Source organism: Pantoea sp. 1.19, assembly GCF_001922585.1.
In the GTDB taxonomy this organism is placed as follows: Bacteria; Pseudomonadota; Gammaproteobacteria; order Enterobacterales; family Enterobacteriaceae; genus 1-19.
Map to the genome: position 1 here is coordinate 287,336 of NZ_MRBS01000004.1, position 52,283 is coordinate 339,618.

Consider the following 52,283-nt stretch of genomic DNA (forward strand, 5'->3'; position numbering starts at 1 on the left):
CGCCAGCGGGTATTGGTGACCGACAGCAGTAAGTACGGCAACGTGCTGCCCGCGCGCATTGCCGGGCTAACGCAGTTTGATCTGCTGCTCAGCGATGCCCCTCCCGACGGCGAGCTGGGGGACTGGCTGGCTGCTCAGTCCATTCCGCTGCGCCTGCCGCCGGGATAATTTCCGACACAGGAGTCAACGATGCAGTTACAGCAAGTGAATGACCTGGATGACTACCCTCTGGCGCTGATCGCGCTGTTAACCGACAGCGTGGAGGGCGGCGCTTCGGTAGGCTTTGTCCCCCCGCTGGCGCGGGACGAGATTGCCCACTACTGGCGCGGCGTCGCGGCGGATCTGCGCGCCGGCGGCCGCGCGCTGCTGCTGGCGCAGGTGGAGGATGAGCTGGCCGGCGCGGTACAGCTGGCCTGGTGTGGCAAAGCCAACGGCCGCCACCGCGCCGAGGTGGAAAAACTGCTGGTACACCGCGCCTTTCGCCGCCGCGGCGTCGGCGAGCGGCTGATGAGGGCGGCAGAACAGCTGGCGCGTCAGCATCAGCGCAGCCTGCTGGTATTGGACACCCGCACCGGCGATACCGCCTCACGGCTCTATCGCCGGCTCGGCTGGCAGGAGGCGGGCTGCATCCCCGACTACGTCAGTAACGCGGCCGGTGAGATGGAGAGCACCACGCTGTTCTATAAGCGGCTGGCGCCCGCTGACGCGAACGGCCGGGGCCCGCGGCGCGGCTAGTTGTAGCGGATCACCGCCACCGCCGAGCCGGATAATACGCCCGCCTGGATCGTACCGGTGCTGGCCAGTACCGAGCGAATTTGAATCGTCGTGGTGCCGTTAATCAGCGGGAAAGAGGGGATGCTGCGATACCAGTTGGTCCCGTTGACCGAGGCGCTGAGATTACTCACCACCCCCTGCGCCAGCTGTACACTGGCCCCCGACGCCGAGGTGTTATTGTCGCCGGTGATTTCGATGCTGCCGGTGGAGGCGCTATTGCATCTGATGGCAATCGAACTGCTGGCGAGGGCGCCATCTACCGTACTGGGCCGCAGCACGCGATGGTTAAGCATAACGGACGTGGGCATCACGCAGTTAATCGTCGGGTTAACCGGCTGGCCGCCGCTGCTGCGGATTTGCACCGGAATGGTGATTGAGGAGGTCAGTGGAACACTGCGCCCCGCTGTCGTCCACCAGTAATTATAGCCATTATCCGTAGGCCACCAGGTGGTGGTTGCACCGATGGGTATAGTGACGTTCGTAGTATAATTACCGTCAGCGACCCCGCGCAGATTCGATACGGTAACCAGGAAATTGGCCTGACGGATAACCCCATCATCCTCTTTACTCCCGCCGATGGCGACTGTGGGCGACACAAAAATAGACGACATGTTAATAAAGCCGTCGACGCGTTCGTCATAAATCACGTAACTGGAGCCTTTCGCTCCTCCCGTGGTGCCCGGACTCAGGGTCACCGTTGCGGTTCCCGAGCCAATCGGCAGGTTGTTATTCACCTGCTGCGCGGCGACCACCAGCCCGCTCGAGCAGTTTTCAATGTTCATCACCTGCTGTGCGGCCGCATCCGTCCGCTGCGCGACCGGCGCCCAGTCGGATAAATTGGACGAGGAGTACCACTCTTTTCTGCCCTGATCGGCGACGATATTCATCGAAACATAATATCGCCCCCCTTCCAGCCACTGGGTAGTCACATTACTGATGGTAATGCCGCCCAGGCTGGTGGCTTTATAATAGAGGCCATCGGCTTTCATGCCATTGATACAACTCTCGGCCGCCTGCGCCCGGTGCATCCCGCACGGTATCGACAACATTAACGCCATCCCCAGCCCGATCCCTCGGATCCTTTTTTGCACGCGTGTCTGCATCATTATTCCTTCGTCAAACCCGTCTTTGCGCCGCCGTCAGCGCCGCGCCGGGCGTTTACAGATAGGTGATCGCCATACTGGCTGAGGCGCTAAATGCTCCACCCGACAGCGACGCTGTGCCCAGTTTGTAGAGGGCGGCGGTAAAGGTAAAAAGTGCACTGGTGTCGTTGGTATTGACTAAGCCGTTAGTTACCAAATAGCCAGTGTATGATCCGTTAAATGACAGACCGTTACCCAGCGTCAGTTTGGTGCTTACCCCCTGGCCCTGATACAGCGCGATGCCAAGGTTAGTCATGGATGTCGCCAGTACATTGCTATCCGCGCCGCTCAGCGCGGACCCTATGACTTTGAGAAACGGGTATCCCGCCCGATTCTGACAACTGACCGGAACGGTTATTACTTTTTGATACTGACTGGCCGTCAGGTTAGTCAGCGGAATATCGCCAAAGTCTATCTGGATAGTTTGTCCATTGTTTACAACGCAGGTCGGCAGCAAAACCATTCCGGTAATCACAATCTTGACCGAATCCGCCCGCACGTATGGCGCGTTGCCTACCGCGATCAATGCCAGCAGCAGTGCGGACCATTTGTTTACCTTCACTCCAATTCTCCCCTCAGTGGCGTCAGCAGCAGCGGCGGCCGAACGCGGGTAGCGTTATTGATATTGCACCTGCAGCGTCGCACTGGCGGTGAAGGGGCCGGCGGTCAGCTTGCTGCTGTCGCCCACCGTTCCCACGCCGGCGTTCAGCGTAAGGGTGCCGACATTACCATTCAGGGTGACGGAATCCGTCACCAGGGTCGGCGTGCCAATGGGCAATATCTTCGTGCTGTCCTTCTGGCGCAAAAATACCACCAGTCCCTCACTGAATTTGCTGGTCTGCAAAATCCCCTGCGCGGCGTTATAAACGCTGGACGCCGTGACCGTTAGCATCGGCTTGCCGCTCACGTAGGGGCAGACAATCGGGATTACTGATGACTGCATCGCGTAAGGGGTATTGCTGGTCACCAGCGTTTGAATCTCAATATCGCCAAAATCCACCGTCACCTGGGCGTTATTGTTCACGGTGCACACCGGGACGACCAGGTTACCTTTAAACTGCATCAGGGTATCCGCCGCTGCGCTCGCCACCAGTGCGGCGCAAAGCAGGAGGCCGCAGACAGAGCGTTTCACACTGAGTATTTCCATTGTCTGCATCACTGGTAACTGAGTTGATAGGTTGCAATAGCGCTGTAATCACCGGGCTGAACGCTGCCGTTGCTCAGGGCTTCTGGCGTAGCCTGGACCCGGGCGCTGTAGCGCAGGGTCACCGCGTCGCCGGCAATGGCGTCGCCGCCAACGTCCGACGCCCCGAGCCTGACCGGCTGGCGACCATCCGCGGTGAACAGCTGAATAGCCAGTTTGCCGCTGTTATTGCCAGAGACCTTCAGCGCCCCCGGCAGCGCCCCCTCCTCCTCGCCGGTGAAAATCACCTTGATCAGTTTGCCAACCTCCTCTGGCTGACAGTGATTAAGTTGGATCGCAAACGCCTTGGCGGCGCTGTGTCCCGGCGCAAAGCGAAACTGCTGCACCGGTGCGTCCAGAAACGTCACCTCCAGCGCCGCCGAGGCCGCATCCGGCTGGCAGCTGCTGTCGCGTAAATTGCCACTGAATTGCAGCTCAGCCATGGCCGGCGCGGCCAGCAGCAGCCCGACCAGCATCGACAAGCTTGACGCACAGCTCGGCATCACTTTCATTTTTTTGCCTCCCCCGAAGCGCAGCCACAGCGCATTACGATTGGGTCTGGCTGGCGGTACAGTGGCTCCCCGCGCAATCAAAGGCCAGCGTCGGACGTCCGCCGTAATCATCAATGAAAGTCAGCCACGGCGTCGCGCTGGCCGCAGCCTTCACGCTTTGGGACGATTTCGGCGCCAGCATCACCGCGTTAAACTTCCCCTCTTCAGCGGCTTTTTTGCTGCTGCCCAGGCCGATAATGGTGACGTAGTAAGGGGTCGGATTAGTGATACGGTATCCGCTGCTTTCCCGCTCCAGCGTCAGCTGATTTTGCCATTCGGCATTGGGTTTCGGTTTAATCGCTGCCGGACGATAAAACAGCTTAATCTGCGTCTGTAGCGCAATCTGCAGCACGTTCGGCTTGTCACTGCGCGGTGGAATTTCGCGCAGGTTAAAATAAAACAGGCTCTCCCGATCCTGCGGCAGCTGGCTGGTGGCGGAGGTGGCCATCAGCCTGACCTGGCTTTTCGCCCCCGGCTCCATGCGCTGCACCGGCGGCGTGACGACAATCGGGCCCGTGGTCAGCTTCTCTCCCTGAGCATCGTTCAGCCACGCCTGCGCTAAATAGGGCAACTGGGTGTTTTCATTAGTGATGTTCACCGACAGCGATTTTTCCCCACCGTCAAAAATAATCCGCGTGCGATCCAGTGAGATCGCGCCGTACGCGGTAGAGGCCGTGGCGCAGCAGGCCAGAATCACTCCTGCCGCGATAATGTTTTTACTTTTCACCATGATGCTTTCCTTCTGCTCATAATACGGTTCATCATCCTGCCGGTGGCGCCGGCCGCCGACACGTTCAGCGGCAGGGCAGCAGCAGCTGCTGCTCCGGCTGCAGCGCTGCCGGTATGGTCACTCTGCAGCGCTCCTGTCCTTCCCAGCGCACGCCCAGCGTCTCACCCGGCGTGACGCCGCTCAGCCAGGCTAAACCTTCGTCACTGACCATGCCTAATTCGTGCCCTTTGGCGTTGACCACGCTGGCACCGAACGGGGGATGGCCGTTATCTGCCGTGCGCAGCACGACAAACAGTCGCACGCCCTGCAGAACGGCAAATTGCCGATAGCCAATCGCGCCCTCGGTCAGCGAGGTTTCCACCACTGACTGCGTGGCTTCCATATCATCCGGTAGCTTATTCACGTCCACCGATACCGTATTGCGGTAGTAGCTGTTGATATCGGTCACCACCGCGATGCCAAACCGGTTGGTACGCACGCGTCCGCCGGCCACCGGCACATCGCCGATGCCGTCGGTGGACACCAGCAGGCGGGTCCCGCCGTTGATGCCGCCGGCGTGCAGCGCAGCGCCCTTCGCGGTGAGCGTCGCGCCGCCGGAGGCACTCAGGCTGGCCGCGCTGTACTGGTTATTCACCGTGGTAAAGGAGGCGGACAAATCCGCCAGCGGGCTGTGTCGGCTGTAGTAGCCATTCAGCTGCGCCGCACTTTCTCCGCCGCGGGAGATCCCGGCGTTAAGGTTGTAGTTATCCAGCCCGCCATTACGCGAGCTGCTGTAGCCAACGGTTTGCGTGCTGCGCTTATCATTCAGGCTGCCACTGTAGCTGGCGAGGCCGTCGCCCAGCGGCAGCGACAGGCGCAGGTAAAAGGCGTTGTTATCCCGACCCTGATATTTTGTCCGCGACGCGGTCAGCCCCAGCGACATATTCTTGATTCCCAGCCAGTCAAAATAGCGGTTGATCGACGCGGTGTAGTAGTTCGAGGCGCCGATATCCCAGTAGGTTTGATGGCTGTACTGGAGGTTGACTGACGTATGCAGGTCAGTGAAATACTTACTGACCGACAGGGTATACAGCTCTTTATCATGGCCGTTGATATCATCGTGGTAGCGCGTGTCCAGATACTGCTGCATGGTCAGATAGTCCCTTTCCGAAAAGCGATAGCCGGTAAAAGTGATATCCGTATTGATCTGATCAAAATTTTTGGCGTAGCTGAACCGCCAGGACTTCCCCTTTTTTCCCGGCTGGCCATCAAAGCGGGCCACCGACTGGGTGAGATCCGTCGACAGAGTACCCCACGCCAGCAGATCGCGGCCCAGCCCCATCGCGACCGCCTGATAAGGTTCGGTAACAATGCTGCCGCCATACAGTGACCAGGCATTATTCACCCCCCACGACAGTTCGCTGGCAACAAACGCCGGCCCCTCCAGGCGGTGGCCATACTCCCGCGGTCGGCCGCCGATCACTTTGTAACGCACCTGTCCCGGACGAGTCAGATAAGGCACATAGGACGTATCAACCGAAAACGTCTTTTTCTGACCGTTGCTTTCAATGATCTCCACGTCCAGCCGTCCGCGGATCGAGCTGTCGAGATCCTGGATGGTGAACGGACCGGCCGGCACCGTCGAGTCGTACAGCACGCGATCCTGCTGCCTGACCACAACCCGGGCGTTGGTATCCGCAATGCCGGTAATCTGCGGCGCATAGCCGCGCAGCTTTGGCGGCAGCATGCGATCGTCGCTCTCCAGGCTGGCGCCGCTGTAGGCCCAGGTACTGAACAGATCGGAATTGAGGTAATTCTCGCCCACCATCAGCCGGGACTGCAGGCGAGGCAGCGCGCGATACAGGTACAGGCGGTTCCAGTTAAACTGATGGCTGCTACCAGCCTGACTGCCCGAGGTGCGCGTCATATTTCCCTGATAATCGGCGCGAAACCGCCACGGACCGAGGTTCGCCCCGGTGGTACCGTTATAACTCAGCGACTGCGAGGCCCTTCCCGACTGCGGACGCGTCAGGTTGCCGTTCAGGTTATAGTCCAGCAGCAGACCGGGAATGCCGTTCTCCCAGCGCGAAGGCGGTAGCCAGGTGGCATCGGAGTACTCCAGAAACGCCTGCGGCAAATTAATATTCAGCGTGGCGTTCGCCAGATTGGCATTCACCGTGGTCCCCGGCAGCGCAGAAAAATCGGCGCAGCGATCCTGATGCCACCAGCGCACCCGTTCGCGCGCCGCGGCGGTCAGCCCCATCAGATCAACGACGGCCGGCGCCACGCAGGCCTGCGGCAGCGCTGGACTGTGCGATTTATCCACCTCGAGAAAGGCAATGCTCTGCTCACCGACGGCAACATTCTGGCCGTTAACCACGATTTGCAGCTGATAGCGCCCCGGCATGATGTATCCCGCCTGGGAAAAACGTGAGAAGTCGATATTTTTACGATCGCCGGCATCCAGCACATCGGTATTAAATTCCACGGCATAGCCGTTTTCGCACCAGAAAAATAAGCCGATCAGTGTGCCCACGACCCTGATAATAAATTTATTCTTTTCCATTATATTGACCGTCAAAATAAATTTAATACCATCATCATCCGGTCGTGCCCGCTGATCTGCCTTACCCTGACCGTGCGAAAGACTCGCCAGGCTTCGCGCTGACGGTCCCTACGCCGGGTACCCTCTGCTGCCGGCTGCGGCCGGTTGGCCGGCGCGCGGTTACCGCCGGGCAGGACGTACCGCGTCAACGCTGAACAGGAAACCGGCGGAGCGCATCGCGCCCGCCGCTTCCTGCGGTCATCAGGCGGGAACGGCGCTCACGCCCCGCTCCCGATGGCGGCTTACTGGTAGTTCAGGCTAAAGTTGGCTACCGCTGTGAAGTCGCCGGCGGCAACGGTTTTACCGGTCGCCTGCTTCACCCAGGTCATGTACTGCAGGGTATTGCTGCCATCAGACAGCGGAACGTAGCTGGTCGGCGTGCCGAATTTGATATCATTACCGCCCTGGTTAATGATAACCGCGGTGTTGGTCGGACCGGAGGTGGCCAGCTCGTTTTCCACCGGCTGGGCCGCGCCCTGGCCGTCATCACCCGAAATGGTATTGCCGGTAAAGGTCACGCTGACGCCTTTGGTCAGGGTGCTGGCATCGCACTTGGTCAGCTTGATCTCCAGGGTCTTGGAATCAGATGGGTTACCCGCGGCCAGCGTGGACTTTGAGATTTGACCAAAATCAATCGACTGATCCGCTGAATCTGCTGCGATGCCGCAGGGCGTATCGACAACCGTCCCCTTAAAATTGACTACGCCCTGACCCTGGTCGGCCGCGCTGGCGCCAAACGCCGCCAGTAATACAGCCATCGCGCTCACTTTAACTACAGTAGACATGGTATATTCCTTTATTTGTTCTCTGATTTAACTACTCTCAGTCCGTTGCCTGTCGCAATAAAGACTGGGGAGACCCCGCTGTTAAAACGGGGTCACGCCAGTTGAGTCCAATAACTCACTGCGCAGTCTTTTCGTGATAAAAATCGATATACCGCCAGCACTCTGACGCTCAGGCAATGAAAAAACGCTGTAAAGCCCGCATATTTCTGCACTGCAACTTGATCATCAAACTTTTTCTGTGGGTATAAAAAGTTTTATTATTGATTCCCAACGCGCTGGCCATCTCCTTACTTTTCTTGCCACACGTCATCAGGCTCAACACTTCTTTCTCTCGCGGCGTTAACTTCCGCCGGGTTTTGTACATGCTCTGTGCTCGTTTAAACATAAAAAAGTCGAGCAGATCCTGCAGCGTGCTGTTTTTATCCAGTACCGTCATGCTGCCAAACATTTCCGCTTTATAATAAGCGGCATCGCTTGAGGCGAAGGCAACAATTTCTTTGCCAGACAGTGTCAGGAACGAGGGTGAAATATGATGAACGGCACTGGTGCTATCCAAATCCACGATAATAAAATGTGCATCAATAAGCTCTCTACCCAGCAGCGCGCAGAGTCCCAGGACGAAAAAATGATCGTCCGAATAAAATGATTCAGATATATTCATGATTACTGTCCGTGTTTACAAAATTGCACCGGGGTCGGATAAGTCCCTGCGTTCAACCCCAACTAAAAAACTGCGTGCTGGAGGTAAGTTAGCACTTCAGGTATTTGCAATACACCAATAGATCAATAAAGCTGATTCTCAATATTAAACACCTTATTAATTTCATGAAAAATAAATTTTGAACGATAAAACACCACCTGAGAGGCTTAACCCAGCATTTAACACCTATTTAAGTGATAGACTAACCGCGCGATATTGTAGTTATTTAATAGCTATTACCTTTTATTAGGATTTTTCTTAAGTCATTTTCTTTAAAAAATCTTTTTTTTAACATCGCCGATTTTCCCGCGCTCCTTTCCGTCGGGCAAAAAGAGGCATTTGCTGCGTATAGCGTAAGTGGAAATAGCCTATAACGCGACTTATCCATCATCCCTGACCGCCGCGATAAGATCACTCTTTCTTATCTTTTCCTCATCAGCGAGCTGAACACGACCATCCTGCAGATCCGGTGGCGGCCAATACCCCGACCGACAGAGGTCCCTGTGCGCTCTGCGTTATGCCGCGCATTGATCGCGATGGGTTGCCCCGTCGCCTGCCAGCCGTTGGCGTTTATCGCGCTGTGACTCACGCCTCCCGCTGTCTGTCGCTATAGTACCGACAGGTGAAAAATCAGCAATTTGTATCGCATTGTACTCAGAAAACAAAATATAATTCTAATTTATAAACAAATAATAAAAACACACAAGAATAAAAACCAGCGCAGCGCTTTTGTTGAGAACATTATTTTGGTACCGCTGAACCTTATCGTATAACATTGCGGGAGATAATCAGGGTGGCAGGGGCAGTCGATGATTTACACCATAAACGGCAGGGTAACATTTTGCAGCAGTGCGGGGACGCTGGCAGCGCTCGCTGTACCGGACGTCACGCTGGCTCTGACCTCTACCACCGCCCGCCTGCTGACTTTTTTGCTGGATCGCGCCGGCGCCGTGACCGGCCGCGAGGCCATTCTGAAAGAGGTGTGGGAAGCACACGGCCTGAGGGCGTCTAACCACAGTCTGAACAAATACGTTTCCGATCTGCGAAGCGCGCTGAAGCAGTTGGGTGAGGAGGAAGAGGTGATCGTGACCGTTCCCAGAGTGGGGTTCATGATTGCCGCGGAAGCCCGGATTGAAAAAATGCCTGATGCCGTGCCGGCGGCGGCGATCAACGCACTCACGCCAGTCCCGCTTCGCGATGCTCGCCGATTACGAAACCTGCGCGTCGCCGTGGCCGCAGCGGCGATCGTTATTGCACTGACGCTGACGTTTTTATTCCGTGATGCCGCATCCGATGTGAACAATCCGCCGGCAGAGGCGCTGCGAAGCTACCCGCTGGGTCAAATAGCGGGCTGCGCGGTGCATCAGCTGACGCCATTAAGCGCGGAGTCGGCTCCGCAGCGGCTGGCGATCGTCAATCGCATGCTGACGCAGGAGCATATCACCTGCCCGAAAGACGGCCTTATTTTCTTTGACACCAAAGAGCCTATCCGGCCGCATACGCCAGTCAGGGTATTTTTATCGGTCTGTCAGGTCCACGCCGGACGGATGAATCACTTTGATCAGTGCCAAAACTATTATGAGAGCTCTTATGAATTTATCCCGTAATGCGCTGCTGGGCTGGGGAGGGGGCGTAATTCTGCTGCTGCTGGTCGTCGGGCTGTTCAGCAAACTGACGTCCCGCCCGGTTCGATTTGATCATGATTGCTCCACAATGCTATCTCTGCGAGACCAGCGCGCGGGATTTTCGGCTACGCTCAATGTGTACGTGAATATGCAGAGTGAACGCAACGGCTATGTCGATTTAAATGGCGAGATCAATTATAAAGATAAAAAATATACGCTGGCCCGGGCGTGGAAATTCAATTACATCGAAGATAAAAAAGACACCTATCTGATTAAAAATTTTCGCGTAGTGAAACGAGCCAGTGATAACGCCGATGACAGCGTCGTCTCCGCCTTTATCTTTAATGTGGACTCAGAGATTGGCCGCTATATGAAGATTAAGCGGTTTAATAACGCCTATCTGATCAGTAACCTTTACTCCCCGCTGACGCTGTGCACATTTCATCCATAACACGCGCCGCACCGCCGTGGCCTGCCGGCGGGACGGCCCGCCATCGCGAACGCGCGCGTCGGCAACACAACACCCTGCGGGCTTAACCACGTGCGCCCTTCTCTGTCTGTTATGCCTGCCGTTCGCCCCGGCGCCGGGCGCCGCGACGGCCGCCTGATGCCATTTCACCGCGTCTGCCCGGCGCGCCAGCGATTGGCGTTCATCGCTCAGACGGGGCGACGCTCCCGGGCTGCGCGTCTTTTTGTCGTTCGACCTGAAGGCCACGCAGACGGCCTGTGGCCCTCTGCGCCCGCGGGGCACGGAGAGCGGCCTGGGGCGTCCGTTTCTGCGGCATCAGCTGTCTTTTACCGTCACCGGCGACGCAGGGGGGACACCGCGCCATCTGCCCCTGCTGTCTCCGGCAGGCGGATGCTTTCGCCGGGAGAGCAGAAATCCAATTAAAGTTTTCCGCCGCCGCGCCGCTAACTGATCTATCTCTTCTCAACGGCCATCCCGTCATGAACAGTTATCTTCGTCTTCTGGCAGCCAGCATGCTGGTAACCGGCAGCGCCACCGCCCAGGACGGCATGATTCACTTTGTCGGCGCCATCAGTGAACCGGCCTGCCGCGTCAGCCCGAGCGCGGCGCATATTGCCATAGACTGTATCCGCAATGGGATAAAAAAAACCGCCAGCGTGCCGCACAATCGCTCTGCAGCCGGGACCCCCTGGGATCTTGCCGAGGTCAGCTCGCAGCAGCAGACCGGCCAGCGGTACGAGATCCAGGTCGTCTACCGCTGACGACGCGGCCTACTGATAGGTGAGCGTAAAGGTGGCGCTGCTGTTCGCTACCCCGACGCCAACCTCACTCGCAGTTTGGTAGTAACGCGCCTGCAGCGGGATCGCGTAGCTGCCCTGCGTCGCGCTGGTGCCGGTAAAAAAAGGCGTGCCCAGCGTCAGTGGCGCATTATTATAGAGCAGCTGAATGCCGACGCCGCTGGCGCTGCCGGAAGAGCCGGTGAGGGTCAGTATGCCCTGTGCGGCATTTTGCGTACTGCCATCGATCTGTACGTTTACCCGGGTGCCGGGATTGCAGACCAGCGGGATTGAAAAACGCTTCGTGTTGTCGTCGCCGGGCCAGCTTCCCGGTCCGCCAAACGCGCGCTTTTCTACGGTGCCCATCGGCACGCTGATCGCCGTATTGCTCACCGTGCAGGCCAGCGTAGTGACATTGAAACCGCTGATCGTCACCCGCGACTCCGGTGAGAACCACGCGTTCTGATTGTTACGCAGAATAAATGCCGCCACGGTCTTGCCATTGACCGTGCCGGAACCGGTGACGGCGGCGGTTTTATAAAATGATATTACTGCCTGCATATTAATATACGGTTTATCGAATGAACCATTTGTTGAACAGGCAATTCGGTTATTCAAATTTCCATCGACATTATTGCTTCCGTCTACCCACTGTGTACTCTTGATGCAGTTTTCCACCATTCTTACTCCTACCGCATAACCGATGCCGGCAATATTCGTACTGTAAATACGTTGGCCGTTAATAGTAGTGATAAATGAACCGTAAGCTTTAATACCAGTCTGCTGGTAGGTCAACGTCGGAGCCGAATTCACGCAGCTAAAGGCCGGTACGCTGCCGGTCATGATTTGCGAGCCAATGACCGACCCCACCGGCAAATCCCGCTGCACGGTGATATTGGGCGGAGAGAGAGTGGTACTGGCCGTGGTGGTACTGCAGACAAACGCCGCCGCCGGGCAGATATCGCTCCCCAGCAGCAACGCACACACATAACCCCAGACGCTGCGCTTCATTTTTTGGCTCCTTTTTCATGACACCGGGTGGTGATCATCAGAACGTCGGCGTTCTTCGCCAGAATGCGGTAAGGCGCCTGACACTGGCCGCTGCGCCAGTCGACCTGCACCACCCCTTCGGCAGGCACGCCGCTGAGATAAACCCGCTGTTTTTCATCCACGATGCCTTCCACGCTCCGCGCATCCTGCCTCACCCGGGCGGTGGCGCCGAAGGGAATGGTGGCCCCCTGCAGGGTAAGCATCACTTTCGCCCCGCGGGCGGTGGGATAGTCCGCCAGCGCCAGCGCGCCCTGAGTAGGGATAACCGTTTTGGCATCCTGGAGAATGTCAATCTGGCTGTTCAGATTTTCCGTGTTCAGGCTGATGCGATTACGGCGATAGGGGGTGACGTACGGCAGGACGGCATAGCCGGCGCCGTCGGTATAGATGCCCGGATTGTTTTTCACGCGGATATCGTCGGCGCCCGGCGCCCTGACCAGCGCCAGGGTATCCCCCAGTGGCTGAGAAAACGTCACGCCGTAAGGATGCACCACGATCCCCCCCATCGCGCCGTAGTTCACCTGACGCGCATCCCGGGCGTAGTTATAACCGGCCTGATACTCACCGAAGCGGGCTTTATAGTTCACGGACGCCGTGCCCGTCCCCCCCTGACCGCGGTTAGTGTAGCCCTGCTGAAGGTTCCAGGTCAGACGGTTATCCGCCAGCGCATTGCCCGACAAGCCGACCGATGCTGCACGGTCGCCCCGCCGGCTGCTGCTGGCAGAGACGTTAAGCCAGCTTTGCGGCAGGAAGCGCTCCAGCGGGATCTGCACGGCCAGCGAGACTATCTGATCCCTCTCCGGGGTATAAGGGGTGGTGGAATAGGCGTAGCTGAGCGTATAGTTGATGCTGTTATAGCTGACGTTATAGCCCACATTCACGCTGCGCTCCTTACCGGCAATCCCCCAGTAGCGCTGCTCATAAGCCGAAAGATAGAGGCTGCCCAGGCCCTGCAGGGTCTGATTAATATTGATCTGCATTTTGCTGCGCTTGTTATGGCTGTAGCGCCAGGCGCGCTGCTCACGCTCTGCCGCGCCATCGTCTCCGTCGGCGCGGCGGCCGTTGCCCGGCGCCAACAGCGTTGCGTAATAGCCATTTGCCTCATCAAAGTCGTAATAGCCCGAGGTGGAATAGCGATAGCCGGCCAGCGTCAGGGTGGTGCCGCTCGCGGTGATATCTTTCGCGTACTGAAAACGAAATGAGCCGCCCCGCCGGCGCTCTTCGCGCAGGTCGGTGGCGGCAAAAGTGCCATCCAGCGAGACCGAACCGAACGTGCCCAACCCCTTGCCTGCTCCCAGGCTGGCGGCCTGATAATCGCCGGAGAGCAGCGTGCCGCCGTACAGCGTGCTGCTGCGGGGCAACCCGTAGATAGCGGTGGACTGAATAAAGTGCGGCTTGCGCGCCGCCTGTCCGGGAGTGCGGTATTGACCGGCGGTCAGCGCGTAGTTCAGGCGCCCCTCGCGCTGCATGATCGGCACGGAGGAGAACGGCTGCACAAACTGCCGGACCGTTCCGTCTGACTCGCGAATCGACACCTCAAGATCGCCGCTGGCGGAGGTGGGATAGAGATCGGTAATGGCAAACGGCCCCGGCGGCACGTAGGATTGCCAGATGGTGTTACCGTCCTGGCGGATGGTCACCTGCGCATTGCTTTGCGCAGTGCCGCGCACCACCGGGGCGAAGCCGCGCAGGCTCTCCGGCTGCATATTATCATCGGAGTAAAGCTGTACGCCGCGAAAGGCAAAGCTGTCAAACACCGCCGACGGGGTGTAGCTCTCTCCCACCACCAGCTGGCTCTTCAGCCGTTTGATATCCCGCTGTAAATAGGTGTTAATGCTGTTCCAGTGGCGATCATCGCCGCCGTCGGTGTAGGTCGAATAGTTCCGCAGGCGCCAGGCGCCAAGGTTCACTCCGCTGCGTAGATTCAAAAACGACTCCCGCTCGCGCCCGGAGCGGGAGTCGCTCCACGATTCCGATCCGGAATAACCGTAGTTAAGAAAGAGCATAGTCAGGCCGTCATCCCACGCCTGCGGATCGACGTATCCCTGCGCGGTCTGGCGGACAAACTCCTGCGGAATAGAGAGATCGACCCGCTGCTGCGAGAAGTCATAGTACACGCCGGCCTGCGGCAGCGCGCGGCCGGGCTGCCGCAGGATGTTATGCATCGCCATTGCCATAAACGCCGGCGTCGCGCTGGCCTTCACTCCCCACTCCACCAGATCGCGTTTGGTCAGGCGCGGCACCAGCCTGCCGTCCTGATGGTCAAAGCGGATGCTGCGCTCATCAACATAGTTGCCGTTGAGGTAGACCTCGCTTCGATAGATGCCGGGCGCCTGTCCGCCGCGCTGGCTGAACGTGGAGAGATCCACCGGCTGGCTGGCGTAGCCGTGGCGCTCGATAGAGGCCGGATCAAAATAATCCTCAGCCTGCGCCCGCAGACTCAACAGCGCCGACAACAGCCACAGGCAAAGCCAAACGGGACGGGCGCAACGCGGCGCAGCGGCTGCAATGTTCAGATACATGAGCATGATTCACTCTTACCTTATGGTGACATTTTGATGTCTTGTGGTGCTGTAATCCCGCCGAAATCATTGATTGCACGCCAGCTGACTCGCGCGCCGGGCGCCACGCCGTGCTGCAGCGGCAGCTCCTGCTGCGGCAGCACCATTCCAGGCTTATTCACTGCGGAACCGTTCACATGGATATCGTAGAAAGAGATGCTGTACGGGGTTGGATTAAAGGCATACAGCTGGCCGTGACGCTGGCGAAAAACAATTTTTTGGTACGCGCTGGCCGGATCGCCCGATAATCCAGCCGGACGATAGAACAGCTTCATTTTATTTTTTACGGTAATCAGCAGCTGATTTTGCGCATCACGGCGGGTAGACGGAATACTTTTAATATTCAGCCACAAGACCGACTCTTTATCCTGCGGCAGCGGTTTTCCCGTATACATAATACGGATCGAGTTTTGACTGTGCGGCTCCAGGCGAAACAGCGGCGGCGTGGCGATAAAGGTATCATCATTATCATCACTGTTGAGCTGCTGATTGACCCACGACTGAATCAGATAGGGCTTATCGTCCGGATTATTGATGCTGATGCTGGCCTGCTTCAGGTTGCCATCATACACCACGCGCGACCCGCCAATCTCGACGCCGGCAAAAACGGCCTGGGTGCAGCAGAGGAGAGCCGCTACGGCATAGCGGATTGTTTTAAATTCCATTTATGGATTCATCCTTCACAGAGTCCGGAAGCCACAGAGCCGCCGGGCGGCTCTGGATCCCTCAGTTATAGGCAATAGTGAATGACGCGGTCGCATTGGCCGAACCGGCGCCCACCGGCGTAGCGGTGGCATAATATTTAGCGACGAAGTTCAGAGTATTGATGCCGCTAGCCGACAGCGGGAAGGAGGCACTGTCGCTGCCGATCGGAATCAGGGTGCTGCTGTCCTGCTCATAAATAGCCACCCCGACGTTAGCGGCATCCTCACCGGAATTCAGCGCCAGTATACTGCTGTTAGCCGTATTTAAGCTGCCATCAAACCGCACCGCCGCCGACGTAACGGCCGCCGGGCAGTTGCTTAAATTAATGGTAAAGGGCTTGGCACCGGCGGTCGATCCGGCCGAAGAAAAGGCCGTCGACGCCACGGTGCCGAGAGCAACAGTTTGTGAAGAGGATGCCGTTTCCACTACGCAGGCAGTATCCGTAATGTTACCCGTGAATTGGATGGTACCATCAGCAGCATGCAACCCGAAAATAGCCCCACCAAATGAGATAACAGTAGCTAAACTCGCTATTTTTTTCATATTTAACTCCTTGTTTGCGAAATAAATCATATGTTCCGTCACGGCATAGATATTGTTTCAAACATAAATAAAAAAATTATTTGCCAACAGTAAAAACATTCCCTCCTTAACCATTATTAAATGTTACGCGTAGAAACAAATCACAACATCGCGTAAACGAGAAGTTATTTTGTACTACAAAATTTCCATAATCAAGTGTTATGATCGTATTTTCTGATGATAATTCTAGTTTTGATAGGTAAAGACTATCAAAAAATGATTTACCTCAAACTGCTAGCAGTCCGAGACATCAGAAATATCCTAAAAAGGAAGGTTGATTAACTTAAAGGAGGTCTGTGCATGATAAAGCTATTCCCATCAGAAGATTATTTCTTCCATTTTGGATTGAAAGATATCATCAACGACAAAATTAAAAACAAAAACATAATTAAAGACATTTACTTCTTAAAGCTGTCAGAGCCTACAATTAGGATGATAATTGAAAGTTCATGGTTGGAAAGACACTCCAGGCATACAATTATGATCTGTCCCAGCAACAGATTATTACCTTTGGCAAGATATTACTCTAGTGAATTCGAAAATATTTTTATCTTTGATCAAAGAAAAAGGGGGAATTTAGAAAGTCAGTTTTCAACGGAAGCATTAACAAAGAAATACAAATATTTCTTTTACGAGTATGAAAAAATTTCACGCCGCGAATTTGTATCAATCAAAAATATGATGCTTGGGCTGTCAGCATCCGAAGAGGCAAAAAAATATAACGTTTCAGTAAAAACTATTTATAGCTTAAGGACTAAGGCTGCCAATAAATTAGGACTTAGAAAACTTTGCGACGCATTTCACTGGCAAAGTGCGCATTTTTAAGGAAAAAACTACAAATGGGCAGTAATTGTCCATTTCAAAATAGCCAGATAGAAAAAAGGCAAGCACAACACGAAAATATCTCGGCAGAGAACGTTAAACCTTGCTAAAAGTGTGAGGTTTTACGACGCTGTCAATGGACCAAGGCTATATCGATATGAGTTCACCGCATGGCGACGCCAAAATGAGAGCTGCGTCCTTTATGCAAGGATTAAGGAGAGCTGTTGCCTGAAATGTGCGGATCTCTCGCCAGCAGACGTAAATGACATCATCTTGACTGTTCTTCATGAGGCTTTGGTATACTTCGTAAACATTGCAAACAATTGCTTTTGTTAGGTGGGTTTCAGCATCAAAGCTTTAGGCCGGGTCTCACGATTGACTTGTCGCAGCAAACGCCAGCCGTCTTGTTGATACAAGTTAAACACTGGCTGCAACGTCGCCTGCAACCTGGAGGCCATTGCGCCGCAGGGCAAACTGGGGATCATTGACGATCCGGCCACGCTGGACGCGGTGCCGCTCAAACACAAATCTATCTCGCGACACGGGGAGCTGATGTTTACCCGCTCGCTGTATCAGACCGACGATATGCAGCGTCAGCATGACATACTGACCCGCGTCGCCGGGCGGGTTGATAGCCAGGCGATCCGTACCACGCTGGGCGCCCATTTTGGTACCATTACCGCTGACAACCTGCGCCGGGCGCACGCGGTGCTGGAACAGGGTACGGCCAAAGGCAAGATAGTCCTGTCGGGCTTCTGATTTGCCGGCCGGGCTCTCTGCCGACGGCCTGCCGCGCTGCCCGCGGAGAGCCCCCCATCCAGCGCTATCCCGGATGCGGCCCCCTCCGGTGATGCCGCCGGTGACGATGCGGGTTGCGGCCGTACCGAAGTTGGACAGGCCGCGCCATGATGAGGGATCGCGCGAAGGCACCGCCTCCGTGCTGCAGCCGGTCTGAAAAGAGAGTGGGCGCACGCTACCGTACGATAGCCCAGGGCACACACGCCCGGGCCTCAGGCGCGGTGGCCGCGCCATGATGATTGATCGCGCGAACGTACCGCCTCCGTGCTGCAGCCGGTCTGAAAGGAGAGTGGGCGTACGCAACCATAGGATAACCCAGGCACACACGCCCGGGCCTCAGGCGCGGTGGCCGCCGGGAGCCTACGGCGCATAACGCTTCGGATTCTGATGAACAGGGAGAGAGGATGGACAATGCATCGGTGAGTCACTTTGGGAAAGTGTTACGGACCCGACAGGGCGGGCACCGTCTTACGCGAGAAAATTATTGTAAAATCAATAACAAAAGCTCTTTCAGTGCCGGGAAGCTGTACACTGACGCGTGGTGCGAACAGCACTATGCAAAGAGCATGACCAATTTTGATCACAACATGGCTTATTTTGCCGCGCTGGATCGCCATCGCTTTCAGCACAATGTTGCACAGTTTTGCGCCGCGCATCCTGACTTTGTCCACGTGACCCAACTCGCGGAGTTTGAGGGCGTCGCCGGCTGTTACGTCATGGTGCTCGATGACTACTGCCAGGTGTATGTCGGCGTCAGTAACAATGTTGCCCGGCGCATCATGACGCACTGGTCGAGAACCATGCCGTTTGATCGGCTCATTTACGGCGGGGTGGATCGCTCCAAACTGTCAATCGACGCTTTTCGCGCGCGGGATACCACGCGCCTTTTTATCCGGGCGTCGGAGGAAACGTTTGATATTGAAGAGAACATCGCGCAGGAATTTGATCCCGCGTTTCTCTGTAACCGCATTACGGGTGGCCGGATAGACGGCGGCCTGGCCGAGGTACTGTTGAATCCGGACGTCCGCAAGCCGCGTGATCTCTCGCCGCCGCAGGACCCGGCGCCGGCGCCCACCCCCGCCGACCTCCGCCCCGCGGCATCGGGTGCCCGCGCGGGCGGATGGCTCGCCGCGGCGCTAAGCAGGATTCGCGCCCTGTTCACCGCCTGAGGCGCCGGCTGCCGTCGCGCCGATCCGCGGCCTGAGCCGCGATGATGCCCGCACGCGACTGCCAGCCCGCGCGGCCATCATCGCCGGGCTGGCAGTCGCGCGCGTCGGGCGCGCGTCCGTTCCCCTTCCGCGCGCGGGCAGAGGATCACGGACGCCGTGCTCTCCGTCCCGCGCCCCAAAAAAAATCCACGCCGCAGCGTGGATTAACCGGATTGCCGGCAGGGACCGGGCGTTATTCGAAATAGACGTCCGGGTTTTCCGCCAGCGAGACGTAGCGCTGCGTATTTTTCTCCAGCGTGCGGATTTCACCGCTCTCAATGTCATACACCCAGCCGTGCAGACGCAGACCATTATTACGCAGGGCCACGGCCACCGAAGGATGGGTTTTGATGTTGTTCAGCTGGGCGATGACGTTCTCTTCCACCATCGCGTTCACTTTGTCCGTTTCGTTATCGAAGTGCTTCTTCTCAACGACGGCTTTTGCCGCGTCGGAATAGTGCAGCCAGTGCGCCACCGCCGGCATCGGCTCCAGGCACTGACAGGTCGCTATCGCTTTCATCGCGCCGCAGTTGGAGTGGCCGCAGATAACGATATCCGTGACGCCGAGCGCCATCACCGCGTACTCAATTGTGGCAGAGACCCCGCCCGGCTCCGGGCCAAACGACGGCACGATGTTGCCGGCATTACGGATAACAAACAGCTGACCGGGATCCTGCTGCGTCACCAGCTCCGGCACCAGGCGGCTGTCAGAACAGGAGATAAATAGCGCTTTCGGGTTTTGGCTGGACGCCAGACTGCGAAAAAGCTCCTTACGCTGCGGAAAGATCTCTTTCTGGAAGTTAAGGAAACCCTCAATGATATGTTGCATAGCACGCTCTCTGAATCGATAGTCTCGCTAACATGATAATCATCGCTTCCGGTGTGTCCAGTCATGCATCAACAGAAATCACTGCCGTAAGGCGGGCAACCGCCTCGCGCGGCGCCCGAAGAGAGGGTCGCCCAAGGACAAGGGCGTGCGGTTCAGGTTGGCGTCCGACGCGCCGCGCCGCCAAACCGACCGGAGTAAGCGGCGCGGCGGCGCGGTCTGCGTCAGCGATCAGGCGGGATGCAGATCCAGACTCCAGTTCTGCCCTTCCCAGCCGCGGGTGTCGAAGCGGCGGGTGAACTGCAGCGTGGCGCCGGTGAGCGCCGCGGCGTCCAGCTGCACGCCGTGCATGCCTAAACCGGCCGGCTGGCTCGGCTTCTCCTGCACGTCCTGCCAGCCATCCAGGCCAAAATGCAGTAAAAATGGCTCGCTGGCCTCGATCCACAGCGCCCGCCCGCGGGGCAGCGCCTCACTGCGGACACTGTCCCGCCAGTGAAACACCGCCGGCGTCGTGGGGTTGTCCGCATAGCGCGCCGCTACGCACGGCAGTTGCTCAATCGGCTTGCCGGTCTTTTGCGTCCAGATAAGCTTGATCAGCTCGGCGTGCGCCCAGATAAGCGGCATGGCGCTGCCGCTGGGCCGGCCTTTAAACAGCCCGCGCGCCGGGATATCGTCCTGATCCCAAATCTGCTCGGGCAGCATGCCGCCGCCGCTGGCCGAAGCCAGCATCGCCTCAAGGTAAGCTTTGGCACTCTGGCCGCAGGCCAGCGCATAGTGGCCCCGCTCGCCGCTGAGCAGCGGCCACAGGCGGCCAATCCCACTGCCGTCAAAAGCCCGACCGTCATGATGCTCGCCGTAGCCATCTTCGTTGTAGCGATAGTAGTAAGGACCGGCCTCCAGCTTCACGCACAGCAGCTTATCCACCAGTTTAGTGGTGTCGCGGATGCGTTTATCACTGGCCTTGCGCAGCCCCAGCCGGACCAGCGTCAGGTATTCCATGCCCAGCAGCGCGCGGGTCTTGATGGTCTCTTCGTGGCGATTACGCAGCATCACCTCGCCGTAGCGCGCCGAATGGTAGCCCGGGTTAATGCGCACATAGTGACCGGATACCCGGTGTTCGCGATCGATATCGGTCTCCTGCACGTAGACCCAGGATTCGAGGCGCGCGTTCCAGTCATCCGCCAGCGACAGCGCATACTGGCGATCGGGCTCATCCAGCAGGCCGCATTCGGCGCCCCCCACCAGCGCGGCTATCGACACCGCCAGCGTAAACGGGTTGATGCCGGCGTTCTCTTCCCAGCGATCTTGCGGGCTGGCCGGGCCGTTGCGGGCAATAAAGCGCAGGGCGTTCTGCGCCATTTTGCTGGCCGCCGGCTGCATCTCACCGAGTAATCCCTGCTGCTGCAGCGTCGCCGCCAGCAGAACCGGCAGCGCCACCTCGTCCAGCTGGATCCCTTTCCAGTAGGGCCGGCCATCGGAATAGTTATTCTGCAGCCAGTGGCCATCGGGCTGCTGGATGGCAATCAGGTAGGCCAGCAGCGCCTGCACTTCGTGGGTCAGGCCACAGGCCAGCAGGGCAAACCCCACTTCGACCGAGTCGCGCGGCCATACCAGGTGATAACCGCCGGGATCCTGATGCGCATCCCCCCACGGGGTGCTGAGGCTGGCCACCAGCGCGCCGGGGAACGTGCGGCCCTCGTGGGTTTTTAATACGGTGATCGACGTTTTGACCGCATCGGCCAGCCGCGGCGGCAGCGTCTCCAGCGCCGGAAAGCTGACGTGCTGGTGCCACTCGGTCCAGCCGCGGATATAGCGTTCGCGCGCCTGGGCATAGCCGCCCACCAGCGCGCACCTGGCCAGCGTGCGAGCGCCCTCGGCGGTGTTGGCAAAGCCGAGCGCCAGCACGCCGCTTTGCTGATTCAGTTCGCCCATCAGCGCAATGTTACCCGGCCCGGCCTGCGGATGCTGCCAGGTCATCTGCCCGTGCTGGCTAAAATCCTGCCAGCCGTCAGAGCAGCCAACGTAGCCGGCGCTGCCGCGCGCAAAGCCGCCTTCCGCCGCCAGAAACACGAACTGATCCGCGTTTTCCGCCAGCAGGCCGCTGTCGGTCACCCGCCCGAGGTTGCCACCGCCTTCGCCTGCGAGATGCGGCGCCAGCAGGGGAAAGAGCCTGAGCCCCTCGCCCGCCAGCTGGTAGCGAATCAGCAGCACATCGCGCACCGGATCGGCCACCATCTCCAGCTCAAGGCAATAACGCTCGTGCTGATGAACAATATGCGGTAAAGGCACATCGGGCGACGGGGTCGACAGCGCGTAGTGATTAACCCGCTTCACCTCCGCCCAGAAATCCTCCCCGGCGACGATAAAACCGAGATCGCGAATCTGCGGCATGCTGCAGGAGGGCCAGTAAACTTCGTTCAGAATGCCGTGGCCGACGGTAAACCATACCCGGGCGTGGCCGAGCGACGTGCCTACCATGTCCTTCGCGCTGCTGGTCCAGGTGGCGGGGATCCCCGGAGTGCCGGGGGCATCGGTGTGCGGCATCATGACTTCGGCTCCGCTAAAGGACGCCAGCGGTGTCCTGGACGCATAATGCGGTTTTGCGTATCGGGCCCCTCCGTACCGGCCTTGTACAAATCCGGACAGCCCTGCTCCCAGGCTTTCAGCGCCGGCACAATCACCCGCCACGCCCACTCCACTTCGTCAAAACGCAGGAAGTGCGCCCGCTCACCGTTGAGCGCATCAATCAGCAGCTGCTCATAGGCGGACACTTCGTGCTGTCCGGGTTGGGTGTAGGGCGCGCTGAGGGTGATGTCGTGGGTCTGGATATGCATGCCCGGCATTTTGGCGGTCATGTGCATATCCATGCCCATGTTCTCGCCCATGCGGAAGATAAGCCAGTTGTTATTGACCTTCAAATCGCCCGGAAGCGCACCGGCCGGCGCTTTGAACTCCACCGCTATCTCGGCATAGTTGTTCTTCAGTCGCTTACCGCTGCGCAGGTAGAACGGCACCCCTTTCCAGCGCCAGTTATCGATTTCAAAGCGCAGCGCGGAGAAGGTTTCCGTGGTGGTATCAATCGGGATGTTCGGCTCGTTGCAGAAGTCAGTCACCGACTGGCCATCTATCTGACCGGCGCAATACTGTCCGCGCACCGCCCAGTCATCGACCGGCATATCATCGGTGGGGCGAATCGATTTCAGCACCTCGACTTTGTGATCGCGCAGGATCTCGCCGTCCCAGCGGCCCAGCGGCTCAATGGCGGTCAGGGTCAGCAGCTGCATCAGGTGATTCTGCAGCATGTCGCGGGTGGCGCCCGATTTATCGTAATACACCGCGCGATTTTCCACGCCCAGCGTTTCGGCATAGGTGATTTGCACCTGCTCAATGTGTTCCGCCTGCCACACCGGCGCCAGCACGCGGTTAGCAAAGCGAAACAGCATCAGGTTCTGGGTGGCTTCTTTGCCGAGGAAGTGATCGATACGGTACACCTGGGATTCGTTCCAGTAGCGATGCACCTGATTGCGCAGCGCCATCGCCGACGTCAGGTCGGTTCCGAAGGGCTTTTCGATGATGATGCGCCGCCAGTGCTCGCCGCTCTCCTCCGCCAGGCCGGCCTGGCCGATGGCTTCGGCCGCCTGGCCAAACAGGGTCGGCGGCAGCGCCAGATAGAACAGCGACGACGGCGACAGCGTGGCCGCCAGCTGCTTCAACGCGTCCGCTTCCAGCGAGCCGCTGACGAAATCGAGCTGCTGACTGAAGGTGTGCCAGACGGATTCATCCGCATCCGGAACAAACGCAAACACCGCCTCGCGCAGGTGCGCAATGAACGTCTCCCGATCCCACTTATCGATCGAATACCCGATAATTTTCAGGGTCGGGATCATACCCAACTGATGCAGACGAAACAGCGAGGGCATTAACAGCCGTTTGGTTAAATCCCCGCTGGCCCCCAGAATCACTAATGACATGCTGCTCATGGCTTACTCTCCTTGTTTGTCGCCCGGTTTTTCCTGATGACCGCCAAACGCGTGACGCAGGGCCGACTGCACCTGGCCGGCAAACAGATCGTTACCGCGCGAGCTGAACCGCGCCTGCAGCGCCGAGGTCAGCACCGGCGCCGGTACGCCAAGATCGATCGCCGCCGTTGCCGTCCAGCGCCCTTCGCCGGAATCGGACACGCGCCCGGCATAGTGGCCGAGATCCGGCGACTGGTGCATTTCACCGGCGATCAGGTCCAGCAGCCAGGAGCCGACCACGCTGCCGCGGCGCCACAGCTCGGCGATCTCGCCGACCGGCAGGGTGTACTGATAATACTCCGGATGCTCCAGCGGCGCGGTTTCCGCATCGGCCTCCACCTGCTGGTGTCCGAGGTTGGCCTGCTTCAAAATGTTCAGCCCCTCGGCATAGGCGGCCATCAGCCCGTATTCAATGCCGTTGTGCACCATTTTGACAAAGTGACCGGCACCGGACGCCCCGCAGTACAGGTAGCCCTTCTCCGCCGGTGACGGCTCTCCCTCGCGTCCGGCGGTGCGCGGCGCCTCGTCCACCCCCGGCGCCAGCGCGCTGAATACCGGCTCAAGGAAGCGATAATGCGACTCCGGGCCGCCAATCATCTGGCAGTAACCGCGCGCTTCGCCCCACACCCCGCCGCTGACGCCGACGTCCATGTAGTGAATCCCGCGCGCGCAGAGCAGCCCGGCGCGACGAATATCGTCGGTGAAATGGGAATTGCCGCCGTCAATCAGGGTATCCCCCTGCGCCAGCAGCGGTAGCAGGCTGTCAATCACCCCGTCCACCACCGCGGCAGGCAGCATCAGCCAGATATGGCGCGGCGCCGGCAGGTTGCGCACCATCTCCTCAAGCGAGGTACTGAACACGGCGCCCTCGGGCACGTACTGCTGGCTGGCGGGGTTGGTATCAAACACCACGCACTGGATACCGGCGCGGGAAATACGGCGCACCATCGCCGCCCCCATCCGTCCCAGGCCAATAAAACCAAGCTGCTGACATACTGCATGTACATTGTTCATAGATGATCACTCCACAGTCGGATTCCGCCAGAAAACGCGTTATCGTTATCGCCCCGCCGCACATACGTCGGCAGGTCGCGTAAATGATGAATATTGCCGCCGCCGACCACCACGTAGTCGGGCATAACGGCGCGGTAAAACAGATCGATGATCGTCAGTACATCCTGATGCCAGCCCGCGTCCCCCACCGTTTCGCGATGGTGCTCACCCACGTAGTATTCGTAGTCTCTCTCGCGGTAGGGAAGATGGGCCAGCTCCAGCGGCTGCAGCTGGCCCGCGACGATCAGGGCGCTGCCCAGCCCGGTACCAAGGCCGAGAAACAGCATGCTGCCGCCCTGATAGCTGCCTACCGCCTGCATCGCCGCATCGTTAATCAGCTTCACCGGCCGGCCAAGACGCGCGGCGAAATCGACATCGACCCATCCCGCGCCGAGATTGACCGGATCCTTCAGGATCCGGTTGCCGCTCACCGGCGACGGAAAGCCGATGCTGATGCCGTCAAACGCCGACAAATCCAGACTGCGCTGCAGCCCGGTCAGGAAGGTCTCCGGCGTCATATCCGGCCCGGAAGTAAACTGGCTCTCGTTCTGCTGCGCGCCGGCGAACACCTTAACGTGGGTGCCCCCGACGTCAACGACGGCAATCTTCTTCTCTACGTTCAGCGCCCCTGACGCGGGCGTAACGGCGGCATTCACACTTTCAGGCATAGGCGGGTTTTCCATTTTGCTGAGGGAAGCCCGCCGCGCGGCGGGCCGGAACGACGACCAGAATGCATAACGTGCGCCTGCCAACCGCAGGGAGAGCAAGCAAACGGGCGTGGCGTGCTGACAGGGCGCATAACCGATATCCTTATCCTTTGTCATCGCGGTGCAGATAACAGAACAGCGGGGTTAGCCATAAGCGTAGTCGATGATACGCCGCGGTGACTCTCCCGGCGGCCCTCTGCGCTGGAATAGCACAAATCGCCGCCCCAACAGTACCGCCCGATCGCGCAGGCGAGGCGCTCCGGCGCCGTACGCTTATTTCCGTCTGATTAACGGTAAAAAACGTTGCGATTAATGCTAACCACGTTTACCTAAACGAAGCGTCATGGCGCGATTAAAAAAAACCGCGGTCGCGAAACAGGAACCGAGACGCTACGTCACGCATTGAAATATATCCGGCAACCTCGGTAGCAAAATAAAGACAATTTGCAAAAATATATGTCAGAATGTCATTATTAAATAATATCCGCTCTATTTACTCTTTTTTTGATCTCCGACAAAGACACGCCCTTGCGCATCGGCAAGCACGGCGACAGGCTGCCCGCGCGGCGTAGCCTGATACAACGCGGAGGATGGCTTTTCGCGTCGCAGATGCCCGCCAACAAATACGTCAGGCGCAGCCGTCGCCATTACCGGGTGCGAATCATCCGCCATCGCCAACGGGCAATACTTCCTCACCCCGCACGCCGTCCTGGATAGCTCCCGGTACCGTTTGGCACCGCCAACACCATTACAACTTCGGCAAAAAAAAATATTTTACCCCCGTCACCATCCCGTTGATAAAATATTTATCCAGCGTACTTATACTCTCAATTAACACCTTCGCCCATTGCGAAGCGTTCTCTAAAAAATACGTTTGACTGAACAGTCATTCCCGACAGAAATAAAAAAAGGATTTACGCGATGAAACGTTTATTAACTGCCGCCCTGATCTCTGCAACCCTGGCCTCTGCTCCGTCTTTCGTCAGCGCCCATGAAGCGCCGGCGGCCGTTGCCAAAGCCGATACAGTACGCCAGCAGTCTGCCGAAGCGCTGAAAATCGCCGAGCAGGGCTTTATGGCCGTCCGCGATGTCCGCATGGCGCGCGTGGCCATTTTCCAGGGCGCTCCGGAACACGCGGTGAAGCTGACCGACGCCGCGGCGAAGCTGCTGGCCGATGACAGTACCGACTGGAAAAAATTTGCCCGCAGCAGCAAAAAAGCCGCTCTGGTAGATGACCAGTACGTGGTTATCGACGCGACCATGGGCATCAGCGAAAACTACGTGGGTACCCCGGAAAAAGAAGCCGCGATCAAAAAAGCCAATGAGAAACTGGCCGCCGGCGATAAGAAAGGGGCGATTGACGTGCTGCGCCTGGCCGACGTCGCCGTGGTACAGAACCTCTATCTGATGCCGCTGAAGCAGTCACAGAAAGCGGTGGCGGAAGCCCAGACCCTGCTCAGCCAGAAAAAATACTACGAAGCTAACCTGGTGCTGAAATCCATTGAGGACAGCATCGTGGTTGATGGCGCGGCCGTCGTCGCCAACTGATTGTCCACCGCCGCTTCCGCCGCCAGGGCCATCACGCCCTGGCGGCGCCCGGCATTGGCGGATAAGGAAAGGATGCCGCATAGCAATAAGCCTGCGCGGCTCCTCCCCCCTGCCGATGGCTAAGCCCCGCAATGGACAACGCGTTGTGTTTTACTCCTCTCGCTAACCGGCTAAACAGCGTCGCCATACAGCAGACCGCTTAAGGGAACTCAGCCCGGATTGTGCGCTCTGATCCATCGTCAAACCTCCCCCTCACCCACCGGACAGAGGGAGCCGATCGCCGCCTCCCCCGCCTGATGAAGCACGCCAACGGATGCGTAAACAAGCACGCCAGACCGGCGATAACAGTCAGGCCAGACGGCCCATTGCCATGCCAATGCGGCATCAGGGGATGAGTGCCATCACTGTTGCCAGCAACCGCCGTGCCGCCGCTCATCCGCGGGTGGATGGATAAACGGGTTTCTGTTACAGGCTACCGAAGGCCTCAAACGTCTCAGGCCCGGGCGCGCCCCACGATGGCCGGTCGCCGATATGCTGCCACGATGGTTATCGTGAATGCCTGATTGTCCCTGACTACGCGGTACAGCAATCGCCAGGCTGGCCGATATTCGCAACATCAGCCTGTCCTTCAAACCTGTTATCTTGCGGAGCGGAAGGGGATGGCCTCCATGCCGCTCTTCTCCGGCGACGGCTCAACAACAACCGGTGGGTCATTCAGTGACCTGCACGGGAATGTCGCCGTAGCGAGGGCTCAGGAGTAACCATCGTCCTTAACAATACGGCGCCCTGTGTCGCTAGCGTCTGCCAGCGTCTTGGTTTCTGGCGCGCCTGCCGGTGCGGGATCGCTAGCGGGATGGACTGCATCAGTCGATCTTTTCTGGAGATGCGCAGGTCAACCGCCCTGCTGCGGATCGGATTCACTAAAGCACGGCCCTCCGCCTGCTATTGACCGCCTTACCCGGCCGTAACACCGACGGGAGAAAGCAGGCAACAGCAGGCCTTCCGCGCGGGAGATGTGGCACACACCGGTGAACACTGCCGGTCGCGCGGTTGATGCTATCCGCTGTACCACGCACCCGTCCCGCCGATCGGCCGATGGCCGTTTAGAACAGGTAGCGCACGCCGAGCGTCAGCTCGTTTGACACCAGGCGCGCTTTTATCTGCTCATCTTTCAGGCCGCGAACGTTGGTGAAGTTATTGTAGCCGCTCTCGATTTTTCCCCAATCCACGTAGCGGTAACCCAGATCGATATTGAGCGATGCCCGTACCGCATAGCTCACCCCGGCCCCCAGCGCATAGGTCAGATTATGCTGCGTGCTTGAAGCATATTCGCGCGACGTCACGCCCTGCCAGCCGCCGGCCTGAATGTTGCTCACGCCAAGCCCCAGCGTGCCATACAGGGAAAAGCCGTAGCCCAGCGCGTAGTCACGATAGACATGGAGCATCAGGCTGTCGGTCTCTACCTGCAAATGGTTAACGCTGCGGGGAAACAGGGTAGAACCGCTGGTAAACGCCGTTTTTTGCCGCAAGCGGTACTCCCCCTCCACGCGCCAGCCATTGCCAAACTGATACCCGGCCGCCAGGGCCGCACCGCCCAGGCGCTCCTTCTCCTTACCGCTGACAAATGCGCCCACGCCGGGGCGGCTACTGGTATCCAGTTCACTGGCCCGCTGCTCGCTCTGCAGGTATTTTGCCGACGCGTAGTACCCCGCAGGAAACCGATCGGCGGCCTGAGCATGAACAGCGGCCACAGCCAGCGGCGCAAGGCATAACACAGAGGTGATCTTCATTACTCTCTCTCCATATATCCTGGTGAAAGCCCTTAACCGGCCTGAAGGGCAGGCTGATTTTCTTTCAGCGCGTCAAGCGCGCACTGCTGATCCAGCTGCCCGCCCGGCGCGCCGCCCACGCCGATGGCGCCCAGCACCTCCTGACCGGAGGTTACCGGGATGCCGCCGGCCAACAGTAAGAAACCGGGAATATCGTTCAGGTGGGCGGCACCGGCATTGGCCTGCGCGTTTTTCATCACGTTTTCCGTCGTATTACGCGTGCTGAGTGCGGTGTAGGCCTTCATCCGGCTGGCTTCCAGCGTGTGGGGACCGGCGTTATCCATGCGTTTGATGACCAGTGGCACACCGGCGCGATCGACGACGGTAACGGCAATGGTGTATTGGCTGGCGCGGCAGGCCTCGATGGCGCTCTCCGCCAGCGAATCGGCCAGCGCGACAGAGAGATTTTTTACAGTCAGGGTGTCAGCGGTTGCGCTGCCAATCGCGGCCAGGCTGCTGAGTATCAATGCGGTAACGACGTGACGTTTCATGGTGTGGGGCTCCTTGCTTATCCCATTTGGACGGACAACAGGATAAAAGGAGCACTGGCGGTAAACTATTGGCGCGACGACCTGGCTGACCAGGTAGAATGACTTACCTGCCTACGTATTTTTCCACAGAGACAGTTCGCCATAGGCGCTCATCAATCTCGGGAGTGAATTCACATCAAGCTTGGTGAAAATGTTGGCGCGATGCGCCTCGACGGTGCGCGGCGACAGCGCATAGCGTCGGGCAATCTCTTTGCTTGATTGCCCCTGCATCATCTGCGCGAAAATCTCGTTTTCGCGCAGGGTCAGCGTGCGGAGCCGATCCTGCATCAGCCGCCGCTTTTGCTGCTGCTGCTGCCACTGCGCCTGCTGTTCCAGCGCCCCGCCCACCACCTCAAACAGCAAATCCGCATCAATCGGTTTGGTCAGGAATTCAAACGCCCCGTTCTTAAAAGCCCGGCGGCACAGGTCAATATTGCCGTGTCCGGTCATGATGATCACCGGGATCGCCAGCCCCTGCTGCTTCCATTCATCCAGCAGCGTCAGCCCGGTTTTTCCCGGCATGCGAATATCCAGCAGCATGCAGCCGGCGAGCAGGGACAGCGGCCCCGCCTCCTGCTGAAAAGCGTGGGCGCTGGCAAACGTCGTCGTCTGCCAACCGACCGTGCTCAACAGTCCGCTGAGCGAGGCGCAGATGGCCGGTTCATCATCGATAAGATAGATCGCTTGCGTCATACTTACTCCTGGTGAGCTCGGGGTAACCACAGGGTGAAACAGGCCCCCTGTCCGGGAATGTTCGCCGCCTCAATCGTGCCGTTGAGGCGCTGAACCAGGGTATCCGCCAACGCCATTCCCAAGCCGATGCCGTGGGGCCGGGTGGTGAAAAACGGCATAAACACCTGCTGTAACGCCGCCTCAGACAGGCCGGGACCGCCATCGCTCAGTGTGATTAGAATACCGTCATTTTCCGGGACGGCTTCCAGCCTGATCCAGGCGGTGCCCGCCGCATTGTGCTGCTGGGCCTGCAACGCGTTGTGGGCAATATTATGCAGGATCTGCTCGACCCACAGCGGCGGCGCGATCAAGGCGGGTAAGTCCGCCGCCATCGCGCTGCTGACGGCCACCTTGTGGCGGCGGATCTCATTATCCAACAGCATGATCACCCGCTGCCACAGCGACGCCAGCACAATCGGCTGATAATCAGCCTGCTCACTGACCAGCTTTTGCCGAAATTGCTGCAATAGCGCGTCAGTCCGCTTAATCTGCACCACGGCGGCCTCCAGCAGCGGGGGCACCGGTTCCGTTCGCTGCTGAAGTAACAAGCGCAGCGCCGTTTGCGTGTAACTCAGGATCGCAGTCAGCGGCTGATTGAGTTCATGCACAATGCCCGCCGTCAGTTCACCCAGCGTGTTCAGGCGGGTCAGCTCCGCATAATGCGCGCGCAAATCGGCCATATCGCGGCGGCGGCGGTTGATCCGGTATTGATGCAGCAGATACAGCACCGCCCCCCACAGCGGCCCGGGCGACAGGATCAGCAGCCACGGCAGCGCGCCCCAGGCGGGATTATCGCCGGCGCGGAGCACAAACGGCTGGGAAGGGCTGACGATGGCCTTCTGCCACTGCCAGTACTCGCCGCCCTCCGCGGCGCCGCGCGTAAACACAGGTTGCCCCTGCCACACCACCGCTATCTGTTGAAAAGGGATCGTCTCCGACACGCGATCGACGACGACGTTAAGATCGATCAGTAACGCACGCCCGTCGACGTGCAGCCAGTAGCGACCGCCCGTCGCAATCACGATTGACCGGTGCGGTTCGGTGACCGGATACGTGCGCCACTGCACGATGTGCGGAAACAGGGAGCGCACTTCGCGGCTGTACGGGCCGGACGGCAGCAGCGGCATGATCGCGTCAAGCTGCGCCAGCTTCACCGTCACATCGCGGTAAAAAATCCGAAATTCGGCGCTCTTCGCGGCATATTGCTGCTGTAAAAAATAGCCGCCCAGCCCGCCGCAGGAGAGCAGGGTCAGCAGCAGCCACATCATCATCTTGTACATATTCTGCCGGGTTGACAGGCCAACTGTATAGAGGATCATCCCCCCGGCGCGGCGCCGGCGCTCATCGCGGGCTGGCCGGTTGCCGCGCGCCGGCGGGATGGCGCATTATCGGAACGCGGATACGCTACGCGCGTTCCACTCCACATGACATTATGGCCCGCGGTGAGCGGCCGACTCAATCCGTAAGATTACGGAGCGGACGCGCGGATGGCGGGCTGGAGAAGCAGCGCGCGGCGCCGATCCGTGAACAGCAAGACACCGACTTCTCCGGCGATGCCTGGCAGCAAACGCTGCGCGCTCCGGAACAGCCCCGGCGCTCTTATCCCCCTTATTCATGCGCTTTTTTCCTTAAGCCATTTGTCATTGCTCCTGTAGCGGGTATTATTTTGCCCACTCCATTCAAAAACCGAATTTTTGCCTCTGCACACTTGCAGCATGGCCGCGATCTCCTCGAGGGCTTTATGACCAACACGAATTTTTCTCACACCGCGGCGTTTATCTGGTCGGTGGCCGATCTGCTCCGTGGTGATTTTAAGCAGTCGCAGTACGGGCGCGTCATCCTGCCTTTCACGCTGCTGCGCCGCCTTGAGTGCGTGCTGGCCGCCAGTAAAGATGCGGTGGTGGCTAAAGCCGCTGAAGTGAAAGCGATGAAAACGCTGCCGGAAGAGGGACAAGAAAAATTTATCTTACGCGCGACCCATAATCTGTCGTTCTTTAACACCTCGCCCATGGACCTTGGCAAAATGGGGCAGAACGATATCAAAGACAACCTGGAGAATTACGTCCAGTGCTTCTCGAAAGATGCCCGTGAGATCTTTGAACATTTTAAATTCAACGAGTTTGTCGGCCAGCTGGACGATGCCAAGCTGCTGTTCAAGGTAGTTGAAAAGTTTGCTAACACCGATCTCAGCCCGGAAGCCATTTCTCATCACGATATGGAGTAATGCTGCCAACTTACTGATTTAGCGTATGATGGTGTTTTTGAGGTGCTCCTGTGGCTTTCGTCTCTGTCTGTTGTCCCGCCTGCTCCGCGACTGAAGGCGTTGTGCGTAACGGTAAAAGTACTGCCGGACATCAGCGCTATCTCTGCTCCCACTGCCGTAAAACATGGCAACTACAGTTCACTTACACCGCCTCTCAGCCCGGTACACACCAGAAAATCATTGATATGGCCATGAATAGCGTCGGATGCCGGGCAACCGCCCGCATTATGAGCGTTGGCCTCAACACGATTTTACGGCACTTAAAAAACTCAGGCCGCAGCAGGTAACCTCGCGCATACAACCGGGCAGTGACGTCATTGTCTGCGCTGAAATGGACGAACAGTGGGGCTACGTCGGGGCTAAATCACGCCAGCGCTGGCTGTTTTACGCGTATGACAGGATACGCAGGACGGTCGTGGCGCACGTCTTCGGTGAACGCACTATGGCCACACTGGCGCGTCTTCTGAGCCTGCTGTCGCCCTTTGATGTTGTGGTATGGATGACGGATGGCTGGCCGCTATATGAATCACGCCTGAAGGAAGAGCTGCACGTTATCAGCAAACGTTACGCGCAGCGCATTGAACGGCATAACCTGAATCTGAGGCAGCATCTGGCAAGGCTGGGAAGGAAGTCACCGTCGTTCTCAAAATCGGTGGAGCTGCATGATAAAGTCATCGGGCATTATCTGAACATAAAACACTATCAGTAAGTTGGAATCATTACCGTCATCGCGATACCAATCCCGGAAATATATTTCACCATTAGGTGTCATTGCCACACTCTCGCCCTGCAATCCAAATGGCAGACAACTGCCATGATGAATTTTCACTTTCTCGTAATCGATCCGGTTGCCGAATACCGTTCTGGCTAAGGCAACTTCCCCGGTGGTCAGTTTTCTAACGGAATCATCGTCCTGCTTCTTGTCGTCCTTCTTTTTCTTACTGGCATCATGAATGGTCATTCCCTGCCTCCGGATTAGCGTTCAGCTGCGCCTGAAAATTCAACCCCGCTCCCCTCTTTCTCACTCCATCCCAGCCTCAGGGAGCGTGGCTTCTGCTTCGCCGCCATGTAAGTCAGCAGCTTTGCCGGGCCCGGGTCAGGGTCGGTGCTGCTGCCGGTCATCGCGGTCTGGGTGGAGAGAAAGCGCTCGTGCTCCAGGCGCGCCCAGACGTTGCCGGTTTCCGCCGCCGGGGTGATTTTGTCGCCCCGTTCAAGGTGGCGCGGGCGGTAATGGTACACCTCGCCGTAGGTATTCCCCTCCCCGTCGCCGCGGGTCATGTCCGCCGGTGCGGAAGTCAGGAAGGTTTGGCTTCGCGGTGGTGGTAATCGCCGGCGGTGACCGAGCGCGCCGCCACGCTCTGCCGGACGCTGACGCCCACACCGAGTCGTGAGCCCGTGCAGGACGGAATATCCAGACGGTAGCGGTGTAGCCCGCCTTCAGTTAGCGCAGACAGGGGGGGCTTCAGCGTATCTGTCTGACTCATGATTTTGACCCCATGAGATAATGTTCCTACTCGTGTAATGTGGACGCGGCGTTAAGCGAGGGGCTGGTTTTCGAACTGTTTCGGGCTGATACCGCCGCAGACACCGTGCCGACGCCAGCGATTGTCATCATACTCGATATAATTTAACACCGTGGTTCGCATTATTTCCCGGCTGGCAAAGCGTTCTCCGTGGATACATTCCACCTTTATTGAGTGAAAAACGCTTTCTGCGCAGGGCGTCATCACCAGCAGATCGCCCCGCCGCACCGCCAGCAGGTCATTGACGGCGCTGTTCTGCCAGACCAGCAGACTGTCCAGCCACCAGCCCCTCGACAGTCAGCCAGTAGCGACCGCCCGCCGCAATCATGATTGACCGGGCGGCTCGGTGCCGGGATGCGTGCGCCACTGCACGATGTGCAAAAACAAGGGAGCCCGCGATACAAAACGAAAAAGCAGAGCGTTTTTCAGAAAATTAGCGAGTTTATTGAGAAGTTTAAAGGGGTGGGTGGGCCGATTTAGCCGCGGCCGCACAGGGGGACACACGCGTCCCCCCGACCTCTCCCGGCGAGCGATACCGGAGCGCCGCGCTCACTTTGCACTCCCCTCCTTTATTACCGCATAGCGCGCAGCCAGTTGTTTCAGATGCATCTCCAGCTGCGCCCCGGCGGCGGCAGGTAACGGGGCGCCGGCAGGCTGGTCTGACAATCTGCGCAGCTGTTCTTCCGCCGGTATGGACTGGTTAAATGACTGCAGGGTGGAAAAGACCACGGACTTCAGCTCACTGACCGTCATGTATTTTCCCTTCTGTTCATCCAGCGCGTTTAGCCGATCGCTCAGCTGCCTGAGCTTCACCATCCCCTGATGCCAGCCTGCCAGATTGTCCACCGGCATTGCCGCCGCAGTCAGCTGCTGCCGCCAGAGCGTCGCCAGCGGTTTTGCCTGCTCCGGCCACAGCGCCTGCGCCTGCTCCACGAGCTGCCCGCCGTAGGCAAAACGCCAGTCGGGGGGCAGCGCATCCAGCCGGATAAGCTGCCGCTGGGTCTGTGAGATAACGTCCCGCGCTAAGGACAGCGGCGGAGCCAGCGCCGCCCGTTGCTCAGGCGTGAGCGTGGCGGGTAGCGGATCGAGGGAGGCGGCAAGCTGAGCCTGCAGCGGGTCTGGCCGCTGAAGAAACTGCCAGCTCCCCACGGCGACGCTGCTGATAACCAGCATGGTCCCCATCCCGGCGGCGAAGGCCGGCCATTTTTTTACCGCAGCGGGCATTGCCGCCGCTTCGGCCTCACTCACCCGGCGTTCTGGCGGCGTGACGTACACCCACTGCACGGCGCGGTGTGCCGTCTCCTCTGGGAGAGGGGCCGCCTCGCCCCGCCCGGCCGCCGCCTCCGGTATCACGCCGGCAGGCAGCGCGCTCTCCGCCGGTATGTCCGCCGCGGCGTGGGAGGAGCGATCGCTGTTTTCCAGCCGGACGGCGCTGTTGTGCATCAGGGTACGTAACGTATCGAGCTGGCTGAGATGTTTAAGCTCGAGGCGCTGCAGCACCTCCCCCAGTTCGTTTAGCGATCGCTCCGCCCGATACAGCTGGCCGAGATCGCCGTAACTGAGCGGGAGCGTGCGCATCCGCTGCTGCAGACGCTGGCTCAGGCTGCTGAGGATCGCCAGGCGGGCGTGCACGGGCTGGGGCCAGAGTGCCCCCCACTGGTGGCTGATCAACGCCGTCACGATCGCCAGGCCCTCATTAAGCCCGACTAAACCGGCCAGCTGCGTCCGCGCCAGCGTGTACCACGCCGCCGTCTGTAGCTCGACGCCGTTCTGCTCAAACAGCGAGAGGCAGCGTTGTTCAACATAGCGCCAGTTCACATCCGGGCGCGCCGGATGCGTCAGCTTATGCATTTCGTCGCGCAGGGCGGCATAATCCGGTAGCGTACGCGGATCGCCGCCGGTCTTGATTTTACGTGGAGAGATGTCGTGCATGACCCGTTGTCCATTTGACGTGTAAAAAGCGGTTGAAGGAGAGGTTGATACGGCACGGCTTCTGCCTGTCCGGGCGCGGCCAAAACCGTCGGCCGCCGGGGCCGCCACCGGGCGATCCTGCGCATGGCGATGCGCCAGCGCAGCGGGCACGCTGCTCACGCGATGACGCCTTCCGGCTCCGTCAGGGAACGAGCGCCATCAGCAGGCCAAAAAACGTGCTTTCATCAACGCGTTGCCCGGGGCGGGATAACGCCCCGGGCGGGGTAAAGGTCCAGTCATTCTCGCGGCCTGAGCACATCACCAGCCGCCCCAGTGATGTCACTCGCCCCTGCGCATGGCCGGCCGCTTCCACGCAGCCGGTGATGCCCTGGGCGTACAGAAATACCGGCGTAAAGGTGATGGTCCGATCGTCGACGCGCAGGAGGAGGCCGGTCATCTCAAAGGCCCCGCCCTCCACCAGCAGATCGGTGACAGAGACGCTAAACGCCTCCACGCACAGTCCGGTCTCTGTCAGCCACGCGTCCATCTGCGCCTGAAGCTGCGCCATTCGCTGACGAAACGCTGCGATATCGGCCTGCGTCTTCTCGGCAGGCGGAACCGGTGCGGGCTGTCTGGCCTGCAGTTTGTGTAGAAACTGTGATTTCACTGACATGATGTTATCTGGCCTTACAGGCGGGTGTCGGTATCAAGATACTGCTGTTGCTTCAGGTGTCTGAGCATCACGCGCCCCTCGGGCATAAACTCGGTGCCGTAACGCACCAGGCCAATGCCCTTCAGCTCAGCATCAATGGCGTAGCGCAGCTCGCCGGGGACGTTTTGCTCCAGCAGCGCAACGGTGATGTTTTGCAGGCGCGGTTCGTATTTGAGCAGCACCGCCGACAGGGTGCCCATCAGCGCATGGGCGGTGCCCGGCATCCCCTGCAGAATTTTGGTCATATCGGGCAAACCGTAGTCCGGTAGATGCGCCAGCGTGCCGGCACGGCAGTTGAGAATGCGCTGCATATTGTCCAGTACGGACAAAATGACCTGATTTTGTTCACTGACCTGATCGAGATCGAGGCCGCCGGTGAAGTTGCCAAAAAGGGTGTCATAGAGGGAAGGGTGCGGCATATCAATTATCCTTCATCGGCATCAACGTTAACTGGTTATTGCCCGCTTCAATCACCCGGGCCTTATCGGGATCCAGATCCGCACGGCGGAGGACCACGCGCCAGGTGTTGTTCACCCGGTCCGGTGACATAAACATCCCGGCCACCGCCACGTACTGCGCGTCCGCTTCCATCGGCATATCGACCATCACCGCGCCGCCCGGCTGCAGGCGGATGGCCTTTTCGGCTACCAGGTCTGCCCTGATGGCCTGGCTGTCGGCGTTAAACAGCGACGGGTAGTCTGTGCTGTCGAAGGTCTTGCGGTCCTTCAACTGGTAAATACGCACCACGGTGGACAGCGCCACCCCGCCGGCATTGCTGTTCACAGCTTCGCGGGCGCGGAGGTCCAGATGCAGGGTTTTTACCTGCCTGTAAAAAATCGATTGGGCCACGGCCACGGTGCCGTCGGTCACTTTTTGCGTCAGCCCGCAGCCCGCCAGCATCAGCGTGATGCCGGCGGCCAGCGCAGCCAGAGGACATTTACCAGCGATAATCGCCATTTTCATCGGTCTCCCTGCGGTGAACATGTTCCTGTACCCGCTGATAGCGGCCAAGATGGATGGTTAGGGTGTTGGGGTGCGCGCCAGTATGCGCCGCATTCAGCGGCCGCATCACGGCGGTGCGGCCGAGCTGCGCGGCGCCGGCCTCAGGTTTCGTGCAGATGATCGCCGCCGGCAGCAGGCTACGGTCGACGCACAGCTGCAGGCGGACATCAAGCCGCGACCCAAGGTACACCTGCAGCAGCGCCATCAGGTCCGCGTGAAGCTCCCCGCCCGGTAGCCAGCCCGGCACGTCGTCCGGCACCGTGGTCGTCAGGCGCATCAGCACCTGGCTGTTCACGTCGGTGGCATAATTGCCCATCACCGGGCGATGCGTCAGGGTGACAGGCTGGCGCACGCGCAGGGTCAGGGGCTGCTTCAGCGGCACGCGGCGTTTGTCGTGGTGCCAGATGGCCACCTGCGTACCGGGTGCCAGCAGGCGCACCAGAGCGGCCATGCCCTCTGCGGTGCGTCCCGGCAACAGCATCACCGGCAGCAGCGCCAGAAAGCGCGAGGCCGGCGCCGCCATGCTCTCGGTGCAGCCGTCAATTCCGAGCCCGGCCAGCCCCAGCAGGTATTGCGAGGTGCGGTCTTTTCCCCCGTCCTCAAAGGTGGCCGGATAGGAGTATTTCCGCCAGATGCGGTAGTACTGGGTAATCAGCCGGTGGTTGAAGATATCCAGAAAATCCGCCGTGGCTTCATACCCTTCCCGCCGCTGGGCGATGTCATCGATATAGTGCGTCGGCAGCGGTGACTCCACGCCGTACAGCCCCATAAAGGTGATGCGCACCGTCGGGGGAAGATGGGCATGCCCGGACGGCTCCATCCCCTGGATTTCGGCGGCCGGGAAGCCCATGCCCGGATGGGGGCGAAAGCGCACCGGCTCCTGCCGCACCTGCCAGGTGCTGCCGGCGACCGGCTGGCCCGACTGGCTCTGCTCCAGCAGCTGGCAGAAGCGGTAAAAATTGATGTATGGCAGCCGGTCCCCCAGCTGCGCTATCAGCCTGGCAGGCGCGGACTGTGATTCTCTTTCCACCGGATGCATTTTCCTTCTGGCTGAACGATGAGGGTGAGCTGATTGAACTGGTTCATATCGGCATAGAGCGCAAAGAAGCGGTTGAGTATGTCGCCGAACAGGTGAATATCGCCCTCGCCGGTGAAGCCGTTACTGTCGAGGGTCACTTCGATATCCAGCCCCCGCAGCAGGTAGCCCTGCTCAAACCGCTGCAGGCGATGATGTGCCACCTGCTGAATGGCCTCCAGACGCCGGGTATTGAGTTCGTCCTCCTGCCAGTTGTACAGCGCCAGCGTCCCGCGCAGCACTTCGGCGGTGCTCATCATATTCAGGAAGCCGGAGCCAAGGTGGCTCAGTACCCGCCAGTGAAAACGATCTTCCACAGGCGGATAAACCGGCAGCGTGGGTTTGCAGAGGTTTCTTACCGACAGCGGCGTCTGCACCACCTGCTCACAGCGGTCCAGCAGCGTGCTCTGCAGCGCCCGGCGCGGCAGCTGACCGTTCGTGCCGGTGATTTGCAGCGAGACGGCCTCGCGCTCAAACAACCGGTCATCCTCCCACTGGTGCCCGCCCAGAATCAGCCAGGTGTCGTACAGCCCGGAGACGCCACGCTTGACGCGGGTATGGTAATAGCGGGGCGGCGCATGGCGGCGCATCATTCCGCCCTGATGGCGGAAGCTGCTGAACGGCACGTATTCGGCATCACTGGTGCGGTTGGAGCCGGTCACCGAATCCACGGAGTAAATCTCGGTATGCCCGTCCTGAAGTCGCTTGGGGCGCAGCAGGTACTCACTTTCAAGTCCGGTAATGGTGAGCGGATCCGCCTCCAGGGTGAACAGGTTAATCACCGGCACGCAGTGCAGGCGCACCGCGTCATCGGCGATCGGCAGGTCTGATGGCCACAGCGTGCTGAACACCACTTCAATGTCGAAATACTCCGCCCCGGCAGGCGGCGTAATGCCATCCAGCCCGTTGAGGTGAACAAACATAAACTTGTCGCGGAAGGTGAAATACTCCAGCAGCAGCTGATAGCCGCTGAAGGCGGTATCCCCGGTTGGCCACAGCCGGTCTTCCGCCGCCAGTCCTCCCGGCGAGAAGTATCCGTCCAGTCGAATGCGGTCAGCCTGCCCGGGCAGGCGCAGATACAGGGCGGCCTGCCGCCTGGTCAGCATCAGGTGCAGCTGACTGCTGACGGGCGCGTCGGCCGCGAGATAGAGGCTCAGGTGGCTGAGGTCAGCATGGGACCAGTCCGCCTGCGTACTGCAGGCAAAGCGCATCCGCAGCAGCGAACGCCCGTCCGGTTCGGTGCCGAGGGTGACCCCGGCGATACTCAGCGGATTCAGCCTCACCTCGCGGGTCGTGCGGTAGCGGCAGATCGTGTTTTTCGGCCCCACCGGCCGGGAGCAGACCTCCAGACCCGCCGGCAACACTTCCGCCATTTTCACGGCCTGCAGCGCAGGCGTGAAGGCCACCACGGAGAGTGACGGAATGGTGCGCAGGTAGTGCGGCCAGAGCAGGCTGACCAGCCCTTCGGTCAGCTCCGGCAGATCGTCGTCAATTTTTTCGCGCAGCCGCCCCATTGAGAACGCAAAGCCTTCAAACAGGCGTTCGACATACGGATCCGGCGTACCGGCTTTGTCCAGGTCCAGCATTGCTGCGCGATCGGGGTGGGTTTGCGCGAACTCTTTCGCCGCTTCACGCAGGTAGCGCATTTCCGCATCGAAATAGCGCAGGGTTACATCGTCCATAGGGTACTCACCTGATTAATATCCATTCATAAGCTGAAGCGTACTGACCGCGCCAGCGTTCAATGCCGGCGGGTCATCAGTCACTGTCGGCGGCGGATTGATCCTCGCCTCGTCAATCGGATTATCCATAACGGTGTGAACGGTCGTTGCCGCAGACGGCATGACCCTGTCAGCGGGTCGATACCCTCTTTCGCGCCGTGGCCCATCTGCCCCCGCGATGCCCAGTGCCGGTTGGCATCGTGCGCAGGTAATGCGGCCAGAGCTGGCTGACCGGCCCTGCGCGGAGCGCCGGCAGCGCGTCATCAATTTGTCGCACGGCCTGCAAACCGGCGTTCGACAGGCGGATCCGGCGCGCCGACGTGATCCCGCTCCGGCAGCGCCGCGCAGTCGGGCGGGATCTGCGCGAACGCTTTCGCCGCTTTGCTTTACGCCGGTAGCGGCTTTCCGCATCGACATCGCGCGGGGTGACATCGCACCGGGTGTGCCAGACAGGTGGGTTAAAACGGCGAGACGGATCCGTGACTACGCGGGTTAATCATTAGCGGCCGTGGCCAGAACTTTTCCATTGTTGTCGCGGTAAACCGCCCCGCCATCCGGGTCAGTCAGGGTGACGCTACCGATCCTGTGCCCGAACGGATCCTTATAAAAAGTTTGCTTATCGATTTCGGCGGTGGATGTACTGGCCAGCTGCCCGTACCGGTTACGGTAGGTCGTGCCGCCACTCTTTTCCTATATCGCGTATCGCGGTCCCGGGTAACCGCCCGTATTCATCTGCATAAGTGGTTTTTCCGCGTGAGTCAGTGACGTCATCAATGCGGTGAAAACCGCCTTGCAGATAAAACACCGAAAAGCCGTCAAATGCATGCGCCAGCAAAAAATAAACCCGCATAAAATACTGCAGCAGCGCGGTGTGCCCGATCAGTGCTATCTCCTGATGAGAGCCACCAGAGAAGCCACTGAGCAGCGTATTTTCATCATCTGCGCCGTGTTTGCGCGGCTTCATTTTCGCGGCATCACGCCGGTAGCGTAATTCCGCCTCGTCATGGCGCAGGGTTAACCCTTCCATGCTTCCCTCGTTGCAGAGGAAGTCCGGACAGAATTAAATATGTCCTCAATGGCCGTTTTCACTTTGTTCATCGCGATGTATTTCACGTGGGAAAGTGATTTTCAGCTCACAGGGTTTTTCTGTGGCAAACAGAATGGTTTTGCCTTGACTGTCGCTTACTCCCGTATAGGTATCATCTGGTTGACATTGATTAATAATTTTGTAAGTGATGAAAGGATTGACTTTTCCGTCACGGGAGGTGGTGGTAAAACGTCCCGAGTAGTCATAGAAATGCCACATTGGCTCAACTATATAGTCATTGTCGGTAACCTGTCCTGAGACGACAAATTCACCCGTATTGCCATTACTGTCCAGAACACCTATCGCAACATCTTTTTTTCCCTTCACCAGCCTGGCACCTTGAGGCAGTTTTTTTATCTCGTGGCCAGAGAAATCAATGCGATAATATTTAATACCGCGCCATTCCTTGTGAACATTCACAGAGGAAGTACACCCCGATAAAAATAAGAGGGCAGCAATAAGATAAAGGCACTTCATCAATGTATTCACCTGATGATAATCGTTAACTGTTTTCTTTCAGTGGGAAGGGCAGACAACCGTCAATTACCGATCAGGAAGCACACAGCACCGCGGCTCTTGATGGATCGACCGCAATCAGCCCGGCCAGTAACTGGTCCATTACCGGTGTCAGGCGAGCCTTATCCGCCTCGCTGCGCGCGGCTTTCAGCCGCAGCAGCTTCAGATGGCGGGCCTGCACCTCAAACCACAGCGCAGGCTCCCAGGCGCTGAGCGTTAACTCTCCGGCCTGCTCCCCCAGCTCGGCAAACAGATGCATCGCCAGCTCATTCTTTCCGTACTGCTCCGCGATACGCCCCATCAGCAGCCGCAGCAGCCACCGCTGCCGGGCCGAGGTGATGCCCGGGCGGTTCTGTAGCCAGCCCAGCGCCGCATCCGGACCGTCGCTATCCGCCAGCGCCATCGCTTCTGGCTCCAGCGCCAGAATGTCATCGTTGTCACCAGCGACCGGGGCGGATGGCATGTCAGCGCCCCACTCGCCTGCCGCGTTCAGGATATGCTGTTGGATCCAGTTGAGCGTCACTTCATCCGCAAACGGGGTCCCGTCGCTGAACGCCAGCGTCTCCAGCCCGGACAGGCGGGTCAGCAGCCCTTTCAGGTCCGCGGCAATGATCCCGGCCAGCGTCGCCTGGCCGGACTTCGTCAGCGCCTGATGGATATACCACTGCAGATCCAGCCACAGGTGGTTAGCCCCGCGGGAAAAAGTGCTGTCTGCTGCGTCCAGCATCTCAGCCCAGTTCTGCTGCAGGTAGAGGCGTTTGAGCAGCGCGCGCTGGTCCGCCCTTGGCGGCTCAATGCGCGTTCGCCCCTGCGCGTCCGGAGCCGGAATGGCCCGCAGGGTGTCATGGCGCAGGCTTTTCATCAGATGGTGAGCCGACAGCCAGCCGTCGGGCTGCTCACGCAGATAGTCGGTGAGCGTGCGGGCCTGGGCCAGCAAATCCTGACCGGAGGCGATCCGCCCGATAATCGGGGCATCGGCGTGACCGGCAGCCGGAGGGGGTTCGCTGGTACTGGCGTTCTGCGGTACCACCGCATCCACCCCGCCCGCTTTCTGCAGACGGCTTTCCAGCGCACCATACAGCGCGTCCAGCGCGGGACGGGTCTCATCCGGCTCATTTTCGATAAGCCCGGCAATCAGCAGCAGCGCCCCGGTGGTGCGCCTCGCGTCTTCCCTGACCACTTCCGGATAGAGGGCGAGCGAGTCGGTGATGCGCGAACCGGCCAGCCACGCCAGCGCCGCCTTGCGGCTGCGCCCGCGCTGCGGATGCAGCTGGGCCCCGAAACGCGCCAGCAGGCCGGCCAGCAGTTCAAGACCGTCTGCCAGCCCCGGCTCCCCTTCGCGGTGCAGCTTCGCCCAGCAGTACCAGGTTGCCACGCGGATATCTTTGGCAACGGTGGTTAAAAGCGTTTCGGTATGCTGGCAAATCAGCGCGGTGTTGGCGCCCGAGAGCTTATTGATTTCCTCGCGTATCTGCAGGAAATCGTCATCATAGCCCGGATCGTCGCCAGCGGGCGCGGACCCGGGCAGCGGCTGCAGCCAGTTATCCCACTGCGCCACGCGTTCACGGGCGGCGGCAAGCAGGGTCGCCGGCTCCGCCTGGCAGGCGCTCAGTAACGTATTCAGCGCGCTCATCAATCATTCTCCTCTGCATCAGCGGCCGCGCCGGAGGGCGGGCCTGGCGAATCGGTGGTACTAAAAATGGCGTCCGGCAGACGGAAGTGACGCAGCTTCAGCAGCGCCAGCGGCCCCTCTCCCGCTTCGGTACGCAGGATATAGTTCAGCGCGCGTCCGTCCGGAGCCTTCCAGCTCAGCCGGTAGCTGCTGGCCACGCCGGGATAGGCGTTTACGCGCGCGTGATCCAGCAGGCGGATCCAGCCCCACGTCCCCGACATATCGGCGTACTGCCGGGTGCCCGCCTGCGTGCTTATCCAGCTCAGGTTCGCCCCCGGGGCTTCCGTGTCCGCGGGCCAGGTAAAGCGCTTCCACGTCGGCAGCTGATTGACATAGGTCAGCTTCTGGCCGTCGATAATCATGTCGGTCTGCATCACGCCCGCCGCCGTCCCCGGGCGCAGCTCAAAGTTCATGCCGGCGTTGCCTTCCGCAAAGGCCACGTCCGAGAGGTAGCCCAGGGTATTGATCGCCTTAAGAAACGCCGGGTTAAACGTCAGCCCCTGCGCGTTGATGCTGTCCGGCACCCAGTGGTTGCCTTCCTTATGCAGTACCCCTTTCAGGCGGCTCTGCAGGAACTGCGCGATACGCCCGGAATCAGCATTCAGGTATTTGGCCAGCAGCGGCAGCGACACGTCGCTGCTGGCGTTGCTGAACGGATAGCGTCCGCCAAAGGCGGCGTTCCACTCGGCTACCACCGCCTGCTGCCACTGGGCATTGAGGCTCCCGGCCGCGGGGGTCAGCACCTGCTGCCAGGCCTGCTCCATCGGGGTCACAAATACCGTCCGACCAAAACCGCTCCACTCCTGGCCCAGGCCGGCGGCAATCAGGCTGCCGTAGTCGCGGGTCTCGGTCAGATCCACCGCCTTGCCCTGGAATACCGTCTGGGCCAGGGTCTGGGTCATGGCCTGCGGATCGGCGGCGTTGGTCACCTGCTGCAGGCGCAGACGCACCTGGGTTACGCGGGTCAGGTAAGAGTGCAGGCTCAGTGCCTGTGCGCCGGCGCGGTTCTTGTCCATCAGCGCCAGCACCGGACCAAAGGTCGCCTCCAGCGGGCCAGAGGCACCGGCATGCTGATCAATGGCATGTCCGCCGTCACCGCCCAGCAGATTTTTCGCCGATTTCACCAGGGAGTCAGAAATCGCCTCGCCGGTCTGTCCGGTGCGCCCCTGCACGTTCAGGGTGTTCATCAGCGCCACCAGCGGCGACTGCCGCACATCGGCCATCAGTGTCAGCTGATCAATCGCATCCGACAGCGTCGCGGCACGGTGCCAGCGCAGGCCGTTGAGGAACGTCAGCCAGGCGCCGCTAAAATCGGTGAAGTAACGCTCCGTCAGGCGCTTTTTCAGCGCTTCCGGCGCGGCCTCATCCTGTGGATTTCCCTGACGCTGGCCGTCCGTCAGCACCCAGTCCAGTTCGTCCCGCCGCGTCTTAACCACGTTATCTATGGCGGGCTGCACCGCCTGCTCCCAAGCCTGGCGGGTAAACATGCCCGGCACGACGTCAGCGGTGCTGAACAGGCGGGCGGCGTCGGTATCGCCGGTCATGTCCTCGAGGCGCATGTCGGCGTACAGGTGCGCCACCCGGGAGAGCATCTTCTGGTAGAGGGAGGCGTCGCTGTTACGCACGCCCATCAGGCGCACCAGCAGCGAACGCACCTGGCTGACCATGCGCGCATCGGCGCGCAGCTTCCACTCCGGGTGCGCAACCAGCTGCGCCGCCCAGAACGACAGCAGCGACGGCGCCATGCCCTGCCATACGCTGTCTTTCACCCCGTCACGCGTCGGCCAGTCGCTCAGCAACGCCGCGCTGAACCAGGCGGCATCCATATGCTCCGGGCGCGCCAGCATCAGGTAGAGTTTAAGCTGCTGCCAGGTGGTTTTTGCCATCTGCTCGCGCAGCGGGCTGGCCGCCGGCAGCGCATTAAAGGCACTGAGCTGCGTCTGCAGATGCTCTGCCGCCGCATCGCGCAGCAGCGGCAGGGCGCTGTCCCGGTAGCGGGGCCGGAGTGCGGTCAGTAGTGCATCATTCTGACTCAGCCCGGCCCGCTGATACCACGGCACCCCATGCTCAGCGCGGTACTGCAGGCGGGCCAGCGTTTTCTGCAGCGCAGACAGGGCGCGCAGGCGCGGCTCCAGCGGCTGATTGTCCCGGGCGGCAAGAGATGCCTGCGCATGTGCGCTGGCAATCTGGCTGCGGTTGGTCTGATAGGCGACGCCCATCCACGCCGCCCAGGCCACCATCGTAAGCGCAGCAGCAGACGCCACCCCCCTGCGCCAGGGAATACCCGGTTTCACCGGGCGCAGGGCGGTGGGGAGCATCCGGACAGATTCAGGCAGAACATCCCAGCGCCTGTCCATCCCCCAGTGGTGCGCTACGGCACGCTCAGCACCGGCGGAAGGCTGGCTGAACACCACGCCGGCCAGCGGCAGCGGACGGTACGGATTGAGCAGCACCGACAATGGCGCGCTCAGGCTCTCCGGTGCGCGGATCAGCTGGTCGGCCAGCGTCAGCAGAAAGTGGTGTTTCACCTCACCGCAGGCCTGCTGCAGCCCCTGCGCGGTCAGCGCCGGCGTCAGGGCGGAGAGTTGCTCTGCCAGCGCTTCGGTACGACAATCGGCAGGCAGCAGACAGCCTGTGGCCTGTACGATGCGTCCTTCCGGCTGACCGGCGCGCGGGTGCAGGGACCAGACATACAGCGGAAGCTTCCAGCCAAGCGTTTCCATACGCGCGCTGATGGCATGAGACAGGGAATCCATGGTGCTTTCTGACGGTACCGGCGGCGGCGGCTCCAGCCCTGGTACTGAGAGTTGGTCAAAAGCCGAGGTCACCCACACCAGTCCGTCAGCCGGGCGATGGCGCAGTTTACGCAGCGCGGTCAGCCAGGCACTGTCCGCTGGGGTAGTGAGGTCGCCGCCCCACAGCAACAGCGTGCCCCGGTCTTCCTGCCAGAGCTGGCCCGTCAGGCCTGGGGTCAGCTGTTCCACTTCAGCGGCGGGGCCGGTTATCAGCAGAATGCGGGTTTTACAGCCCCAGCGGCGACCGTAGAGGTTGCGCATGGCGTCGCGGATGGTATCAACGGTGACATTGCGGGGCGCGGTCTGCTTAACGCGGCCTTCATCGGCAGGCAGGACACTTTTACGCTTCGCCTGAAAACGATGCCAGCCTTGATTGATAGCAAGGCTCAATGTTTTACCGTAACGAAGCATCAGTAATAAAAATAACGCACCGGCAAGCACCAGGCTTTTCGTGAGCGTTGTGTGCAGCCCAACCTGCTCGCCAAAGTGCCAGATTAACCAGGCAATCCCCCCTGCAATGAGAGCTGAGAATCCCAGCCTGCCCCACCCTCCACGCCATGACGAATTACCTGTTGTCATTATTACTGCTCCCTGTTTGCACGGTATTAATAAATTTCTGCTCGCCATCGGTAGAAAGCATCAGACAGCCTGCTTTTTGTAAATTCACAACATCGCTGGCAACTGCGGCCATTATCCATGGAGAAAAGGGGCCGCTGAGCCCGGCGTATTTTTCCAGCCAGTGGAGCTGTTCGGGTTTCCAGTGACCACCATAAGTTTTTGCTGCTTCAAGCAGACCGGAGAATGCATTTCCCCATTCCACATTGTCGCCAACAATACTTGCGGTGGCACAGGCCTGAGTCTGGGTCGAGAAAAACGTATCCAGTGACTTTTCTGAAATCGTCATATCAAGTGCCATGGGACGCAAAAGTCGTGCTTTAACAGGGAGTTTATATATTGTGGCCACATCATCAGAGGTCAACAGCAGGACAGCCAGCGCATCACTGTATGCGTCCCGCCCCTGAGTCTGGTGAATCAGGATTAAATCCACATCCAGCACCGGTGATTTAATTCGCTCATCCAGCGAGATAAAGGTCTTTGAAGTAAGAATTATCAACTGTGGAACGGGGCGATCCACTATAGCGGTCAGCCAGGCATGCGCAAATGCATCCTGCAATGCTGGAAAATCATCGTGAGAGTCGGTCAACAGCGTGACGGCAAGCTCTATATCTGAAGGTAACTGTGCCAAAGCTGGATTTAACCCCGAAACTAAAACAGAAAAATGAGTCCAATGATCGTGCAGACAAATACGCTGGGGCAGAGATGTTTTTTGCTCCAGCGTTGATGGGGCTGCCAAAAAAATTTGAGGTGTCAGATTTGCAGGCAGCATGACACCACTGTGCAGTACTGTGATATTGCGACCAGCCCAGCCCATCCACTGTTGTTGCGCAAATTCTGCCTCAGCGGCATCAAATTGGTGTCTGTCAAATGCATTGTTATAGAGCCAGCCACGCAGACAGAGAAAGAAAAACCAGATAACTGCGGGGCATGCGGTGACGGCCCAAAGATTACATGTTTGAAGTGGCCCAGCCAGTTGGTTGGCATGCAGGACAAACAACAGCACGCACCCGACCAGCGCGAAAATCCCCAGCAGCATCCACAGGATGAATGAAGGCTCTTCAGGCTTAGTCGATATCGTTGATTTCTGACGCTCCCAGCTCATGACTTATCCTGTTACGCAATCCGGTGCGCTGGATATCAGCTGACAACCGCACTCGCAGCGGCAACCATCAACAGCAATCGCCTTACCGTCTGAGGACCATTCAGGCGAACCTTCAATAATAGCGTTGATGCCATGACCCACTATTGGGCAGCTAATTTTATCTCCCACGATAGCAACTTTCTTGCCATTTACTACCATTGTTGATGAAGCGGAAATAACCTGACCGCCGTGCGTGGTGTTATCACCAAGCAATACAAAGCCTTTAGACATACGAAACTCCATTTTTTGATTTCCGCATATGTATTTCTTTATGCAGGTAAAACATTATTTTTCCATATCAATTTCTTTTAACTTACTACATGCATTCGAATCGCCTTTATAGCAACTTTTTTGGAATAGTGGAATGGCCTTACTTCTATTTACAGCCATCCCTTTACCATCAAAATATATCATACCCAAGTGATACATGGCTGAAGGCTCGCCTTGTTTAACTGCAAGCTCAAGAAAATTTTTGGCTTTATCATAATCCACAGCGACACCTTTACCATTAAGATATGCGTAACCTAAATACATCTGAGCTTTAGCGTTGCTGTTTTTCGCAGCCTTCTCATACCAATAATTGGCTTTTTCGTAGCTCTGAGGGGCTTCTTCTCCATAATAATACATGTCACCTAAATCGATCTGAGCGTCCGCATTTCCGAGTTCAGCAGCAACCTGATAGAGTTCAAATGCTTTTTTCATATCCTTCGGAACCCCCATACCCAAACGATAAACATTAGCCATTGAGTTTGCATCGTCTGCTTTAGTCGTTGACGTAGGATCGATAACGACAGTTTCAGCGAAACATGGTGCAGCGATAGAAAGCCAAAAAACGAAGTTGGATAGTTTCATAAATAGATCTTACGCAACAATGAGTGAGTTTATTAAACGCGAATGACACCCGTCATTGAAAATCAACTCTTATTTGAATCACCACTGCCCGTAAGGATACGCCTTACCTTTTATAAACTTTTTCATTCCCTCACTATATTCATACCCATTAGGAAAATTGGTCTCTCCTTTGCACATGTTTAGATTATTACCTGAGACTGTTGTGATTTCTGTACCTTTTTGTTCAAGATTAGGTCTGCCATTGTTTTTTAGCCAAACCCTGACTTTACCTTTAGGCGCAAGACCAATCACCATATACTGAAAATAATAATTATCTCCAGGGCTATAGTTGTTGGGCTCTGTAGTAAGCATTTTATTTTTAGTTTCAGAAGAGAACACTAATGTAGTTTCATAAACTTTTTTATCAATAATTGAATCCCAGCAAAACTGTATAACTTGCGGGGGAGAAGATGCTTTATTAAAAGGCGAAGTTCCTTTTCCGGCATGCTGGCTCCATGTCCCCACGCTTTGCCCTTGTGGCTGGTCTATTGTTCGAAAAACCTTTCCATACCCATTGACATCAATAAGTTTTACAAGTGTCACCTGAGCAGGTAGTGCTTTAGGTGTTGAAAAGGTAAAGTACCACTCATCAAAAGGGGCTTTAATCTTCCCTTGCTGGTCATTAGCTGAACTGCTGTAGCAACTCACCAAAAAAGTAAATGACAAAAAAATAGTAATTATTTTCATGCTTTTTCCCCTTTCATATTCCATACTGTACGTGTCCAGCCGGGGTTTGGTCGATTAATAAATCCAAACACTTCTGTCGCTTTTACTGCTCCATATATTTTTTCAATATGCTTGCCATCAAGCCATACCGTTTTAAATTCAACGGGATTCCAGTTTGCTGAGCAGTGTATGTATTTTCCAATAACTTGCATTTCCGATGAAGTATAAGGTGTTGGAACACTGCCACTTCTGACTGCTTTTCCTTGGGCAATTGCTTTTTGGCTCAAAGCTTCGAGATCTGGAGGTAATGTGAAATTTTGATCTTTTGGCAAAATTTCATTCATCTCGACCCCTGCCTCTAACGCAGCATCCAGCATCACCCTTAAACTGACCTTGCTCCAGTCATTAGGAACAACTCGTTTAAGCGTAACAGAAGCGCCGACGCGTTTCTCTATTATCTCCTGACGCCGTTTATCATGATTTACCAGATAGTCATACCAGGTTTCAGTTTTTACCTCTCCACTCGCCATAATTGGACTTAGATTAGGAAGCGCCTTCAAATCAGGTGTTTCAGCTGCAGTCTGTCGATAAACATCAGTAATCTCTGGAGGAACACTATCCCTGACAGTTTCATTTTTCGGTTTTGTTAAAAAATAATATTCCTGCTCATTTGGGTTGTAACCACCGCCAATATCGGAATGTACTCCGGGGAGAGATAGTTCTGGCCATGATTCTTTTATACTGTTCAGGCTAAAGTTATATCGACACTCGTGCATCGCCGCTATCTGGAAAACTTTCTGTGCGATATCGGGAGGTAAATCCAGATCCACGCCAGGATTTATGGCATCGTGCGGATCAAGCCCAACGGCGCAAACGGTGTCAAACAATCCGATAAACCGCACTTCACCGGCAGGCTGCCCATGATGATTTCGGCCATCTAGCCCCTTAGTGATTGCTTGCTGTATCGCGTTATCATTAATTCTGACGCGATTTGCAAAATGACGGGCCGCTGCTGCGCCCCGACTGAAACCGAATATATCGAATTGGATTTTCTCTATTGCGTTTGTTATGCCACTTCCTTCACCGAGCAGAGTTCGGATTTCTTTTGCGATCTTAGAAACACCTTCATCGGTCTTATCAACCACACCTTCTGATAAAGTCCCGGTCCCCATTGCTACCAGGTTGTCTTCTTTGCCTTTTTGTGTACCAATACCTTGAACGTAAACAGCACGCTGAAATTGAGTTTTATCCTCAACAACCTCATCATCAACGGAAAAAAGTGTATTTAGCCAATGAATATTGGAATAGTACCCCATAAAGCTACCACTGCCATTTACACTCATCCCTAGCTTTTTGGTACAAAGCTCAAGATCTTCTTTTTTAAGACCAACATCAAGGTGAGTACAACTTTTCAATAGGCGCTCATCTGTATTGAAGACATTATTACCTGTACCATCGAAGAACATCCCAATTGTAATGGTAATACCAGGAACAGACTTTCGTTTACAAACGATTGTTTTTTCCGAAATGTTTACATCAGTAAAGTGTTCACAGTCGTTGGCTTCCCATGCATGATAATTAGTCATGATTTATTGCTCCCTGCTGATGAGTTACCGGTCCCTAGTATTTCAATATTTATTTTACCCGGCATTGAAGTGTAAATAGGCATTGTTTTGCCATTTTCATCAGATATACCTGAAAATACCTGGCCCTCGGCTGTAGTAACCTTGTATTCAGTCTTAGGAATGACGTTCCCACTATCATCATTGAGAGCATAAACACCTCCATAACCTTTTGGGAATTCATGTGGAGGTGAACTTACGGTTGCTGGCCCCATTTTCTGAACATTGGCACATTTCAACAGGATATTACCTTCACAGCCCAGAATAATATCTTTACCCTGCAACTGGATGAACGAACCGTCCAGGTTTTTCAGCACAACATCTGTTGCAGCCGTAATTTCAACCCGACCTTCCGTACTGGTTACGGTCACGTCCTTTTTGGCTATCGCATCAAGCGCATCATCCTGCGCCTGGATTTCAACTTTTCCCTTTGCGGCAAACAGTTTCATTCCGGCCTTTCTGGCCAGCATGCTCACCGCTCCTCCCGCCGCCACGGTAAAACGCTTAAGCGCGCTGATGTCAGTATTTTGTTGTGACATAATCCCAACGCTGGCACTACCCGACGCCATGCGAACCGCCTGTGGGCTGGTGATGCTCACGCCTTCAGGTGCATTCAACACCATTCCTGGCTGTACCAGATCTTTGAGGGCATCAGTCAACTTCACCTGGCTTTGAATATCGGCGGGTAGCGCCTGCGCCGTTTCTGCAGCATCAGACAAACTTCTGGCAATGCTCAGGGCATTTTCCAGTTGAGATATCGCCTCCCGCATGGACAACAT

At 58.0% G+C, this 52,283-nt stretch carries 47 protein-coding genes and 5 pseudogenes (1 of these 52 cut by a window edge); 12 read left to right on the plus strand and 40 right to left on the minus strand.

Features of this window, described 5'->3' with window-relative positions:
* Window positions 1-168, plus strand: partial view of a DNA-binding transcriptional repressor DeoR gene (gene deoR / locus BS626_RS10470; RefSeq protein WP_075182398.1) — the end only. The gene continues 603 nt to the left of window position 1, outside the view; 168 of the gene's 771 nt are visible here — the last part of the coding sequence; its start codon lies beyond the left edge, outside the window; it ends in the stop codon at window positions 166-168.
* Window positions 169-189: 21 nt separating this feature from the next.
* The gene (locus BS626_RS10475) at window positions 190-735 is read left to right on the plus strand and encodes an N-acetyltransferase (protein ID WP_075182335.1); all 546 of its coding nucleotides are present in this window, start codon (window positions 190-192) and stop codon (window positions 733-735) included.
* Here BS626_RS10475 and BS626_RS10480 read toward each other — a convergent pair.
* The 8 genes from BS626_RS10480 to BS626_RS10515 all read right to left on the minus strand — a co-directional run bounded on the left by BS626_RS10480 (window position 732) and on the right by BS626_RS10515 (window position 8,410).
* Window positions 732-1,823, minus strand: a complete 1,092-nt coding sequence (locus BS626_RS10480; protein ID WP_139308812.1) for a hypothetical protein — start codon at window positions 1,821-1,823, stop codon at window positions 732-734. The genes BS626_RS10475 and BS626_RS10480 overlap by 4 nt on opposite strands.
* Before the next feature lie 109 nt (window positions 1,824-1,932).
* Complete coding sequence (locus tag BS626_RS10485; RefSeq protein WP_075182337.1) at window positions 1,933-2,478, minus strand: fimbrial protein; 546 nt, start codon at window positions 2,476-2,478, stop codon at window positions 1,933-1,935.
* 54 nt (window positions 2,479-2,532) lie between these two features.
* Window positions 2,533-3,048 (minus strand): fimbrial protein, encoded by a 516-nt coding sequence (locus BS626_RS10490; RefSeq protein ID WP_170870454.1) that lies wholly within the window; start codon window positions 3,046-3,048, stop codon window positions 2,533-2,535.
* A 23-nt stretch (window positions 3,049-3,071) separates the two neighbouring features.
* Complete coding sequence (locus BS626_RS10495) at window positions 3,072-3,611, minus strand: fimbrial protein (RefSeq protein WP_170870455.1); 540 nt, start codon at window positions 3,609-3,611, stop codon at window positions 3,072-3,074.
* A 34-nt stretch (window positions 3,612-3,645) separates the two neighbouring features.
* Window positions 3,646-4,380 carry a molecular chaperone gene (locus BS626_RS10500; RefSeq protein ID WP_075182340.1) on the minus strand — a complete coding sequence of 245 codons (735 nt, stop codon included), beginning with the start codon at window positions 4,378-4,380 and terminating at the stop codon, window positions 3,646-3,648.
* 64 nt (window positions 4,381-4,444) lie between these two features.
* On the minus strand, window positions 4,445-6,925 hold the full coding sequence (locus BS626_RS10505; protein ID WP_075182341.1) for a fimbria/pilus outer membrane usher protein: 2,481 nt from the start codon (window positions 6,923-6,925) through the stop codon (window positions 4,445-4,447).
* A 281-nt stretch (window positions 6,926-7,206) separates the two neighbouring features.
* Window positions 7,207-7,749 carry a fimbrial protein gene (locus BS626_RS10510; RefSeq protein ID WP_075182342.1) on the minus strand — a complete coding sequence of 181 codons (543 nt, stop codon included), beginning with the start codon at window positions 7,747-7,749 and terminating at the stop codon, window positions 7,207-7,209.
* 169 nt (window positions 7,750-7,918) lie between these two features.
* On the minus strand, window positions 7,919-8,410 hold the full coding sequence (locus tag BS626_RS10515; protein WP_075182343.1) for a helix-turn-helix transcriptional regulator: 492 nt from the start codon (window positions 8,408-8,410) through the stop codon (window positions 7,919-7,921).
* An 848-nt stretch (window positions 8,411-9,258) separates the two neighbouring features.
* Here BS626_RS10515 and BS626_RS10520 point away from each other — a divergent pair.
* From BS626_RS10520 to BS626_RS10530, 3 genes are all read left to right on the plus strand, one after another.
* A complete protein-coding gene (locus BS626_RS10520; protein WP_075182344.1) occupies window positions 9,259-10,056 on the plus strand; it encodes a winged helix-turn-helix domain-containing protein in 798 nt (265 codons plus the stop codon).
* On the plus strand, window positions 10,040-10,525 hold the full coding sequence (locus BS626_RS10525; RefSeq protein ID WP_075182345.1) for a FidL-like protein: 486 nt from the start codon (window positions 10,040-10,042) through the stop codon (window positions 10,523-10,525). The genes BS626_RS10520 and BS626_RS10525 overlap by 17 nt, the downstream gene beginning before the upstream one ends.
* Window positions 10,526-11,022: 497 nt before the next feature.
* Window positions 11,023-11,304 (plus strand): hypothetical protein, encoded by a 282-nt coding sequence (locus BS626_RS10530; RefSeq protein ID WP_139308814.1) that lies wholly within the window; start codon window positions 11,023-11,025, stop codon window positions 11,302-11,304.
* Window positions 11,305-11,313: 9 nt separating this feature from the next.
* Here BS626_RS10530 and BS626_RS10535 read toward each other — a convergent pair whose 3' ends face one another.
* The 4 genes from BS626_RS10535 to BS626_RS10550 form a co-directional block, all read right to left on the minus strand.
* Window positions 11,314-12,330, minus strand: coding sequence for a fimbrial protein (locus BS626_RS10535; protein ID WP_075182347.1), 1,017 nt, complete (start codon window positions 12,328-12,330; stop codon window positions 11,314-11,316).
* On the minus strand, window positions 12,327-14,897 hold the full coding sequence (locus BS626_RS10540; RefSeq protein WP_075182348.1) for a fimbria/pilus outer membrane usher protein: 2,571 nt from the start codon (window positions 14,895-14,897) through the stop codon (window positions 12,327-12,329). Before BS626_RS10540 ends, BS626_RS10535 begins: the two co-directional genes overlap by 4 nt.
* Before the next feature lie 14 nt (window positions 14,898-14,911).
* Window positions 14,912-15,595, minus strand: coding sequence for a molecular chaperone (locus tag BS626_RS10545; protein WP_075182349.1), 684 nt, complete (start codon window positions 15,593-15,595; stop codon window positions 14,912-14,914).
* 61 nt (window positions 15,596-15,656) lie between these two features.
* Window positions 15,657-16,178 (minus strand): fimbrial protein, encoded by a 522-nt coding sequence (locus BS626_RS10550; protein WP_075182350.1) that lies wholly within the window; start codon window positions 16,176-16,178, stop codon window positions 15,657-15,659.
* A gap of 339 nt (window positions 16,179-16,517) precedes the next feature.
* Here BS626_RS10550 and BS626_RS10555 point away from each other — a divergent pair, with 339 nt between their 5' ends.
* From BS626_RS10555 to BS626_RS10565, 3 genes and pseudogenes are all read left to right on the plus strand, one after another.
* Window positions 16,518-17,042 carry a hypothetical protein gene (locus BS626_RS10555; protein WP_075182351.1) on the plus strand — a complete coding sequence of 175 codons (525 nt, stop codon included), beginning with the start codon at window positions 16,518-16,520 and terminating at the stop codon, window positions 17,040-17,042.
* A gap of 450 nt (window positions 17,043-17,492) precedes the next feature.
* A pseudogene (locus BS626_RS10560) lies at window positions 17,493-17,798 on the plus strand (zinc-binding dehydrogenase); the annotation flags it as partial.
* 605 nt (window positions 17,799-18,403) lie between these two features.
* Window positions 18,404-19,006, plus strand: coding sequence for a GIY-YIG nuclease family protein (locus tag BS626_RS10565; protein WP_139308815.1), 603 nt, complete (start codon window positions 18,404-18,406; stop codon window positions 19,004-19,006).
* Window positions 19,007-19,238: 232 nt separating this feature from the next.
* Here BS626_RS10565 and BS626_RS10570 read toward each other — a convergent pair whose 3' ends face one another.
* The 5 genes from BS626_RS10570 to BS626_RS10590 form a co-directional block, all read right to left on the minus strand.
* A complete protein-coding gene (locus BS626_RS10570) occupies window positions 19,239-19,874 on the minus strand; it encodes a carbonic anhydrase (protein WP_075182354.1) in 636 nt (211 codons plus the stop codon).
* Window positions 19,875-20,102: 228 nt separating this feature from the next.
* On the minus strand, window positions 20,103-22,418 hold the full coding sequence (locus BS626_RS10575) for a glycoside hydrolase family 15 protein (protein ID WP_240494291.1): 2,316 nt from the start codon (window positions 22,416-22,418) through the stop codon (window positions 20,103-20,105).
* On the minus strand, window positions 22,415-23,851 hold the full coding sequence (zwf, locus tag BS626_RS10580) for a glucose-6-phosphate dehydrogenase (protein WP_075182355.1): 1,437 nt from the start codon (window positions 23,849-23,851) through the stop codon (window positions 22,415-22,417). Before zwf ends, BS626_RS10575 begins: the two co-directional genes overlap by 4 nt.
* Window positions 23,852-23,854: 3 nt before the next feature.
* Window positions 23,855-24,904: a phosphogluconate dehydrogenase (NAD(+)-dependent, decarboxylating) gene (gene gnd, locus BS626_RS10585; protein ID WP_075182356.1), complete on the minus strand. Its 1,050-nt coding sequence runs from the start codon at window positions 24,902-24,904 to the stop codon at window positions 23,855-23,857.
* Entirely contained in the window at window positions 24,901-25,611 is a 711-nt protein-coding gene (locus BS626_RS10590; RefSeq protein ID WP_075182357.1) for an ROK family protein, read from the minus strand. The genes gnd and BS626_RS10590 overlap by 4 nt, the downstream gene beginning before the upstream one ends.
* 960 nt (window positions 25,612-26,571) lie before the next feature.
* On the opposite strand from BS626_RS10590, the gene BS626_RS10595 reads away from it, so the two are divergent.
* Entirely contained in the window at window positions 26,572-27,198 is a 627-nt protein-coding gene (locus BS626_RS10595) for a YfdX family protein (protein WP_075182358.1), read from the plus strand.
* A gap of 313 nt (window positions 27,199-27,511) precedes the next feature.
* Window positions 27,512-27,735: pseudogene (locus BS626_RS18815) on the plus strand (IS630 family transposase); the annotation flags it as partial.
* A 566-nt stretch (window positions 27,736-28,301) separates the two neighbouring features.
* On the opposite strand, the gene BS626_RS10600 reads toward BS626_RS18815, so the two are convergent.
* From BS626_RS10600 to BS626_RS10615, 4 genes are all read right to left on the minus strand, one after another.
* Window positions 28,302-28,988 (minus strand): outer membrane protein, encoded by a 687-nt coding sequence (locus tag BS626_RS10600; RefSeq protein ID WP_075182359.1) that lies wholly within the window; start codon window positions 28,986-28,988, stop codon window positions 28,302-28,304.
* 32 nt (window positions 28,989-29,020) lie between these two features.
* The gene (locus BS626_RS10605) at window positions 29,021-29,518 is read right to left on the minus strand and encodes a heme-binding protein (protein ID WP_075182360.1); all 498 of its coding nucleotides are present in this window, start codon (window positions 29,516-29,518) and stop codon (window positions 29,021-29,023) included.
* A gap of 111 nt (window positions 29,519-29,629) precedes the next feature.
* Window positions 29,630-30,250, minus strand: coding sequence for a response regulator transcription factor (locus tag BS626_RS10610; protein WP_075182361.1), 621 nt, complete (start codon window positions 30,248-30,250; stop codon window positions 29,630-29,632).
* A 2-nt stretch (window positions 30,251-30,252) separates the two neighbouring features.
* Complete coding sequence (locus BS626_RS10615) at window positions 30,253-31,608, minus strand: sensor histidine kinase (RefSeq protein WP_240494292.1); 1,356 nt, start codon at window positions 31,606-31,608, stop codon at window positions 30,253-30,255.
* 422 nt (window positions 31,609-32,030) lie between these two features.
* Here BS626_RS10615 and BS626_RS10620 point away from each other — a divergent pair.
* Together BS626_RS10620 and BS626_RS10630 are read left to right on the plus strand one after the other, a co-directional pair.
* Window positions 32,031-32,507, plus strand: a pseudogene (locus tag BS626_RS10620) (type I restriction-modification system subunit M N-terminal domain-containing protein); the annotation flags it as partial.
* A 56-nt stretch (window positions 32,508-32,563) separates the two neighbouring features.
* Window positions 32,564-33,261, plus strand: a protein-coding gene (locus BS626_RS10630; RefSeq protein ID WP_205949624.1) for an IS1 family transposase whose coding sequence is annotated in 2 segments (ribosomal slippage) — window positions 32,564-32,813 and window positions 32,813-33,261 — 699 coding nt in all. Because the reading frame shifts where the segments join, the coding sequence is not laid out codon by codon here.
* On the opposite strand, the gene BS626_RS10635 is transcribed toward BS626_RS10630, so the two are convergent.
* The 19 genes and pseudogenes from BS626_RS10635 to BS626_RS10725 all read right to left on the minus strand — a co-directional run.
* Window positions 33,196-33,513, minus strand: a complete 318-nt coding sequence (locus BS626_RS10635; RefSeq protein ID WP_083615940.1) for a hypothetical protein — start codon at window positions 33,511-33,513, stop codon at window positions 33,196-33,198. The genes BS626_RS10630 and BS626_RS10635 overlap by 66 nt on opposite strands.
* Before the next feature lie 110 nt (window positions 33,514-33,623).
* A pseudogene (locus tag BS626_RS10640) lies at window positions 33,624-33,928 on the minus strand (type VI secretion system tip protein VgrG); the annotation flags it as partial.
* A gap of 159 nt (window positions 33,929-34,087) precedes the next feature.
* Window positions 34,088-34,270: pseudogene (locus BS626_RS10645) on the minus strand (integrase core domain-containing protein); the annotation flags it as partial.
* Window positions 34,271-34,624: 354 nt separating this feature from the next.
* Complete coding sequence (locus BS626_RS10650) at window positions 34,625-36,007, minus strand: VasL domain-containing protein (RefSeq protein WP_075182400.1); 1,383 nt, start codon at window positions 36,005-36,007, stop codon at window positions 34,625-34,627.
* Between the two features lie 181 nt (window positions 36,008-36,188).
* Window positions 36,189-36,659, minus strand: a complete 471-nt coding sequence (locus BS626_RS10655) for a hypothetical protein (protein ID WP_075182365.1) — start codon at window positions 36,657-36,659, stop codon at window positions 36,189-36,191.
* A 14-nt stretch (window positions 36,660-36,673) separates the two neighbouring features.
* Entirely contained in the window at window positions 36,674-37,117 is a 444-nt protein-coding gene (tssE, locus tag BS626_RS10660) for a type VI secretion system baseplate subunit TssE (protein WP_075182366.1), read from the minus strand.
* A 1-nt stretch (window position 37,118) separates the two neighbouring features.
* Window positions 37,119-37,655, minus strand: a complete 537-nt coding sequence (tssJ, locus tag BS626_RS10665; RefSeq protein ID WP_170870458.1) for a type VI secretion system lipoprotein TssJ — start codon at window positions 37,653-37,655, stop codon at window positions 37,119-37,121.
* Window positions 37,636-38,739 (minus strand): type VI secretion system baseplate subunit TssG, encoded by a 1,104-nt coding sequence (tssG, locus tag BS626_RS10670; RefSeq protein WP_075182368.1) that lies wholly within the window; start codon window positions 38,737-38,739, stop codon window positions 37,636-37,638. The genes tssJ and tssG overlap by 20 nt, the downstream gene beginning before the upstream one ends.
* Complete coding sequence (gene tssF, locus BS626_RS10675) at window positions 38,694-40,457, minus strand: type VI secretion system baseplate subunit TssF (RefSeq protein WP_075182369.1); 1,764 nt, start codon at window positions 40,455-40,457, stop codon at window positions 38,694-38,696. The genes tssG and tssF overlap by 46 nt, the downstream gene beginning before the upstream one ends.
* Window positions 40,458-41,157: 700 nt before the next feature.
* Window positions 41,158-41,523 carry a hypothetical protein gene (locus BS626_RS10680; RefSeq protein ID WP_075182370.1) on the minus strand — a complete coding sequence of 122 codons (366 nt, stop codon included), beginning with the start codon at window positions 41,521-41,523 and terminating at the stop codon, window positions 41,158-41,160.
* 45 nt (window positions 41,524-41,568) lie between these two features.
* A complete protein-coding gene (locus BS626_RS10685; RefSeq protein WP_139308817.1) occupies window positions 41,569-42,072 on the minus strand; it encodes a hypothetical protein in 504 nt (167 codons plus the stop codon).
* A 61-nt stretch (window positions 42,073-42,133) separates the two neighbouring features.
* Window positions 42,134-43,732 (minus strand): type VI secretion system protein TssA, encoded by a 1,599-nt coding sequence (gene tssA, locus BS626_RS10690; protein ID WP_075182372.1) that lies wholly within the window; start codon window positions 43,730-43,732, stop codon window positions 42,134-42,136.
* Complete coding sequence (locus BS626_RS10695; RefSeq protein ID WP_075182373.1) at window positions 43,732-47,145, minus strand: ImcF-related family protein; 3,414 nt, start codon at window positions 47,143-47,145, stop codon at window positions 43,732-43,734. The genes tssA and BS626_RS10695 overlap by 1 nt, the downstream gene beginning before the upstream one ends.
* Window positions 47,132-48,286, minus strand: a complete 1,155-nt coding sequence (locus BS626_RS10700) for a hypothetical protein (RefSeq protein WP_075182374.1) — start codon at window positions 48,284-48,286, stop codon at window positions 47,132-47,134. The genes BS626_RS10695 and BS626_RS10700 overlap by 14 nt, the downstream gene beginning before the upstream one ends.
* A gap of 3 nt (window positions 48,287-48,289) precedes the next feature.
* Entirely contained in the window at window positions 48,290-48,556 is a 267-nt protein-coding gene (locus tag BS626_RS10705; protein WP_075182375.1) for a PAAR domain-containing protein, read from the minus strand.
* Window positions 48,557-48,610: 54 nt separating this feature from the next.
* The gene (locus BS626_RS10710) at window positions 48,611-49,177 is read right to left on the minus strand and encodes a tetratricopeptide repeat protein (protein WP_083615941.1); all 567 of its coding nucleotides are present in this window, start codon (window positions 49,175-49,177) and stop codon (window positions 48,611-48,613) included.
* Window positions 49,178-49,255: 78 nt separating this feature from the next.
* A complete protein-coding gene (locus BS626_RS10715) occupies window positions 49,256-49,903 on the minus strand; it encodes a DUF2931 family protein (protein ID WP_075182377.1) in 648 nt (215 codons plus the stop codon).
* Complete coding sequence (locus BS626_RS10720; RefSeq protein ID WP_075182378.1) at window positions 49,900-51,468, minus strand: DUF2235 domain-containing protein; 1,569 nt, start codon at window positions 51,466-51,468, stop codon at window positions 49,900-49,902. The genes BS626_RS10715 and BS626_RS10720 overlap by 4 nt, the downstream gene beginning before the upstream one ends.
* A partial coding sequence (locus BS626_RS10725) for a DUF2345 domain-containing protein (RefSeq protein WP_139308818.1) occupies window positions 51,465-52,283 on the minus strand: 819 nt, incomplete at its 5' end. The genes BS626_RS10725 and BS626_RS10720, both read right to left, overlap by 4 nt.

Coding starts and splice junctions, on each gene's coding strand:
- BS626_RS10500 (WP_075182340.1), bottom strand. CDS start 4,380: ATGGTGAAAAGTAAAAACATTATCGCGGCAGGAGTGATTCTGGCCTGC.
- BS626_RS10715 (WP_075182377.1), bottom strand. CDS start 49,903: ATGAAAATAATTACTATTTTTTTGTCATTTACTTTTTTGGTGAGTTGC.
- BS626_RS10535 (WP_075182347.1), bottom strand. CDS start 12,330: ATGAAGCGCAGCGTCTGGGGTTATGTGTGTGCGTTGCTGCTGGGGAGC.
- BS626_RS10475 (WP_075182335.1), top strand. CDS start 190: ATGCAGTTACAGCAAGTGAATGACCTGGATGACTACCCTCTGGCGCTG.
- tssF (WP_075182369.1), bottom strand. CDS start 40,457: ATGGACGATGTAACCCTGCGCTATTTCGATGCGGAAATGCGCTACCTG.
- BS626_RS10595 (WP_075182358.1), top strand. CDS start 26,572: ATGAAACGTTTATTAACTGCCGCCCTGATCTCTGCAACCCTGGCCTCT.
- BS626_RS10525 (WP_075182345.1), top strand. CDS start 10,040: ATGAATTTATCCCGTAATGCGCTGCTGGGCTGGGGAGGGGGCGTAATT.
- BS626_RS10705 (WP_075182375.1), bottom strand. CDS start 48,556: ATGTCTAAAGGCTTTGTATTGCTTGGTGATAACACCACGCACGGCGGT.
- BS626_RS10555 (WP_075182351.1), top strand. CDS start 16,518: ATGATAAAGCTATTCCCATCAGAAGATTATTTCTTCCATTTTGGATTG.
- BS626_RS10655 (WP_075182365.1), bottom strand. CDS start 36,659: ATGTCAGTGAAATCACAGTTTCTACACAAACTGCAGGCCAGACAGCCC.
- tssE (WP_075182366.1), bottom strand. CDS start 37,117: ATGCCGCACCCTTCCCTCTATGACACCCTTTTTGGCAACTTCACCGGC.
- BS626_RS10505 (WP_075182341.1), bottom strand. CDS start 6,925: ATGGAAAAGAATAAATTTATTATCAGGGTCGTGGGCACACTGATCGGC.
- BS626_RS10570 (WP_075182354.1), bottom strand. CDS start 19,874: ATGCAACATATCATTGAGGGTTTCCTTAACTTCCAGAAAGAGATCTTT.
- BS626_RS10605 (WP_075182360.1), bottom strand. CDS start 29,518: ATGAAACGTCACGTCGTTACCGCATTGATACTCAGCAGCCTGGCCGCG.
- BS626_RS10635 (WP_083615940.1), bottom strand. CDS start 33,513: ATGACCATTCATGATGCCAGTAAGAAAAAGAAGGACGACAAGAAGCAG.
- tssG (WP_075182368.1), bottom strand. CDS start 38,739: ATGCATCCGGTGGAAAGAGAATCACAGTCCGCGCCTGCCAGGCTGATA.
- BS626_RS10600 (WP_075182359.1), bottom strand. CDS start 28,988: ATGAAGATCACCTCTGTGTTATGCCTTGCGCCGCTGGCTGTGGCCGCT.
- BS626_RS10540 (WP_075182348.1), bottom strand. CDS start 14,897: ATGCTCATGTATCTGAACATTGCAGCCGCTGCGCCGCGTTGCGCCCGT.
- BS626_RS10530 (WP_139308814.1), top strand. CDS start 11,023: ATGAACAGTTATCTTCGTCTTCTGGCAGCCAGCATGCTGGTAACCGGC.
- BS626_RS10550 (WP_075182350.1), bottom strand. CDS start 16,178: ATGAAAAAAATAGCGAGTTTAGCTACTGTTATCTCATTTGGTGGGGCT.
- BS626_RS10545 (WP_075182349.1), bottom strand. CDS start 15,595: ATGGAATTTAAAACAATCCGCTATGCCGTAGCGGCTCTCCTCTGCTGC.
- BS626_RS10680 (WP_075182370.1), bottom strand. CDS start 41,523: ATGGAAGGGTTAACCCTGCGCCATGACGAGGCGGAATTACGCTACCGG.
- BS626_RS10610 (WP_075182361.1), bottom strand. CDS start 30,250: ATGACGCAAGCGATCTATCTTATCGATGATGAACCGGCCATCTGCGCC.
- tssA (WP_075182372.1), bottom strand. CDS start 43,732: ATGAGCGCGCTGAATACGTTACTGAGCGCCTGCCAGGCGGAGCCGGCG.
- BS626_RS10615 (WP_240494292.1), bottom strand. CDS start 31,608: ATGATCCTCTATACAGTTGGCCTGTCAACCCGGCAGAATATGTACAAG.
- zwf (WP_075182355.1), bottom strand. CDS start 23,851: ATGAGCAGCATGTCATTAGTGATTCTGGGGGCCAGCGGGGATTTAACC.
- BS626_RS10480 (WP_139308812.1), bottom strand. CDS start 1,823: ATGTTGTCGATACCGTGCGGGATGCACCGGGCGCAGGCGGCCGAGAGT.
- BS626_RS10510 (WP_075182342.1), bottom strand. CDS start 7,749: ATGTCTACTGTAGTTAAAGTGAGCGCGATGGCTGTATTACTGGCGGCG.
- BS626_RS10520 (WP_075182344.1), top strand. CDS start 9,259: ATGATTTACACCATAAACGGCAGGGTAACATTTTGCAGCAGTGCGGGG.
- tssJ (WP_170870458.1), bottom strand. CDS start 37,655: ATGGCGATTATCGCTGGTAAATGTCCTCTGGCTGCGCTGGCCGCCGGC.
- BS626_RS10720 (WP_075182378.1), bottom strand. CDS start 51,468: ATGACTAATTATCATGCATGGGAAGCCAACGACTGTGAACACTTTACT.
- BS626_RS10495 (WP_170870455.1), bottom strand. CDS start 3,611: ATGAAAGTGATGCCGAGCTGTGCGTCAAGCTTGTCGATGCTGGTCGGG.
- BS626_RS10710 (WP_083615941.1), bottom strand. CDS start 49,177: ATGAAACTATCCAACTTCGTTTTTTGGCTTTCTATCGCTGCACCATGT.
- gnd (WP_075182356.1), bottom strand. CDS start 24,904: ATGAACAATGTACATGCAGTATGTCAGCAGCTTGGTTTTATTGGCCTG.
- BS626_RS10565 (WP_139308815.1), top strand. CDS start 18,404: ATGACCAATTTTGATCACAACATGGCTTATTTTGCCGCGCTGGATCGC.
- BS626_RS10650 (WP_075182400.1), bottom strand. CDS start 36,007: ATGCACGACATCTCTCCACGTAAAATCAAGACCGGCGGCGATCCGCGT.
- BS626_RS10515 (WP_075182343.1), bottom strand. CDS start 8,410: ATGAATATATCTGAATCATTTTATTCGGACGATCATTTTTTCGTCCTG.
- BS626_RS10590 (WP_075182357.1), bottom strand. CDS start 25,611: ATGCCTGAAAGTGTGAATGCCGCCGTTACGCCCGCGTCAGGGGCGCTG.
- BS626_RS10700 (WP_075182374.1), bottom strand. CDS start 48,286: ATGAGCTGGGAGCGTCAGAAATCAACGATATCGACTAAGCCTGAAGAG.
- BS626_RS10575 (WP_240494291.1), bottom strand. CDS start 22,418: ATGATGCCGCACACCGATGCCCCCGGCACTCCGGGGATCCCCGCCACC.
- BS626_RS10695 (WP_075182373.1), bottom strand. CDS start 47,145: ATGACAACAGGTAATTCGTCATGGCGTGGAGGGTGGGGCAGGCTGGGA.